Source organism: Aeromonas sp. ASNIH1, assembly GCF_002934285.1.
Lineage (GTDB): Bacteria > Pseudomonadota > Gammaproteobacteria > Enterobacterales > Aeromonadaceae > Aeromonas > Aeromonas caviae.
On record NZ_CP026228.1, the window covers coordinates 2,409,785 to 2,466,255 of the forward strand.

Annotated in this window: 46 protein-coding genes, 13 tRNA genes and 1 riboswitch (2 of these 60 running past the window's edge); of the genes, 29 read left to right on the forward strand and 30 right to left on the reverse strand. The window is 61.9% G+C overall.

Features of this window, described 5'->3' with window-relative positions:
* Together C2U37_RS11710 and C2U37_RS11715 are read left to right on the forward strand one after the other, a co-directional pair.
* Positions 1-356, forward strand: partial view of a porin gene (locus tag C2U37_RS11710; protein ID WP_043156284.1) — the end only. Its footprint begins 745 nt before the window's first position; 356 of the gene's 1,101 nt are visible here — the last part of the coding sequence; its start codon lies beyond the left edge, outside the window; its stop codon occupies positions 354-356.
* A 335-nt stretch (positions 357-691) separates the two neighbouring features.
* Complete coding sequence (locus C2U37_RS11715) at positions 692-1,636, forward strand: chemotaxis protein CheV (protein WP_041212426.1); 945 nt, start codon at positions 692-694, stop codon at positions 1,634-1,636.
* A gap of 86 nt (positions 1,637-1,722) precedes the next feature.
* On the opposite strand, the gene C2U37_RS11720 is transcribed toward C2U37_RS11715, so the two are convergent.
* Positions 1,723-2,331, reverse strand: a complete 609-nt coding sequence (locus C2U37_RS11720; protein ID WP_041212427.1) for an arylesterase — start codon at positions 2,329-2,331, stop codon at positions 1,723-1,725.
* 57 nt (positions 2,332-2,388) lie between these two features.
* Here C2U37_RS11720 and C2U37_RS11725 point away from each other — a divergent pair, with 57 nt between their 5' ends.
* Positions 2,389-3,099, forward strand: coding sequence for an ABC transporter ATP-binding protein (locus C2U37_RS11725; protein WP_041212428.1), 711 nt, complete (start codon positions 2,389-2,391; stop codon positions 3,097-3,099).
* A gap of 64 nt (positions 3,100-3,163) precedes the next feature.
* Positions 3,164-5,605, forward strand: coding sequence for an ABC transporter permease (locus C2U37_RS11730; protein WP_104453229.1), 2,442 nt, complete (start codon positions 3,164-3,166; stop codon positions 5,603-5,605).
* A 42-nt stretch (positions 5,606-5,647) separates the two neighbouring features.
* On the opposite strand, the gene C2U37_RS11735 is transcribed toward C2U37_RS11730, so the two are convergent.
* Positions 5,648-6,553, reverse strand: coding sequence for a TIGR01777 family oxidoreductase (locus tag C2U37_RS11735; RefSeq protein ID WP_104452334.1), 906 nt, complete (start codon positions 6,551-6,553; stop codon positions 5,648-5,650).
* Between the two features lie 245 nt (positions 6,554-6,798).
* On the opposite strand from C2U37_RS11735, the gene C2U37_RS11740 reads away from it, so the two are divergent.
* On the forward strand, positions 6,799-8,340 hold the full coding sequence (locus tag C2U37_RS11740; RefSeq protein WP_010675504.1) for an EAL domain-containing protein: 1,542 nt from the start codon (positions 6,799-6,801) through the stop codon (positions 8,338-8,340).
* Positions 8,341-8,403: 63 nt separating this feature from the next.
* Here C2U37_RS11740 and C2U37_RS11745 read toward each other — a convergent pair whose 3' ends face one another.
* Both C2U37_RS11745 and C2U37_RS11750 read right to left on the reverse strand, forming a co-directional pair.
* Complete coding sequence (locus C2U37_RS11745; protein ID WP_010675503.1) at positions 8,404-9,585, reverse strand: aminotransferase-like domain-containing protein; 1,182 nt, start codon at positions 9,583-9,585, stop codon at positions 8,404-8,406.
* A gap of 199 nt (positions 9,586-9,784) precedes the next feature.
* A complete protein-coding gene (locus C2U37_RS11750; protein WP_104452335.1) occupies positions 9,785-10,852 on the reverse strand; it encodes a M28 family metallopeptidase in 1,068 nt (355 codons plus the stop codon).
* Positions 10,853-11,112: 260 nt separating this feature from the next.
* On the opposite strand from C2U37_RS11750, the gene trmB reads away from it, so the two are divergent.
* The 4 genes from trmB to C2U37_RS11770 all read left to right on the forward strand — a co-directional run bounded on the left by trmB (position 11,113) and on the right by C2U37_RS11770 (position 14,524).
* Positions 11,113-11,826, forward strand: a complete 714-nt coding sequence (trmB, locus tag C2U37_RS11755; RefSeq protein WP_010675501.1) for a tRNA (guanosine(46)-N7)-methyltransferase TrmB — start codon at positions 11,113-11,115, stop codon at positions 11,824-11,826.
* A gap of 26 nt (positions 11,827-11,852) precedes the next feature.
* Positions 11,853-12,185 carry a YggL family protein gene (locus C2U37_RS11760; RefSeq protein ID WP_010675500.1) on the forward strand — a complete coding sequence of 111 codons (333 nt, stop codon included), beginning with the start codon at positions 11,853-11,855 and terminating at the stop codon, positions 12,183-12,185.
* Between the two features lie 96 nt (positions 12,186-12,281).
* Positions 12,282-13,202, forward strand: a complete 921-nt coding sequence (gene glsB / locus C2U37_RS11765) for a glutaminase B (protein ID WP_104452336.1) — start codon at positions 12,282-12,284, stop codon at positions 13,200-13,202.
* A gap of 38 nt (positions 13,203-13,240) precedes the next feature.
* Positions 13,241-14,524 carry a sulfurtransferase gene (locus C2U37_RS11770; RefSeq protein ID WP_373870761.1) on the forward strand — a complete coding sequence of 428 codons (1,284 nt, stop codon included), beginning with the start codon at positions 13,241-13,243 and terminating at the stop codon, positions 14,522-14,524.
* A gap of 81 nt (positions 14,525-14,605) precedes the next feature.
* Here C2U37_RS11770 and C2U37_RS11775 read toward each other — a convergent pair whose 3' ends face one another.
* From C2U37_RS11775 to C2U37_RS11785, 3 genes are read right to left on the reverse strand one after another with little or no spacing between them, the layout of a single operon-like run.
* The gene (locus tag C2U37_RS11775) at positions 14,606-16,693 is read right to left on the reverse strand and encodes a YjbH domain-containing protein (RefSeq protein WP_104452338.1); all 2,088 of its coding nucleotides are present in this window, start codon (positions 16,691-16,693) and stop codon (positions 14,606-14,608) included.
* The gene (locus C2U37_RS11780) at positions 16,693-17,442 is read right to left on the reverse strand and encodes a capsule biosynthesis GfcC family protein (protein WP_042014281.1); all 750 of its coding nucleotides are present in this window, start codon (positions 17,440-17,442) and stop codon (positions 16,693-16,695) included. Before C2U37_RS11780 ends, C2U37_RS11775 begins: the two co-directional genes overlap by 1 nt.
* The gene (locus tag C2U37_RS11785) at positions 17,439-18,083 is read right to left on the reverse strand and encodes a YjbF family lipoprotein (protein ID WP_104452339.1); all 645 of its coding nucleotides are present in this window, start codon (positions 18,081-18,083) and stop codon (positions 17,439-17,441) included. Before C2U37_RS11785 ends, C2U37_RS11780 begins: the two co-directional genes overlap by 4 nt.
* Before the next feature lie 139 nt (positions 18,084-18,222).
* On the opposite strand from C2U37_RS11785, the gene C2U37_RS11790 reads away from it, so the two are divergent.
* Positions 18,223-19,173, forward strand: a complete 951-nt coding sequence (locus C2U37_RS11790) for an IS1595-like element ISKpn3 family transposase (protein ID WP_005342491.1) — start codon at positions 18,223-18,225, stop codon at positions 19,171-19,173.
* A gap of 15 nt (positions 19,174-19,188) precedes the next feature.
* Here the strand turns inward: C2U37_RS11790 and C2U37_RS11795 are convergent, their stop codons facing one another.
* The 3 genes from C2U37_RS11795 to C2U37_RS11805 form a co-directional block, all read right to left on the reverse strand.
* Complete coding sequence (locus tag C2U37_RS11795) at positions 19,189-19,431, reverse strand: hypothetical protein (protein WP_199770528.1); 243 nt, start codon at positions 19,429-19,431, stop codon at positions 19,189-19,191.
* A 107-nt stretch (positions 19,432-19,538) separates the two neighbouring features.
* Positions 19,539-20,498: a Wzz/FepE/Etk N-terminal domain-containing protein gene (locus C2U37_RS11800; RefSeq protein WP_104452341.1), complete on the reverse strand. Its 960-nt coding sequence runs from the start codon at positions 20,496-20,498 to the stop codon at positions 19,539-19,541.
* 47 nt (positions 20,499-20,545) lie between these two features.
* Complete coding sequence (locus C2U37_RS11805) at positions 20,546-23,086, reverse strand: SLBB domain-containing protein (RefSeq protein WP_158656246.1); 2,541 nt, start codon at positions 23,084-23,086, stop codon at positions 20,546-20,548.
* Between the two features lie 640 nt (positions 23,087-23,726).
* Here C2U37_RS11805 and C2U37_RS11810 point away from each other — a divergent pair.
* Both C2U37_RS11810 and C2U37_RS11815 read left to right on the forward strand, forming a co-directional pair.
* Positions 23,727-24,677: an IS1595-like element ISKpn3 family transposase gene (locus C2U37_RS11810; protein WP_005342491.1), complete on the forward strand. Its 951-nt coding sequence runs from the start codon at positions 23,727-23,729 to the stop codon at positions 24,675-24,677.
* 327 nt (positions 24,678-25,004) lie between these two features.
* Positions 25,005-25,211 carry a YgdI/YgdR family lipoprotein gene (locus tag C2U37_RS11815; RefSeq protein WP_041215736.1) on the forward strand — a complete coding sequence of 69 codons (207 nt, stop codon included), beginning with the start codon at positions 25,005-25,007 and terminating at the stop codon, positions 25,209-25,211.
* Positions 25,212-25,266: 55 nt separating this feature from the next.
* Here the strand turns inward: C2U37_RS11815 and C2U37_RS11820 are convergent, their stop codons facing one another.
* Entirely contained in the window at positions 25,267-28,827 is a 3,561-nt protein-coding gene (locus tag C2U37_RS11820) for an ATP-binding cassette domain-containing protein (protein WP_104452343.1), read from the reverse strand.
* 97 nt (positions 28,828-28,924) lie between these two features.
* A complete protein-coding gene (locus tag C2U37_RS11825) occupies positions 28,925-30,202 on the reverse strand; it encodes an alpha/beta hydrolase (RefSeq protein ID WP_104452344.1) in 1,278 nt (425 codons plus the stop codon).
* A 526-nt stretch (positions 30,203-30,728) separates the two neighbouring features.
* Between C2U37_RS11825 and C2U37_RS11830 the strand changes: the two genes are divergently transcribed.
* Complete coding sequence (locus C2U37_RS11830) at positions 30,729-30,950, forward strand: hypothetical protein (RefSeq protein WP_103858189.1); 222 nt, start codon at positions 30,729-30,731, stop codon at positions 30,948-30,950.
* A 64-nt stretch (positions 30,951-31,014) separates the two neighbouring features.
* Here C2U37_RS11830 and C2U37_RS11835 read toward each other — a convergent pair.
* A tRNA-Asn gene (locus tag C2U37_RS11835) sits at positions 31,015-31,090 on the reverse strand.
* A gap of 5 nt (positions 31,091-31,095) precedes the next feature.
* A tRNA-Phe gene (locus C2U37_RS11840) sits at positions 31,096-31,171 on the reverse strand.
* A 380-nt stretch (positions 31,172-31,551) separates the two neighbouring features.
* Here C2U37_RS11840 and rraB point away from each other — a divergent pair.
* On the forward strand, positions 31,552-31,887 hold the full coding sequence (gene rraB / locus C2U37_RS11845) for a ribonuclease E inhibitor RraB (protein WP_010675493.1): 336 nt from the start codon (positions 31,552-31,554) through the stop codon (positions 31,885-31,887).
* 71 nt (positions 31,888-31,958) lie between these two features.
* On the opposite strand, the gene C2U37_RS11850 is transcribed toward rraB, so the two are convergent.
* Entirely contained in the window at positions 31,959-33,929 is a 1,971-nt protein-coding gene (locus C2U37_RS11850; protein WP_104452345.1) for a sensor domain-containing protein, read from the reverse strand.
* Between the two features lie 166 nt (positions 33,930-34,095).
* Here C2U37_RS11850 and C2U37_RS11855 point away from each other — a divergent pair, with 166 nt between their 5' ends.
* Positions 34,096-34,590, forward strand: a complete 495-nt coding sequence (locus tag C2U37_RS11855; RefSeq protein ID WP_029314787.1) for a hypothetical protein — start codon at positions 34,096-34,098, stop codon at positions 34,588-34,590.
* Between the two features lie 96 nt (positions 34,591-34,686).
* On the opposite strand, the gene C2U37_RS11860 is transcribed toward C2U37_RS11855, so the two are convergent.
* The 5 genes from C2U37_RS11860 to rsgA are packed head-to-tail and all read right to left on the reverse strand — an operon-like array spanning position 34,687 to position 37,528.
* Complete coding sequence (locus tag C2U37_RS11860) at positions 34,687-35,088, reverse strand: hypothetical protein (protein WP_042014295.1); 402 nt, start codon at positions 35,086-35,088, stop codon at positions 34,687-34,689.
* Positions 35,089-35,090: 2 nt separating this feature from the next.
* A complete protein-coding gene (locus C2U37_RS11865) occupies positions 35,091-35,342 on the reverse strand; it encodes a DUF2960 domain-containing protein (protein WP_010675489.1) in 252 nt (83 codons plus the stop codon).
* 4 nt (positions 35,343-35,346) lie between these two features.
* A complete protein-coding gene (locus C2U37_RS11870; RefSeq protein WP_010675488.1) occupies positions 35,347-35,595 on the reverse strand; it encodes a VF530 family DNA-binding protein in 249 nt (82 codons plus the stop codon).
* The gene (gene asd / locus C2U37_RS11875) at positions 35,592-36,464 is read right to left on the reverse strand and encodes an archaetidylserine decarboxylase (RefSeq protein WP_052816309.1); all 873 of its coding nucleotides are present in this window, start codon (positions 36,462-36,464) and stop codon (positions 35,592-35,594) included. Before asd ends, C2U37_RS11870 begins: the two co-directional genes overlap by 4 nt.
* Before the next feature lie 29 nt (positions 36,465-36,493).
* Entirely contained in the window at positions 36,494-37,528 is a 1,035-nt protein-coding gene (rsgA, locus tag C2U37_RS11880) for a small ribosomal subunit biogenesis GTPase RsgA (protein WP_039040203.1), read from the reverse strand.
* A gap of 91 nt (positions 37,529-37,619) precedes the next feature.
* Between rsgA and orn the strand changes: the two genes are divergently transcribed.
* The 7 genes from orn to C2U37_RS11915 all read left to right on the forward strand — a co-directional run bounded on the left by orn (position 37,620) and on the right by C2U37_RS11915 (position 39,031).
* A complete protein-coding gene (gene orn / locus C2U37_RS11885; protein ID WP_042014296.1) occupies positions 37,620-38,165 on the forward strand; it encodes an oligoribonuclease in 546 nt (181 codons plus the stop codon).
* Positions 38,166-38,342: 177 nt separating this feature from the next.
* Positions 38,343-38,418: transfer RNA gene (locus C2U37_RS11890), tRNA-Gly, on the forward strand.
* A 25-nt stretch (positions 38,419-38,443) separates the two neighbouring features.
* A tRNA-Gly gene (locus C2U37_RS11895) sits at positions 38,444-38,519 on the forward strand.
* Between the two features lie 32 nt (positions 38,520-38,551).
* A tRNA-Gly gene (locus C2U37_RS11900) sits at positions 38,552-38,627 on the forward strand.
* 114 nt (positions 38,628-38,741) lie between these two features.
* Positions 38,742-38,817 (forward strand) — tRNA-Gly (locus C2U37_RS11905).
* 24 nt (positions 38,818-38,841) lie between these two features.
* Positions 38,842-38,917: transfer RNA gene (locus tag C2U37_RS11910), tRNA-Gly, on the forward strand.
* A gap of 38 nt (positions 38,918-38,955) precedes the next feature.
* Positions 38,956-39,031: transfer RNA gene (locus C2U37_RS11915), tRNA-Gly, on the forward strand.
* A 554-nt stretch (positions 39,032-39,585) separates the two neighbouring features.
* Here C2U37_RS11915 and C2U37_RS11920 read toward each other — a convergent pair.
* The 3 genes from C2U37_RS11920 to C2U37_RS11930 form a co-directional block, all read right to left on the reverse strand.
* On the reverse strand, positions 39,586-39,795 hold the full coding sequence (locus C2U37_RS11920) for a cold-shock protein (protein WP_005297820.1): 210 nt from the start codon (positions 39,793-39,795) through the stop codon (positions 39,586-39,588).
* Between the two features lie 294 nt (positions 39,796-40,089).
* A complete protein-coding gene (locus C2U37_RS11925; protein WP_010675484.1) occupies positions 40,090-40,749 on the reverse strand; it encodes a LysM-like peptidoglycan-binding domain-containing protein in 660 nt (219 codons plus the stop codon).
* A 99-nt stretch (positions 40,750-40,848) separates the two neighbouring features.
* On the reverse strand, positions 40,849-42,951 hold the full coding sequence (locus C2U37_RS11930; protein WP_104452346.1) for a methyl-accepting chemotaxis protein: 2,103 nt from the start codon (positions 42,949-42,951) through the stop codon (positions 40,849-40,851).
* A 262-nt stretch (positions 42,952-43,213) separates the two neighbouring features.
* Here C2U37_RS11930 and gltX point away from each other — a divergent pair, with 262 nt between their 5' ends.
* The 6 genes from gltX to C2U37_RS11965 all read left to right on the forward strand — a co-directional run bounded on the left by gltX (position 43,214) and on the right by C2U37_RS11965 (position 45,549).
* Complete coding sequence (gltX, locus tag C2U37_RS11935) at positions 43,214-44,629, forward strand: glutamate--tRNA ligase (RefSeq protein WP_104452347.1); 1,416 nt, start codon at positions 43,214-43,216, stop codon at positions 44,627-44,629.
* 367 nt (positions 44,630-44,996) lie between these two features.
* Positions 44,997-45,072: transfer RNA gene (locus tag C2U37_RS11945), tRNA-Ala, on the forward strand.
* A 28-nt stretch (positions 45,073-45,100) separates the two neighbouring features.
* Positions 45,101-45,176: transfer RNA gene (locus tag C2U37_RS11950), tRNA-Ala, on the forward strand.
* Positions 45,177-45,239: 63 nt separating this feature from the next.
* Positions 45,240-45,315: transfer RNA gene (locus C2U37_RS11955), tRNA-Ala, on the forward strand.
* 48 nt (positions 45,316-45,363) lie between these two features.
* Positions 45,364-45,439: transfer RNA gene (locus tag C2U37_RS11960), tRNA-Ala, on the forward strand.
* 34 nt (positions 45,440-45,473) lie between these two features.
* Positions 45,474-45,549 (forward strand) — tRNA-Ala (locus C2U37_RS11965).
* Between the two features lie 615 nt (positions 45,550-46,164).
* Here C2U37_RS11965 and C2U37_RS11970 read toward each other — a convergent pair.
* Complete coding sequence (locus C2U37_RS11970; RefSeq protein WP_104452348.1) at positions 46,165-48,306, reverse strand: ExeM/NucH family extracellular endonuclease; 2,142 nt, start codon at positions 48,304-48,306, stop codon at positions 46,165-46,167.
* Positions 48,307-48,599: 293 nt separating this feature from the next.
* A riboswitch (cyclic di-GMP riboswitch) is annotated at positions 48,600-48,683 on the forward strand.
* Positions 48,684-48,795: 112 nt separating this feature from the next.
* Here C2U37_RS11970 and C2U37_RS11975 point away from each other — a divergent pair.
* The gene (locus C2U37_RS11975) at positions 48,796-51,834 is read left to right on the forward strand and encodes a glycosyl hydrolase family 18 protein (RefSeq protein ID WP_406568621.1); all 3,039 of its coding nucleotides are present in this window, start codon (positions 48,796-48,798) and stop codon (positions 51,832-51,834) included.
* A 322-nt stretch (positions 51,835-52,156) separates the two neighbouring features.
* On the opposite strand, the gene C2U37_RS11980 is transcribed toward C2U37_RS11975, so the two are convergent.
* The 6 genes from C2U37_RS11980 to C2U37_RS12005 all read right to left on the reverse strand — a co-directional run.
* Positions 52,157-53,392, reverse strand: coding sequence for a tetratricopeptide repeat protein (locus tag C2U37_RS11980; RefSeq protein ID WP_042014300.1), 1,236 nt, complete (start codon positions 53,390-53,392; stop codon positions 52,157-52,159).
* 11 nt (positions 53,393-53,403) lie between these two features.
* A complete protein-coding gene (locus C2U37_RS11985) occupies positions 53,404-54,039 on the reverse strand; it encodes an energy transducer TonB (RefSeq protein ID WP_043154309.1) in 636 nt (211 codons plus the stop codon).
* A 16-nt stretch (positions 54,040-54,055) separates the two neighbouring features.
* Positions 54,056-54,463, reverse strand: coding sequence for an ExbD/TolR family protein (locus tag C2U37_RS11990; RefSeq protein ID WP_104452349.1), 408 nt, complete (start codon positions 54,461-54,463; stop codon positions 54,056-54,058).
* Positions 54,464-54,530: 67 nt separating this feature from the next.
* Positions 54,531-55,058 (reverse strand): MotA/TolQ/ExbB proton channel family protein, encoded by a 528-nt coding sequence (locus C2U37_RS11995; RefSeq protein WP_104452350.1) that lies wholly within the window; start codon positions 55,056-55,058, stop codon positions 54,531-54,533.
* A gap of 10 nt (positions 55,059-55,068) precedes the next feature.
* Entirely contained in the window at positions 55,069-56,442 is a 1,374-nt protein-coding gene (locus C2U37_RS12000) for a MotA/TolQ/ExbB proton channel family protein (protein ID WP_104452351.1), read from the reverse strand.
* On the reverse strand, positions 56,439-56,471 hold the 3' end of the coding sequence (locus tag C2U37_RS12005) for a DUF3450 domain-containing protein (RefSeq protein ID WP_010675473.1). The gene runs 732 nt beyond the window's last position; only the last 33 of its 765 coding nucleotides appear in the window; the start codon falls outside the window, past its right edge; the stop codon is at positions 56,439-56,441. The genes C2U37_RS12000 and C2U37_RS12005 overlap by 4 nt, the downstream gene beginning before the upstream one ends.

Genomic DNA, 56,471 nt, shown 5'->3' on the forward strand with positions numbered 1-56,471 from the left:
ACATGGCTGCCACCTACTCCCACGGTGAAGATCACCTCTTCGTGGACACCGGCTCCCTGCGCGGTTACGCCGAGAAGATGGATGGCTACGAAGCGGTCGTGCAGTACAACATCACGCCGAAGTTCAAGCCCTCCCTGGCCTACCTGCGTACCGACGTGAAGGACAGCGCTCACGGCATCGATGACACCGCGACCGAATACGTCTCCGTGGGGGCCTGGTACAACTTCACCGACAACTTCAATGCCTACGTGGACTACAAGATCAACCTGCTGGACGAAGTGGGTTCCACCGGCAAGAACAGCCTGAACAAGTCCACCGACGACATCGTCGCCGTGGCCCTGCAGTACAACTTCTAAGTCGTCCCGGACGCACTGCACATCTCAGGACCGGCCCATGTGGCCGGTCTTTTTATTGCTGGCGGACCGCGCTGGATGACAAGAGCGGCACGCCGGGGTTCAGCAATGGCCCTGTGTGGTCGATACCCTTGTTGTCGGGGCCGGTGCGTGGCTGTGCTTGCCATGAGGCAGTGATGGGGCGATGATCACGCCCCGTGGTCAAGATCCTATCTTTCCTCGACGCTTTTCATTATTTCTATATAGGCTTGCGTTGTCCCGACAGGGAAAGCGGGGCTGGTTGGCATGTCGCAGCTCCGGTGCGGGGCAATTTCGGGAAATGGACGTAAGGGCGTTATATGGCGAGCATATTGGATTCAGTGGATCAACGTACCCAGCTTGTAGGGGAGAATCGCCTGGAACTGCTGATGTTCCGTTTGGGTGCCCAGCAACTGTTTGCGATCAACGTCTTCAAGGTGCGGGAAGTGGTCAAGCTGCCCCATCTGAACAAGATGCCAGGGTCCCACCACAACATCAGCGGCGTCGCCAACATTCGCGGCGTCTCCATCCCCGTCATCAACCTGCGCGGTGCCATCGGGATGCGTCCCATGGCCATCGATCAGGAGTCCAACCTCATCATCACCGAGTACAACCGCACCATTCAGGGGTTCCTGGTGGGGCAGGTGGCCCACATCGTCAACATGACCTGGAAGGACATACTGCCGCCGCCCCGTTCGGCGGGTCGTGCCAACTACCTCACCGCCATCACCCGCATCCCGGAAGGGGGCGTCGACCAGATCGTCGAGATCATCGACGTGGAGAAGGTGCTGGCGGAGATCATCACCTATGACGTGCGCATCTCGTCCGAGGTGCTGGACGAGGAGATCCTGCCCCAGATGCAGGGACGTCGGGTGCTCATCGTCGATGACTCCAGCACGGCCCGCAACCAGGTGCGCGAGACCCTCGCCCAGCTCGGGCTCGAGGTCATCGAGTGCCAGGACGGCTTGCAGGCCCTCAAGCTGCTCAAGGGGTGGTGCGATGCGGGCAAGAAGGTGACCGACGAGATCATGCTGATGATCACGGACGCCGAGATGCCGGAGATGGATGGTTATCGCCTGACTCACGAGGTGCGCAGCGATCCGCGCATGTCCGATCTCTTCATCACCCTGAATACTTCTCTGAGCGGTAACTTCAACGAGGCCATGGTCAAGAAGGTGGGGTGTGATCGCTTCATCTCCAAATTCCAGCCCGACTTGCTGGTGGACGTGGCCCAGCAGCGGATGCGGCAGATCCTGGGCCGTTGAACCCGGCACGCCGAACCATGAAAAAGCCCCCGCCATGCGGGGGCTTTTTGCTGGGCAAGGGGAAGGCCAGGGGCCTGGCCACCGGGCTACTGAGTCAGCAGAGGCTCGACAAAGCGGGCGACCTTGTCGCGGATCCGGGGCTGGGCGGCGGCCGTCGGGTGCAGTCCATCGTTCATCATGAGTTCAGGGCGCAGCACAATATCATCCAGAAAGAAGGGCATCAGCGGCAGGTCGTTGGCCTTCGCAAGGTCCGGGAAGATCTGCTCGAACTGTTGCAGATAGCGCGCCCCATAGTTGCGGGGCAGCAGGATCTGGGTCAGCACCGTCTTCGCCTGGTGCGCCCGGGCGAGCTCGATCATCTTGGTCAGGTTGGCCCGGGTGATGGCGGGAGCAAAGCCCCGCAGCCCGTCGTTGGCGCCGAGTTCGATCAACACCCAGTCCGGTTTGTGGGTTTCGAGCAGAGTGGGCAGGCGGGCCAGGCCGCCCTGGGTCGTTTCACCGCTGATGCTGGCATTGATGAGGGTGTGTTCTCCCCCCTGCTGCTGCCACTTTTCATTGAGCAGGGCAGGCCAGCTCTGTTCGGCCTGCATCTGGTAGCCGGCACTCAGGCTGTCGCCCAGTACCAGCAGGGTCTGGGCCTGGACGGACGCTGCCCAGCAGCACAGGCAACTCACGGCAAACAAGAGACGCATCATGCAGTCAACTCCCACGTTCTATTGTCATTACAGGTTCAGGCAAACAGGATACCCAAGATGAGTTCAACGCCCATTATCGCCGTCAGGGGGCTCGGTAAAACCGTTCGCCTCGGTCAGGAAAGCCTCACCATCCTTGAAGGGATCGATCTGCAAGTCAATACCGGCGAGACGCTGGCGCTGGTCGGTGCGTCCGGTTCCGGCAAGTCCACCCTGCTCGGTTTGCTGGCCGGTCTCGATCTGCCGAGCCGCGGCGAGATAGAGATCCTCGGCCACTCCCTCACCCGGCTGGACGAGGAGGGACGCGCCAGGCTGCGGGCCGAGCAGGTGGGGTTCGTGTTCCAGTCGTTCCTGCTGCTGCCCACCCTGAGCGCCCTGGAAAACGTCATGTTGCCGGCCGAGCTGCGGGGGGAGACCGACAGCGAGCCCCGTGCCCGGGAGCTGTTGGCACAGGTCGGTCTGGGAGAGCGGTTGCACCACCTGCCGCCGCGCCTCTCTGGCGGCGAGCAGCAGCGGGTCGCCATTGCCCGTGCCTTCATGACCCGCCCCAGCCTGCTGCTGGCGGACGAGCCCACCGGCAACCTCGACAGCAAGACAGGGGAGACGGTGATCGAACTGCTGTTTCGTCTCAACCGCGAGCACAACACCACCCTGGTGGTGGTGACCCATGACCATGAGCTGGCTCAGCGCTGCCAGCGACAGCTGGTGATGTCAGCCGGGCGGCTGGAGGCTCAGGCTGTCATGGCGGCCAGGGTGGGAGAGCTGTCATGAGTCATTGGAGACAGAGCTGCACCAGGGGATCGTTGGCAGCAGCATGGACGGTGAGGGAGGCGTCATGAGTCAGTGGCGACTGGGATTGAAGCTGCTGCGCCGGGAAGGGTTCAGCGGGGAGCTGCGCTGGTTTGTGCTGGCGCTGGCGCTGAGCGTCGCCTGCGTGCTCAGCGTGGCTCTGGTGGCGGATCGGCTGGATGCGGGGCTCAAGGCCTCCGGGCGGGATTTCATCGGAGGGGACAGGGTGCTGCGCTCCGCGACGCCGGCACCGGCAGAGTGGCTGGCGCAGGCGCATCAGGAGGGGTTGGCCGTGCAGACCACGGTCAGCTTCAACAGCATGCTGTTTCACGGCGATACCCTGCAACTGGCCTCCATCCGCGCCGTGCCCGGGGATTTTCCCTTCTACGGCAAGCTTGAGCTCACTCCCCAGCGCGCCCCGGCGCCCGGCGAGATCTGGCTCTCCGCCAGGGTGATGCAACTGCTCGGCGCCAAGGTGGGGGAGGCACTCGAGGTCGGCAACACCCGGCTGACGGTGGCAGGGGAGCTGGGCCAGGAACCGGATCAGGGGTTCAGCCCCTTCCAGATGGCGCCAAGGGCCTTGATCCACAGCGCCGATATCGAGGCGACCGGGGCCCTGCTGCCGGGCAGTCGCCAGCAGTGGCGCTATCTCGTCAAGGGGCCCCGTGACGCCATCGCCCGCTATGAGGCCTGGCTCAACCCCAGGCTGAGCGCCGGGCAGAAGCTCGTCAAACCCGACGATCAGGGTACCCAGGTGGGGAAATCCCTGGGCAATGCCGAGCGCTTCTTCCGTCTGGCATCCCTTGCCGGCGTGCTGCTCGGCGCCCTGGCCATGGGGATAGCGGTGCGTCATTTCGCCGAGCGCCAGACCAACATGGTGGCCCTGCTCAAGACCCTGGGGGCCTCGCGGCGCACCCTGTGGCAACTGATGGGCACCCTGCTGTTCTCCCTGACCCTGGTGGGGGCCCTGATGGGGCTGGTGGCGGGCAGCGCCATGCAGTGGCTGACCCTGAACCTGCTGGGGGATCTGCTGCCTGCGGATCTGCCGCCCCCCTCCTGGCGACCCTTTGCCCTTGGCCTCGCGGTCGCCTTCTTCATCACCCTGATGCTGGCGTTCGTTCCCTTCCTGAGGTTGCTCAATGTACCGCCGCTGCGGGTGCTGCGCCGGGAACTGGAGGCGGGGATCCCCCCCTGGCTGACGGTGCCCGTGGGGCTCATCGGGCTGTTTGCCCTGGTGTGGGGCTTTACCGCCGACATCAGGCTGGCCTGCGGGCTCATCGGCGGCATGGGGGTGTTGATGGCGCTGCTGGCCCTGCTCGCCTCCGCGCTGCTGCGTCTTGGCAGTCGGCTCAAGGGGCCCCATGCCCTGCGCCTGGCCATCAATCACCTCTCCCGGGAGCGGGGCAGTGGTCTGTTCCAGCTGGCGGGCTTCGCCCTGGCCCTGATGCTGTTCGGGCTGTTGTGGGCGGCGCGGGTCGATCTGCTGGAGGATTTTTCCACCCGGTTGCCTGCCGACGCCCCGAACCGCTTCCTGGTCAATGTGGCGGACAGCGAGCGGGAAGGGATCCTGGCCGATCTGCACCAGGCCGGGGCCATCACCTCGGACTTCTACCCCATGGTGCGCGGGCGCCTGACCCGTATCGCCGGTGAGGCGGTGGGGGAGGATGCGGCGCGGGAGGGGGTGGACAGGGAGCTCAACTTCACCACCACATCGGCCCTGCCCGCCGACAACAAGGTCACTGCCGGTCAATGGCTGGCCGGCAAGGGGGAGGTCTCCGTCGACGAGGCGCTGGCGGGACGGCTCGGCATCGCGCTCGGAGACGTGCTCGGCTTCACCATAGAGGGGCGGGCGTTCGAGGCCAAGGTGACCAGCCTGAGGTCCATCAAGTGGGACAACATGAGGCCGAACTTCTACATGATCTTCTCGCCGGACGTGCTGGCCCCCTTCTCCCAGACCTGGCTCGGCAGCTATCGTCTGCCGCCTGAGGGGCGAGGGGCAGAGGTGGAACTCATCCGCCGCCACCCCACGGTGAGCCTCATCGATGTGGAGGATCTGATAGGCCGCCTCACCCTGGTCTCCGATCAGGTGAGCCGCGCCCTGGGGTTGATGCTCGGGCTGGTGACGGTGGCCGCCCTGCTGGTGCTGCTGACCCAGACCCAGGCCGGCATGGCCCATCGGCGCCGGGAGCTGCTGCTGATGCGCACCTTGGGGGCGGGGAGCGCCCTGCTCGAGAAGATGCTGCGCTGGGAGCTGGTGGCGAGCGGTGCCCTGGCAGGGCTCTGCGCTGCCATGGTGGTGGAGCTCTGCTCCTTCGGCCTGCAGTGGTGGTGGGAGGGGGCGCAGTGGCAGTTCCACTGGGCCATCTGGGCTGCACTCCCCCTGCTTGGGGCCGTGCTGGTGACCCTGGCCGGACAGGGCATGCGCCGCCAACTGCTGGCGGGTACCCTGAGCGACCGGCTCAGGGGACTGGGGCAGGGGCTGCTCTGATGGCTCGACATATCCCGACCTTGGTCGGGATGTGTCATTGGGTCAACGGGGTGAGTGCAGCAAATTGTCCAGAGCGCCGGGCAGGGCCGGGAAGCTGAAGTGAAAACCGGCCTGCTGCAAGCGGGCGGGCAGCACGTGCTGTCCGGTGAGCAGCAGATCCGCCGCCTCTCCCATCAGGAGTCGCAGGAGGGGGGCCGGTACGAAGAAGAGGTGCGGGCGATGGAGCGTGGCGGCCAGGGTCTCGCTGAACCGGCGATTGCTGACCGGTTGCGGGGCCGTGCCGTTGAAGATGCCGTCACACTCGCCGTGCTCGATGAGAAACAGCATGGCTCGCACCAGATCCTGCACGTGGATCCAGCTCATCATCTGGGGGCCGCTGCCCATGGGGCCGCCGAGGCCCAGGCGGTAAGGGGGCAGCATCCTGGGCAAGGCGCCCCCCTCCAAGCCGAGTACCAGGCCGATGCGCAGGATGCAGACCCGGGTCTGGGCCGAGCGGGCCTGCTGGGCAAGCTGCTCCCACTGCTGACAGAGACGGTGGGTGAATTCGTCGTGAGGGCTCTGGCATGTTTCATCCAGAGGGGCGTCATCCTGGCGGCCATACCAGCCGATGGCGGAGGCATTGAGCAGCAATCTGGGGGGCGTGCTGGAGAGTTTGACGAGATCCACCAGCTGTTCGGTCAGCAGCCAGCGGCTGTTGCAGAGCAACTGCTTGCGGGACTCGCTCCAGCGTCCGGCTGCGATGGGTTCGCCGGCCAGGTTGATGACGATGTCCACGTCATTGAGGTGATCCAGCCTGTCCAGACTGTCCAGCAGGGTGACATCGTGGCCGAGCAGCTCGTAGGCCCGGCTGCCCTGGCGGGTCAGCACGACTACTTCGTGCGCCACCTTGAGGTGTGCCACCAGACGGCGGCCGATAAACCCCGTGCCCCCCGTGATCAGTATCTTCATGTCCTGCCTCCCTGACGCTCTAGGGTCTACTCTAGAGCCTGGGTGCCCGATGGACAAGCTCCTGTTTTTATGAGCATTATGATTTTTGTCTCCCAAGACGCCGCCCCCTTTGTCCACGGGGTTGCCGGGCGTTGCGACCACGGGAGGCGCCGTGGCGCGGCGGTATCAGGGGCTCATTCCGGCTTGCCAAACGGGCGCCAGCGGGTAAACTCGAGCGCTTTTTCGCCATGTTCATGAGGGCCGTTATGCCATTTCGACGTTTGAAGGTGCGTCAATTCTATGTCCGGCTGCTCTGTGCCTTGCTGGCCGGCCTGTTGCCCATGCTCCTTGGGCTCGTCATCGTCATCTGGCAGACCGCCACCGGCGTGAAACAGGATGCGGTGGCGCGCCTGGAACATGCCAGGGTCATGTTCGACCGCACTCTGGACAATGCCCAGTTGGCGGCGTCGGCCCTCACCGGCAGCCTGGGCAGGCCCTGTCTCGAGGTGGTGCAGGGGCTCAGGGATCAGGTGGCCACGGTGCCGGATGTGCGCAGCGTCAACCTGGCCAGGGGGGATCGGATCTACTGCTCTTCCCTCTATGGCCCGGTCGATGGCGGCATCAAACTGGATGACTATGTCGGGGGCAGGCTCGACCTGATGAAGGGCAACCCGGTCACCCCGAATCGCCCCCTCATCGCCTACCGGGAAGAGGTGGGCGAGTTCAGCGTGCTGGTGGGGGTCGACGGCTACTACCTGCTCAACATCCTGGACATGCTGAGCCGCAACTCCCCACTGGGGCTGGTGGTCGGCAACGAGATGCTGCTGCGAAACAGCGAACTCACCGACAAGCTGATCCCCAAGGATCGCAATGGCTATCTCGAACAGGTCTCGACCAGGTACCCGTTCAAGGTAGTGACCACGGTGTCGGTGGATGAGTACCGTGCCCACATCTGGGACTACTCCAAGGTGGGCGTCATTATTTATCCTCTGCTGAGCCTGCTGCTCGGGGTGGCGGTCTTCTGGCTGATGGGACGTTCGACTTCGCCGGCCCAGGAGCTGAAACGGGCACTGTCCCAGCAGGAGTTCATCCCCTATCTGCAACCCGTGGTGAACGGGGAGGACGGCCAATGGAGCGGTTGCGAGGTGCTGATGCGCTGGCAACACCCCCGTCAGGGGATGATCTCGCCGGATCGCTTCATTCCCCTGGCAGAGGACAGTGGCCTCATCGTGCCCATGACCCGGCTGTTGATGGCGCAGGTGCGCGAACAGTTTGCGGGCAAGGCGCACCATCTGCCGCGAGGGTTCCACTTCGGCTTCAACATCAGCGCCAGCCACTGCAAGGATCTGAGCCTGGTGGAGGATTGCCGGGATTTCATCAACGCCTTCAAGGGGAATCCCATCAAGCTGGTGCTGGAGCTGACCGAGCGCGAGCTCATCGTGGCGGACGAGACGACGGACCGGCTCTTTGCCGAGCTGCATGCCCTCGGGATCTTCATCGCCATCGACGATTTCGGCACCGGCCACTCCAGCCTGACCTACCTGCAGACCTTCCAGGTAGACTTCCTCAAGATCGATCAGAGCTTCGTCGGCATGATTGGGTCGGACGCGCTCTCCAGCCACATCGTGGAGAACGTCATCGATCTGGCGACCCGGCTCGGTCTGCAACTGGTGGCGGAAGGGGTGGAGAATCAGGTGCAGGCCGACTATCTGAAGGCCCGCGAGGTGACCTTCCTGCAGGGCTACCTGTTTGGCAGGCCCATGCCCATGAAGGAGTTTGTCAGCCAGCTGGCCGGGCAGGGGCGCTGAGGGGTAAGCGCGAGGCAAAAAAAACCAGCGACCGGGTCGCTGGTTTTTTTATGGCCGGATGGCTCAGAGCATGCGGGCCAGGGCACGGCACAGACGCTGAACCCCCTCTTCCGTGGTCGCTTCATCCACACAGGAGAAGCTCAGGCGCAGGGTATTCTGGATCTCGGGGCGCACATAGAAGGGGGCGCCGGGCACGAAGGCCACCTTCTCCTTGATGGCCTCGTCGAACAGGGCCATGGCACTGACGCTGGGCGGCAGGGTCAGCCAGAGGAACATGCCCCCTTCGGGACGGGTGTAGCTGACGCCGGGCGGACAGTGGCGGGCGAGGGCGGCTTCCATGGCGGCACGCTGGCGACCATAGACCTCCTTGATCTTCTCCAGGTGAGCGTCGAGGGAGTTGTCGGTCAGGAAGCGGTGCAGCACCTGCTGGCTGAAGGCGTTGCTGTGCAGGTCGGTGGCCTGCTTGGCGATGGTAACCTTCTTGCGCAGCCATTCCGGCACCACCATCCAGCCCAGGCGGAAGGCGGGTACCACCGTCTTGGAGAAGGACCCGAGCAGTACGGTGTTGTGGGGGGCCAGCTTGGCGATGGGGGGCAGGTGCTCCCCTTCGAAGCGCAGCTCGCCATAGGGGTCGTCTTCCACCATCAGCAGATCGTGGCGCACCAGGCGCTCGGCCAGGGCTTCCCGGTTGGCGCGGCTGTAGGAAACACCGCTCGGGTTCTGGAAGTTGGGCACGCCGTAGAGCAGCCTGGCGCTGGAGCCCTGCTCCAGCAGCGCATCCAGCGCGGCCAGATCCAGCCCCTCTTCCGCCAGGGTGATGGGCTTGAAATTCGGTTGATAGACGGAGAACGCCTGGATGGCGCCAAGGTAGCCCGGCTCTTCGATGATGAGATCCTGCCCCTCGTTCACCAGCACCTTGCCCAGCAGATCCAGCGCCTGCTGGGAGCCGCTGGTGATGAGGATGTTGTCAGGATTGACGGTCATGCCGTGGCGGCTCAGGTAGCGGTCGGCGATGAACTGGCGCAGCGGGGCAAAGCCCTCGGTGGTGGCATATTGCAGCGCGGCGGCTCCCTGCTCGCGCAGCACGTCCTGGCACGCTTGCTCGATGGCCTTGACCGGGAACAGATGGGGGTTGGGCAGGCCGCCGGCGAAGGAGATGATCTCCGGATTGGCGGCAACTTTGAGGATTTCGCGGATAAAGGAAGGCTCGACCTTCTCGAAGCGCTGGGCAAAAAACGGCTGCATAGGGTTCTCTCTGACTAGGTGGCGGTCGCTCCATTCAACCGCCAGGTTATCCGTTTGTATCAGATTTCAGAAATGAGGCAATGGCTGTCACAAAAATCCATAAAAAAGGGCAGGTTTGGCACCTGCCCGAATTTTATCGTCCCGACCCCGGTCAGGGGCGCAAAAACCCCTGTCAGGGGGGCATCGGGCGGGATGGGGCTCAGAGCCCCGGCGCCTTGAGGAAGCGGATCATCAAGTCGGTATTGGCCCCGAGCTGCTGTTCGATCCGGCCCGGGAAGAGCTCGGCCATCTTGTCGAGGCGATCATGCTCCGTGTGCCAGATCTTGCCCCACTGGGTCTCGCTGTCCCGGTCGCAGGCGCTCTTGGTGGCGTCGTCGTAGCAGTCCCACAGCGCCGGATTGGTGCTCTGGGAGTAGCCGTCATAGCCATCTTCCCCGTTGATGGTGAAGTTGGTGGCCTCCACGTAGGCGATGGGCACCCCCAGGCAGGCAAAGGGGGCATGATCGGACCAGCTGCCGGTCTCCCCTTCCGGGTAGCCGCTGTAGCTGGGGTGGATGGCGAACGGGGTGGCGGTCTGCTGGGAGATGGCCAGCAGGCGATCGCGCACCTTGGGATCGAAGCTGTAGCGGCTCGGGTCGGCGCAGTTGTACTCGGCCACGTCGGAGTGGGCCGAGTGGACATAGACGATGTCACCCCCGGCGATGGTGTCGTAGTTCACCATGGCCAGCAGCTTGGCGACGGCGTCGGTGTCGAGACTGGCGGCATAGGCTTTGGAGCCGTTGAGGCCGTTCTCCTCTGCGCCGAAGAAGGCGAAACGCACCGTGTAGGGCAGGGTCTCTTCCTTGAGTGCCTCGGCAACCGCCAGCAGGGCGGCGACGCCGGCCCCGTTGTCGGTGGCGCCTTCGGATCCTTTCTTCTCGCCGGTGCTGTCATAGTGGGCACCGATGAGGATCACCCTGTCGCTCTGACCCTTGAGCTCGGCGACGATGTTCTGGGAGGTTCGGTCTGTGCCGCTCCGGGTGTAGGTGAACGGCTGGTTCTGCACCTCGTAGCCCCAACCGGCCAGGTGATCCTGGATCCAGGCGGCGGCGCGGGTTTCGGCCTCGGTGCCCGTGGGACGAGCGCCTATCCCTTCTGCACCAGAGCTCAGTTGCACCAGAAATTCATGGGCCTGAGCCGCGGGGGCAGGGGGTTGGGAGTCGTTGTCAGAGGGGTTGCAACCGGCCAGCAGGGCAGGCAGGACGAGGGCCAACAGGGTTTTCTTCATACTGCAATCCTTTGTTGTATATGGTTTTATTTTTCCGCGTCAGGATGAACCCGACGTCCGGCAGATTCTGTGAAGGGGGTGGCATTTGTCAACCTTGCCGGTGGATGTGGGCAGTCCCGGGGGATTTGTTGTGGGAAACACTTGCGCCTTGTGCCTATCTTGGGATAATTCGCTCCCCTGTTTTTGCGAACTGATGCAATAACGAGCGATCCATTTATGTCGGCTCTGTTCCAGAGCGATGCAATAACGAGCAATTTACTATGTCTGTGACCCAAGATGTGTTTAACGAAGACGGCAAGTTCATGCGCAAGATCCGCAGCTTCGTCCGTCGCGAAGGCCGCCTGACCAAAGGGCAGGAGAAGGCCCTGGAAGAGCTCTGGCCGGTCATGGGCATCGATTTCGCACCAGAGCCGCTCGACATGGTGGCCCTGTTTGGCCGCGAGGCACCCGTGGTGCTGGAGATCGGGTTCGGCATGGGCGCCTCCCTGGTGGAGATGGCCAAGAACGCCCCCGAGAAGAACTTCATCGGCATCGAGGTGCACTCTCCGGGTGTAGGCGCCTGCCTTGGCACCGCCCAGGAGGCGGGCGTCACCAACCTGCGCGTCATCTGCCACGATGCGGTGGAAGTGCTGGAGCATATGATCCCGAACGGGTCTCTCTCCTGCCTGCAGCTCTTCTTCCCGGACCCCTGGCACAAGAGCCGCCACCACAAGCGTCGCATCGTGCAGCCTGCCTTTGCCCAGGACATCCGCCAGAAGCTTGCCATCGGTGGCGTCTTCCACATGGCCACCGACTGGGAGAACTACGCCGAGCACATGCTGGAGGTGATGAGTGCCGCCGAGGGGTACGAGAACACCTCCGCCACCGGCAACTGGGTGCCCCGTCCCGACTGGCGCCCCCTGACCAAATTCGAGCAGCGTGGCCATCGTCTGGGCCACGGTGTCTGGGATCTGATTTTCAAACGAGTCAACTGAGTCAACGTATCAACTAAGGAGCTATCATGGCCAACCGTAGCCGCCGTCTGCGTAAGAAACTGCGCGTCGATGAATTCCAGGAAATGGGGTTCGACATCAGTTTCAACTTCCCGGTCGGCACCGCCGAAGAGACCATTGATGCCGTGGTCGATGCGCTGATCGACGAGGTGATCGAACCTCGCAAGCTGGCCTTCGCCGGCTCGGGTCACCTGGCCTGGGAAGGGATGGTCTGCACCCAGCAGCTCGGCAAGTGCACCGACGAAGACCGTTCCGCCGTTCAGACCTGGCTGCAAGGCAAAGGGCTGGAGGCCGTGGTGGTCACCGAGCTGTTCGATCTCTGGTACGGCGAGCCGGCCTGATATCTGACTGCCTCCCGGGCAGATAGAAAATCCCGCCGCCGGCGGGATTTTTGTCGGTGGGCTGGCCCCGCCTCGTTTCACGTCATGGAATAGCCAATGGTGTTGTCATCCGAATTACTGGCCGGCATCCTGGAAGAGGTGCGTCCGCTGCTCGGGCAGGGGAAGGTGGCCGATTACATTCCCGCCCTGGCCCAGGTGCCTGCCGACCGGCTGGGGATCGCGGTCTGTACCGTTGAAGGGGAATTGTTCACCGCAGGTGACGCTTTCGAGCCTTTCTCCATCCAGAGTATCTCCAAGGCCCTGAGCCTCACGCTGGCTTTGACCCTCTATCAGGAGGAGGAGATCTGGGCCAGGGTGGGCAAGGAGCCCTCCGGCCAGCCGTTTAACTCCCTCGTCCAGCTGGAGTTCGAGCAGGGTATTCCCCGCAACCCCTTCATCAACGCCGGTGCCCTGGTGGTGAGCGATCTGCTGGAAACCCGGCTCACCGCTCCTCGCCAACGCACTCTGGAGCTGGTGCGCCGCCTGTGCGGCAACCCGGCCATCATGGCGGATCAGGTGGTGGCGCGCTCCGAGTACCAGCACTCCGCCCGCAATGCCGCCATCGCCTATCTGATGAAGGCCTATGGCAACTTCGAGAACGAGGTGGACAAGGTATTGCAGAGCTACTTCAATGCCTGCGCCATCCGCATGAGCTGCGTCGATCTGGCACGAGCCTTCGTCTATCTGGCCAACCGGGGTGTCCCTCTTGGCGAGAGTACGCCCCTGCTGCCGGCCCGGACCACCAAGCAGGTCAATGCCCTGCTCGCCACCTGCGGCCTCTATGACGAGGCGGGCGACTTTGCCTACCGGGTCGGCATGCCGGGGAAATCCGGGGTGGGGGGCGGCATCATGGCGCTGATCCCGGGAGAGCTTTCCATCTGCGTCTGGTCACCCGAGCTCAACAAGGCGGGCAACTCCCTGGCCGGGATGGCGGCGCTGGAGCTGCTGGCCGAGCGCCTGGGCCGCTCCATTTTTTAACTCTCTTCACTATGCATCGAGACGACATCATGAAACGAATGACTGGACTGTGGCGAAGCTGCCTGACCGCCTTGCTGATCTGGTGTGCCTGGCCCGCGCTGGCCGCCGAGCTGCCCCCGCTCTCCCTGGCGGATGCCAAGGGGAAGGAGGCGGTGATCCTGGATACCCGCCCGAGCTATTTCTACCAGGGCTGGCCCATGGACGGGGAGAAGCAGGGGGGCCATGTGGCCGGTGCCGAGCTGCTCTCCGCAGAGTGGAAATACAGTGACGAGGAGTGGCCTGCGGCACTCGCGAGCAAGGGGCTGAAGGCCGACAAACCCGTCGCCCTCTATGGCACCCCTCGCGAGGTGGCCGAGGTGGCCCGTCTGCTGCGCCAGCAGGGCATCAAGCAGCTGTTCGAGCTGCAGGGATGGAAAGAGGCGCCCCGGGAGCATCTGGCACGCTGGCAGCAGCTGGTCCATCCGCTCTGGCTGGCAGACTTGCAGGCAGGCAAGCCGGTCATCGCCGCCCCCAAGGGGGAGTGGAAGGTGTTCGAGGTGGACTGGGGATCCCCCAAGGCCTATCTGCTGAGCCACATTCCGGGAGCCGGCTACATCGACACCAACCGGCTGGAAGGGGAGCCGCTGTGGAACAAGGTCTCTGACGAGGCGCTCAAGGCGCTGCTGCTGGAGAACGGCATCCGTCATGACACCACCGTCATCCTCTATGGCCGCAACACCATGGCGGCGGCCCGTGCGGCCCATCTGATGATGTATGCGGGGGTCGAGGATGTGCGGCTGCTGGATGGCGGGCTGGAGGCCTGGTTCGTGCAGCATCTGCGCACCGAGACCGGGCTGGCCAATACTTTCAAACCGGCCAGGGAGTTTGGCGTGGCCATCCCCGCCCATCCCGAGTACTACACCACCCTTGACCAGGCCAAGGCCCTGCTCAAGCAGCCGGACGGCGCCCTGGTCAGCGTGCGCACCTGGGACGAGTTCGTGGGCAATACCTCGGGCTACAGCTACATCAAGCCCAAGGGGGACATTCCCGGGGCCAGATGGGGTCATGGCGGGGTGGATGCCAACAGCATGAGCGACTTCCACAACCCGGACGGCACCATGAAGCCCGCCCGCGAGATCCTCGCCATGTGGGATGAGTGGAATATCGAGCCGACCCAGCAGGCCGCTTTCTACTGCGGCACCGGCTGGCGCGCCTCCGAGGCGTTCTTCTACGCCTGGTTGATGGACTGGAAGCGGATCAGCGTCTACGACGGCGGATGGTTCGAGTGGAGCATGGATCCGGCCAACCCCACCGTCACCGGCGAGCGCAAGCCGGGCAACTGAGACGGCAAAGCCGAGCAGCGGAAATAAAAAAGCACCTTCATGGAAGGTGCTTTTTTGTCTGCAAGGCATGGTGAACCGGGATCAGAAGGAGGCCACGCTGGTCTGGTCGTAGAGGCCGTACTTCCTCGACAGCATCTGGCCGCCGTCCCGGGTCAGGGGGACCCAGCTGATGTTGGCGCTGTCGATGGTGGACTTGAACATCATCAGGTCGAACGGGATGGTGATGTAGAGGCCCTTGGTGAAGCTCCCTTCGCCGTACTCTTCTGCCGACACATTGGTGAAGGTGGCGAAGAAACCGGCGCTGATCCCCGAATCAAAGGTCTTGGCGAAGTTGAACGTGGCGCCATAGTCCCCCGCGAGGTAGCGACCCACCGAGATCTGGGCGGTCACCTTGTCCAGAAACGCCGGTTGCCAGTAGGTGGTGACATGGCCGGTGGCGATCTGGTAATCGGCGAGCTGGAGGGTGTTCTCCCAGTCCCGCTGCCTGACCAGGTTGAGATCGGCGCCGATGGCCCAGTTGCGGTTGAAGGGGCGATACAGGGCCTCCCCGCCGACACCGGCATACATCATCTCCAGATAGCCGCCATAGGCCTGGCCGTACCAGCCATCGGCAAACTTGTCCATGTGGGTGAGCTGCAGGTTGTTGAGCAGCACATTCGATGACGTCACGTACTCCCGCACCCAGGTACGGACCCGGGGCAGGGCCTCTCCATCGGGCGGCGGCTCGGTGTAATTGAACTTGTCATAGTTGTTGACGAGGTTGACGAAGACGGTGCTGCTCACCCAGTCGTGCTCGGTCATGTGCCAGTCGGTGTTGGCATTCAACCCGAGTTGGTACATGTAGAAACTCTCGGCTCCCCCGATGGACTGGCTCAGCTTGGGCACTATCTTGAAATCCCATGAGCGGGGTTCGGCTCCATGGCGCAGTGTGCCTTCGACGGGGGCCGGTGGCTGGCGGCTGACCTCGATCTCTTGTGTCTGGCCGAGGGGGAGATCGCTGTTGGCACGACGCACGGAGTCGAGATCGACTCGGCTCTCCTGCAGGGGCATCCCCTGCTTCTGCTCGATGATGCGCAGTTCTTTCACCGTGGAAGGCAGGGCATTGACGGCCAGCAGGGTGGCTCTCTGCTCGCTCTGGGCCTGATCCCTGTATCGGGTCTGCTCTGCTTCCAGCGTCAGGGTCTCCTTGTCACTGTAGAGTGAGGCCTGATGCCAGCCCCCATTGCTGGCCAGCTGGGAAGAGAGCGTCGACCAGTCGACCTGCTCCAGGGAGTCGACCTGGCTGGCCTGATAGGCCGGAACGGGGGGATCCATGACCTTGGGCAGCGACAGGGAAGGGTCGTTGAAGTTGGTATGCCATGTCAGCCCCCACATCAGGGTATTGCCGCGCTGATAGCTGAGGTGCATGTCGAACACATCGTAAGGCTGGTAGACGATGCCCACATTGACAGGGGTGCTCTGAACGATGGCCCCCGCCGACTCGTGACTGTAGTCGTTGCCCTCGTATTCGAGCTTGAGCCTGAGGGGCTGCCAGGGGGTCTGGTACTCTATCCCTCCATAGAGGGCCGCCGGGCCATGGAACAGGCTGCCGAACTCAAACTTGCCGCCGCTGCCCGAGAAGCCGTCATCACGCTGACACCAGCCTTCACGGACTTCACAGAAGGGGTTCTTGATGTTGCCGCTCTGACCCATGTTTCCCCACGCCATTCCCAAGGTGAAATCAAGGTTCTTGTAGCGTTTGCTGGCGACGATGTATTCGCTGTCAAAGAGCCCGGTCCCCATCACATCGCGCAGTCCCACAGAGACCTGTGGGCGCCAGGTGGATTCGGTCCAGAGTCGGGCTTTGACATCCAGCCCCTTGTCCTTGTAGGTCTGGTCGCCACTGAAATTCTCGTCATTGCTGTAGAGCCGGGTGCGAATGTCGGTGTATCTCAGGGTGGCTTCCAGCCAGGAGAATGGCTGCATGGAGATGGACCAGCGCCGGTATTCCTGGTCATCCATGTAGTTGAATGAAAACTCGCCTTCCGGAGCCATGCGTGCCGTCGGCATCTGGAGCAGGCCCACGCCACCAAAATCACTCTGGGTGGGGAGGAGAGGCGAGAAGCTGTCCGTGTTGGCAAACGCGAAGGGGGAGGCAAGCAGCGAGAGAGTGGCGATTCTGGTCAGCATTACTCGGGTATCCGATTAGCAATCATGTCGGCAATACGGAGATTGATGTTCTTGAACTGGGCAGGCAACAGCGCCGGATCGAAACCGGCAAACAGGGTTGCACCCGGCATGGGCTCGATATGGTATTCGTTCCACACCGCGACGGGGGACAACTGGACGCGGCCATCCGGCTGGATGAGATAGACCTCACCAGGGTTGGCGCCGGGTAGCAGACTGTGGCCCTGCCAATATTCAGCCAGCCCCTTGGCGGGTTCATGGGGCATGGACCTGCGACTGTTGATCAATCCCAGCAGGTAGAGGCTGGATGGTCTGCGAGAGAGATAGAGAGAATAGTCGCCAGACAGACGAGGGTTGTTTGCAGGCTCCACTCTGCTGAGATCCGGATCCAGCTTGATGTCAATCCGGCCGGCCACATCGAGCTGATCCAGCTCGCGCAGCAGTTGCTGGGTGGCCTGAACCAGGCCGCCCTGATGCGCTCTCATCCAGAGAACCTGGAGGGCTTTCAGATCGCTGAGCAGCTGTTCTTTGGCTTGCTGTGCAGACTCATCTTGGGCGGGGGAGGAGATGATGGCGGCAGGCCAGTAGACGTCGCCGGGCAAGCCGGGCGCATTCAACAGTTGTTCCAGACGCTGGCTATCGGAGAGGGAAATGGTGGTCTTGCTGGCATGGCCGACCATCACCCGGGTGATGCTGTCGGCATGAAGCCAGGGGGCATAGCCAATCAGAAGCGAGAGTATGATTTTTTTCATGGTGCATAGGGCTTGGTGAAGACCATCTCGATGGTGCTGTTGTCAGGGCCGATGTGCTGAATGGTTTTTCTGACCAAGCCCGTCTTTTTGTCCAGCCAGTAATAATTCTGCCACGTCAGGTCATCCTTCACCGACTGGACCGTCTCTTCGTAGAGGGAGGTCGTCAGCACGGCGCCATTGATATCCAGATTTTCATCAGCCAGCTGTTTGAAGGTGGTGTGGAGGTTTCTTCCGCTGTGGCGAAGTTGCGCCCATTCGGCCAGATAACTGAATTGGGCATCGCCGGGAATGACGGCCTGACTCAAGGGATCCGCCATGGTGGCGGCGAAATAGCGAAGATCATTATCCAGCTTGAGCGTCTTGGTAATTCGACCATGCTCGGTCACTATCAAGCCTCTGTCGCTGCTGACCCAGGAGAGGCGATCCCCCTCGGCAAAGGCGAGCACGAGCAATATAGTGGGTCTGTCGTCAATGGTGAGCAATGCACTGGCATAGGGCAGCTTTTCGATGGCTTCCGGGGTAATGGTTATCTCATCATCCGCAGTGAAGATATATTTGAGCTGTTGATAGCTATCAACGTTGCTGTCTGCACAGCCAAACAACAACATTGATAGCAATAAAAGAATGCGCTTGATTAGCATGAAAGCATCACTGAATAAATAGAGAAATAATAAAGACTGCCCTGAGGCAGTCTTTATTTCATTACCTGATTACCCATGATTAGCAGTCAGTTACCACGAACTATACTGATCTTACGTACAGTTATCGAGGTGCGAGATCATGGCCAAAAGCAAAATCCAATTCCAGAAAGGCTACAGCCTGTTTGAGTTTCTCAAGGACTATGGCACTGAGGCTCAGTGCGAAAACGCGCTGTTCACTTGGCGTTTTCCTAACGGCTTTGTCTGCCCTGAATGTGCCAACAAGACCTGTTGTCGCCTGAGAAGGCGGCCACGTGTGTGGCAATGCAATCACTGCCGTCACCAGATGTCATTGACTGGAAACACGATTTTCGCAAACACCAAGCTCCCACTGACCAAGTGGTTTCTGGCAATGCACCTGTTGTCACAAACCAAAACAGGCTTGTCAGCGATGGAGCTAAAGCGCCAGTTGGGCGTCAAATATGACACCGCCTGGATGCTCAAGCACAAGCTGCTGCAAGCCATGAAAGAGTCCGATGACAAGCAGCCCATCAGCGGCATCATTCAGCTCGATGATGTCTACTGGGGTGGCGAGCGCCGTGGTGGTAAACGGGGTCGGGGCGCGGCAGGCAAGACGCCGTTTGTGGCAGCAGTGGCCCTGAACAAGGAAGGACATCCAATCAAGATGCGGATGACGGTGGTCGATGGTTTCAAAACCAAGTCCGTTGCTGATTGGGCAAAACGGCATATTGCCAGTGGTAGCGCGGTGATATCCGATGGATTGGCCTGTTTCAAAGCGGTCAAGGAGGCCAATTGTGAGCACCTGGGTGTTGTCACCGGGGGCAACCTGGACTGGCTGGATCATCCGGCATTCAACTGGGTAAACACGATGATAGGAAATGTGAAAAACTCGCTGCGGGGCAGTTGCCATACGCTCGGAGCGAAGCATTTACCAAGGCATCTTGCGGAATACTGCTTCCGGTTTAATCATCGTTTTGACCTCAAGAGCATGTTGGTTGAATTGGGGCATGCAGTCGTGGCAAGCCCTCCGATGCCATATCGGCTCTTGAAGCTGGCTGAGGGTCATGGGTAATCAGGTTTCATTATATCAACGAGCTGTGCTGGTGACAGTCGAGGGGTTGTCGTCGTTGTTGTTGCTGGCAACGGCAACGGCAACACCGATGGCAGCAGCAGCGGCTACGCCAACGGCCAGGGCACCAGCGGTGATGCCACCGACAGCAGCACTGCCAGCAGCACCGGCACCGGCAGCGGCGCCAGTGCTGGAGCCTGCGCCAGCAGCGACTTCTTCAGCAGCCATGGTCGGGCTGGACAGGGCCAGCAGTGCAGTCATAATCAAAACACTCTTCTTCATATATTTCCCTTATAAAATCAGAATAGTCGACGATCGTTCTACTCTATTGTGATGGCAAGCCATCGTTTTTGATCAACTTGCATCCATTATTTTTTATCATGACGGAATGCAAATCGAACCAAAATTATCATCACCCCCAACATGCCGCCCAAGAGGGCACCCAATACGACGATGAGTGCCCGTTTCGGCTTTATTTTCTCTTCGGCGATAACGGCAGGGTCAAGCACTTTAAAGACATATTCCTGATTGACTTCGGCGAGCATCAAGGTTTTGGTCTGCTCTTCTATCAATTGATAAAAGACTTTCTGCATATCGGCAACGGAAGTCTTGGAGAGTTGTTCGGTCAAATAGGCGATATTGCGTTTTGACTCCTCCTGATCCCGCTGTTTCATGGTGCTGTTGAGATCGTCGATCAACCAGTCCACCCACTGTTTTGCCAGTTGCGGGGAGTAGAAGTCGACGCTGACGGTCAGCAGCCCTGTCTTGGGGTCGCTGTTGAGATTGACCAGGCTCCTGAACGCCTTGATGAGCTCCCAGTCAGTGGGCTCGGGAGACTTGCCGGGCGGCATCTCGCGGACCCACTGTTGGGACTGGGTGTCATAGACCTCGGGGTCGATGAGCAGCTCCCCCGTGGTTTTATCCATGCCGGTGGCGGCGATCAGGGGGACGGCCAGTTGATGGCGGCGAATGAACTCCCCGAGAAACAGCCGCGACTTGCCCACCTCGATGGCGATGGACGCCTTGTCTCCTCCTTTGTTGCCCAGATCGACCCCGGCCAGACTGGCCAGCCCGCCGAAGCGGGAGGCCAGCGCGGAGAGTCCTCCCCCCTGTTGTTCAAGGGAGGGGGTCAGGAGCGCTTCGGCACGATAGATGTTGGGACTCCACAGTGCGAAGGCAACGGCGAGACAGGTCGCGATCAATGTGGTGGCAAAGAGCCACCACTTGCCTTGCCACAGGGCAACAGCCAGCTCTCGCAGGTCGATTTCATCGCTTGCCGGAGCAAGATCCCTCGGCAAGGGAATGACGTTCGCTTTTTGTGCTTCCATGATGATTTGATGAGTCCTATGGAATATGACTGGACGCGTCCAGCGCGTTATTTGATGGCGGACCAGGCGACGCCCAACTGATACATGATCTGGGTCGCCGAAGACATGATGCTCAGGTTGTCCAGATAGTCGGAATCCACCGGCACTATGATGGTGTCCCCCGGCTCCAGGCTCTTGCGTCCGCCAAACCAGCTGTCATTGGGCAGCATCACGCTGCCGTTGGCCTTGATGACATAGACGCGATCGGTATCGGCTTGTTTCTTGGTACCACCGGCCAGGCTGATGTACTCGTTGATGCTGGTCTCCTCTTTGTAGATATGGGAAGAGGGGAACTGCACCATGCCCGCGATGGAGACCACGTTCTGCATGGTCGGGATATAGAGTTTGTCGCCATCCTCAAGGAGGACGTCTGACTGCTTCTCTCCGGCCAGCAGGGCTGGCATGTCGATGGTCATGCGTCCGATGGCCTTGCTGTTTTCCAGCTGGTTGACCACCGACATGGCTTCGGCAGGGGAGCTGCTGTAGTTGGCAATGGTGCTCTGTCTGCGCAAGGTCATGGTCGAGATCTCCTGGCGAAGTTCATCGCGCAGCATCACCAGCCGCTCTTCCTCCTGCTTGCGCAGGGCCTTGCGGGCGAAGATGGCTCCGTTGGGGTTGGCGTAGGTCGTGATGCCACCCACGCGCTCGATCAGATCGTGCAGGCTCTCTCCCCGGCGCACGGTGTAAGTGCCCGGGAATTTCACTTCACCGAAGACCTGGACGGTCGCCTCTTGCCGCCATTGGGGATGGGGCAGGACGTTGATGTTGTCCTTGGATTGCAGCAGCGGTGAACCGTAAGGGCTGTTGGCGGTATCCAGCGAGAATCGCTCGTTCTGTACCAGGATGCTGTCGCCCCGCTCATTGACGCGGGAGAGTTCGACAACGTTGGCCTGCTCGTTGAATCCGCCGGCGGCCAGGATGGCATCGGACATGCGGCTGTTGTCGGTCAGCGGGTAGAGGCCCGGGTATTTCACTTCGCCACGCACTTCCATGATCTTCACCGGCTGACCCAGGGTAGACTGTGCCTTCAGGCGCTCGATGACAGGCGCCAGAAGGGCTTGCCGTGAATCGGCGACCACTGCGTCCGTGGCGGTCTTGTCGGACAGGGAGGAGAGCTTGATCTGAGAGTCATTGTTGAGCTCGTCACTCTTGACATCGGCGCCGGTGGAAACATCGGTCCGCATCATGGCGGCGTTGTCCAGCTCCCTCGTCTTGGTCTTGAGATCCTTCACTCTCGTCGAGGTTGCGGCGGTCTCTCTGAGCCGGTCAGTGGCATCGTTGCGGAACACCAGCACCTGGTCCCTGGCCTGGAGTACCACATCGTCCTTGCTGCCCGGCTGTTGCAGCGCCTTGCCCAGGTTGAACTGGATCACGCTGATATTGCGCTGGGAGTCCACTTCCCGGACGACCAGGGCATAGCTCAGATCGGTCGCGGAGATGAGATCCCGCTGAACGCTCTTGAGCAGGTTGCTGATGCGGGTGCCCGGGGTGTAGCTGTAGACGCCATCACGTACTACGGCCCCTTTGACGACGATGGCCTGACTGTACTCGGTGCTGCTCGGTTTGACCGAAATCTTGTCGCCGTCCCGGATGCTGAACTGACGGTCATGACCATTGGCCAGCGTCAGGTTGAAGACTTTCAGACCGGTGTCTGTATGACGTTCTACCGAGACTTCCTGCAAGGCGGACGCCTTTACGCCACCGGCCAGGGCGAGCACGTCCGCCAGGGGGGCAGAGTTTCTCAATTCGTAGATGGCGGGGCGCTTGACCAGTCCGCTGATGGACACTTCACTGCCTTTGGCCGGGACGAAGACGGTATCCCCTGCCTGCAGGCGAATATCCTGGCTGGTATCCCCCCAGACCAGCATCTTGTACAGATCCACATCGATGACCTTCTGTCCGGCCCGCTTGACCTGGATCTTGCGCAGGGAGCCGACGGTGTCGATGCCGCCTGCCGCCTGCAAGACCTGGGTGACGGTCGCCATGCCGCTGACATTGTAGGCACCGGGGCGATAGGCATCCCCCATCACAAAGACCTGCATGGCGCGCATGGAACCAAAGCTGATGAAGGAGTTGACGCCTATCATCTGCTCCTTGATCCGGGTTTCAAGGTCGCTTCTGAATTGCTGGAAGGTCAATCCACTGGCAGAGATAGGACCGAGACTGGGGAAGTCGATGAAGCCTTCTCGACCGACGCTCAGGTCATAGACCGCGTTTTCCTTGCCATACAGCTGTACATGGATTTCATCCCCCGGGCCAATGACATAGTCATCTGCAACGGGCATGTCGGTCACGGGGGCATCCAGAATGGGTTCACCGGCGAACACATTGTAACCGAATGGTTGGAGTTCCCCTGGCTGGGCTACCCCTGCGATCAGCGGGCGCTGGGATACCTGACTATAGTCGACCTCCCGTGGCGCAGCTACCGGTGTTGACGGGGTGACAGGGGTCATGGCGCTGGCATTCTGGAACTGGTCGACAGAAATACCGTATTGCTTGGCCAGAGCCTGTTGCTGATCAGCGGGCAGGCGCTTGAATTGTTCCATCATCTGCGGGCTGATTTGCGGCGCAGCGAATACATTTAAACTAATCGCAGCTAATATCCATGGCGCTGTTATAAATTTCATTTTAGGTAAAGCCTTGCAATGTGTTTGTTCAGATTGCTGAAGATGGTGGGTAATAAATAGGGTGTTTACTCGGTCATCGAGTAAATTAGACTTTCTTTATATATCCGTGAAAAATAACAAGCCCCGTATATTAGAACATGCCTGTGTGACGTTTTTATATGCAAGGCACCCAGGTATATGGAAGGTCCGGGTATGCCCAGCGCTGTCAGCATGAGGAGCAAACCACCCGCAGGGGCAGGGGTGGCATGATTGGTACTTGGGGTCAGTGTGCTGCCCTGTGTACGGCAATTATTGTGTCTTCACTCATTATGCGTGTCACAACGTCCATGCTGGTCAGGGATAAAAAGACATGGCTACCGCATCCGAAGGGCAAATCGGCATGGGATGTATATTTTTTGTTATTTTTTCAGGTTGGGCGACAGTGTGCGTCGCATCCCGATGGTCAAAGCGTCAAATAGTTGATTGTGTTGGCAATGACTATGAGATTCCTGATTACCCATGATTAGCAGTCAGTTACCACGAACTATACTGATCTTACGTACAGTTATCGAGGTGCGAGATCATGGCCAAAAGCAAAATCCAATTCCAGAAAGGCTACAGCCTGTTTGAGTTTCTCAAGGACTATGGCACTGAGGCTCAGTGCGAAAACGCGCTGTTCACTTGGCGTTTTCCTAACGGCTTTGTCTGCCCTGAATGTGCCAACAAGACCTGTTGTCGCCTGAGAAGGCGGCCACGTGTGTGGCAATGCAATCACTGCCGTCACCAGATGTCATTGACTGGAAACACGATTTTCGCAAACACCAAGCTCCCACTGACCAAGTGGTTTCTGGCAATGCACCTGTTGTCACAAACCAAAACAGGCTTGTCAGCGATGGAGCTAAAGCGCCAGTTGGGCGTCAAATATGACACCGCCTGGATGCTCAAGCACAAGCTGCTGCAAGCCATGAAAGAGTCCGATGACAAGCAGCCCATCAGCGGCATCATTCAGCTCGATGATGTCTACTGGGGTGGCGAGCGCCGTGGTGGTAAACGGGGTCGGGGCGCGGCAGGCAAGACGCCGTTTGTGGCAGCAGTGGCCCTGAACAAGGAAGGACATCCAATCAAGATGCGGATGACGGTGGTCGATGGTTTCAAAACCAAGTCCGTTGCTGATTGGGCAAAACGGCATATTGCCAGTGGTAGCGCGGTGATATCCGATGGATTGGCCTGTTTCAAAGCGGTCAAGGAGGCCAATTGTGAGCACCTGGGTGTTGTCACCGGGGGCAACCTGGACTGGCTGGATCATCCGGCATTCAACTGGGTAAACACGATGATAGGAAATGTGAAAAACTCGCTGCGGGGCAGTTGCCATACGCTCGGAGCGAAGCATTTACCAAGGCATCTTGCGGAATACTGCTTCCGGTTTAATCATCGTTTTGACCTCAAGAGCATGTTGGTTGAATTGGGGCATGCAGTCGTGGCAAGCCCTCCGATGCCATATCGGCTCTTGAAGCTGGCTGAGGGTCATGGGTAATCAGGATGAGATTTGTTTTCCGCGCGGAAATTTATCAAAAGTGTATTTTTTTGCAACATATATCAGACAATTCCTATGACCAATCTCGGATTATTCCTTTCTTTGAACAGAAGGCACAATAAATGACCGGGTATGTGACTGCGTGTTGATAATTCAGCATGCCGGACGTAATGACTTTGTTTCTGGTATCTGTGTGGGGGTTTTGTGTGAATCTTGTCTGGTGGGGTTGACTTTTTGCTCTAATTTTGTAGCTGCTGCAGTCTGAAACCCACCCTGAGCGAGGCTTCATCTATCACCGCCAGGGTGAGCGTGAAGAAGGGGAGAGTGATGAAAGCTGTGATGATGCTGGTTTGTCTGTTGGGATTGGCGGGGTGCAGCTCCCAATACATCATGAGCACCAAGGATGGCAAGATGATTGCCACCGACAGCAAACCCAGGTTGGACGAGACCACAGGCATGTATCGCTATTACGATGAAGAGGGGAGGGAAGTGCACATCAACAAGGACGACATCACCCAGATCATGGAGCGTTGAGGCCCTCCTCAAGCAACAAGGGCTGCCCGCGGGCAGCCCTTGTTATTTTTGGCGCTCATGCCGTCTGGGGCACTTGACGGTTGACCTGGCCGGCAAACAGCTGGTGGAAGCGGGAGTGGGAGTTGGCCAGCAGGCTCACCGGCGACCCCTGCTCCACCACGGTGCCAGCCTCCATCACCACCACCTTGTCCACCGACAAGAGCGGCTCAAGGTGGTGGGCGATCACCAGATAGCTGGCCTCCGGCCGGTAGCGGTAGAGCAGCTCCGCCATCTTGCGCATGCCGCCGTGATCGAGATCCGAGGTGGCCTCGTCCAGCACGATGAGCGGGCGACGCGACAGCAGGATGCGGGCGATAACCAGCAACTGGGTCTCGCCAGCGGAGAGTTGCAGCCTGTCGAGATCCTCATTCAGCCGCCCGGCGCAGCGCTCGGCGAGGCCCACCCGGGCCAGCGCCTGCTCAAGCATGGCGTCCTCATGCTCGGTCAGGGGCGCCAGATTGGCCCGCAAGGAGCCAAAGAAGGTGAGCGGGATCTGGGAGACGGTGTCGTAGAGATCGCGCACCGCCTCCGGTGCAAGTCGTGACAGTGGCTGATTGCCGTAAAAGATCTCCCCCTGGGAGGCGGGATACATGGCCTGCAATACCCCCAGCAGGGAGCTTTTGCCTGCCCCGGTACGCCCGCACACACCCACCTTTTCACCGGGGGCCAGTTCGAAGTTGACCTTGTGCAGCGCCCACTGGCTGGTCTGGGGGTAGCGCAGCCCCAGGTTGTCGAAGCGCACCGCAGGGTGAGGGGTGGCGAGGGCCTCCCCCTCCTGGCGCTCGCTCTCTATTTCGCTGTATTCGCGCACCCGCTCTACCGCGTTCATCACCTGTTCCACTTCGGCAAAGGTACGGATGAGGGAGTTGAGCATGGCGGAAGCGGTAAAGGCATAGGTGATGGCAACCGCCCCCAGCAGCGGGCTGTTGCCAAAGGCCACCATCAGCGCCACGGCCCCCACCAGGACGGCGGAGAGCAGGGTCTGGTGCATGCCGAGCCAGCGGTTGATGGAGGTGGTGGTGTACCAGCTGCGCAGGTTGTTGTCATAGTGGTGCAGCACCTGGTCCAGCGCGAAACGCTCGGCCCCGGCCAGGCGCAGGGCGGGGGCGCCGCGGATGGTCTCGCTGATGCTGATGTAGAGCGGGGAGCGCAGCACCGAGGACTGGCGCCGCAGCTTGAGTTGCACCGCCCGGTAGCGGCGCTGCAACACATAGAGCGCCCATCCCACCAGGGGGGCGATGAGCAGCAGCAGGGGAATATTGATGCCGATCACCACCACCTGCAAGGCCACGGACACCAGCATGCCGAACAGTCCCACCAGCATGGAGAGCAGCATCTCTTGCGCCTCCCCCAGATCCCGGTCGAAGCGGTTGAGGATGCGCCCCTGGGGCACCTTGTCGAAGAAGGCCATGGGGGCGCGGCTGATGCGCCCCAGCATGCCGTCAAACAGGGTCCAGGCCAGCTTGAGGCCAAGGGTGTAGTTGATGACCCGTACCGCCATGATGCAGGCGAGGGAGCCCGCCCCCAGCAGCACATAGATGCCGAGCAGGGTCGTGACGTCGCTCACCTCGGCCTTGCCGCCGAGCCAGAGATCCGAGGCGATGCGCAGCCCTTCCTGGCCCAGGGTGAGCAGCAGGACGAGCAGGATGGCACCGGGGGCGGCGAGGCGCTGCCACATGAAGCCAAACAGCCCCCAGTCCACCTTGCCCTCCACCACTTTCTCCTCGCTGAACTGCTCCGCCTCCTGAGGGGGCACCGGCGGGGCGGGCTGGGGATGCTGGACAAGATCCGCCAACTGGTGGGCATCGAGCTCCACCAGGCGCCCCTGCTCGATGCGGATCACCCGATCGCACCTGGCCAGCACATCCGGATCGTGGCTCACCAGGAGCCGGGTCGGCCCCGGCTTGAAGACGAGCCCCTGCTCCAGTACCTGGGCCGCGACCATGGGGTCGAGCGCAGACAAGGGGTTGTCCAGCAGCAGGATATCGGCCCGGGCGTAGAGGGCGCGAGCCAGGGCGACCCGCTGCTGCTGGCCGCCGGAGAGGCGGGTGCCGAGCTCGCCCACCAGGGTTTGATCCCCGTGGCTGAGCAGCGCGAGATCGGCCGTGAGGGCGCAGGCGCCGAGCACCCAACGATAGCGCTCGGCGTGCCAGGGCTGGCCGAACAGGATGTTGTTGCGGATGGTGTCGTTCATCAGCCAGGGCTTGTGGCCCAGATGGGCAACCCGGCCGTGGCGACGGATGCTGCCGGCAAACTCGCTGTCAAAGCCGGCAACCAGATGCAGCAGGCAGCTCTTGCCCGCCCCGGTGGCCCCGGTGATCCCCACGAGCTCCCCCGGTGCGATGGCGAGGTTGGCTCCCTCGAGCACCGGTTTTTGCTGGTGCAGGGCACTGACGCCTTCCAGGTGGAGGGCCCCCGCCGGCAGGGCGGGATCATCGAGTTCCCGATGCTGCTCCGGGCTGTTCAGGAACTCGCACAGCCGGTTGAAGCCGGTGTTGAAGTTGATCAGGGTGCGGATGAGGTAGGGCAGTCGCATCATGGGGATGCGCAGCACGGTAAACAGGGCGATGGTGGTGAACACCTGGGGCAGGGTGAGGGTGTTGCCCGACGCCAGGTAGGTGGTGAAGGTGGCCAGGGTCACCAGCAGGGGAGTGCTCAGCATCAGCCCTTCGTTGATGGCATCGAGCCTGAGCACCCGGCCCAGCACCCCCAATTCCTGCTGGCGCTTGGTGTTGGCCGCCCGGGTAAAGAAGGGGCCAAGCCCGTTCTGGCGTACCAGCCTCAGCTTCTTGATGTATTCCGCCAGGATGCCGTTGCGCTCGTCCTGCTGGCGCTTGAGCTGCTGCTCCTGCTGGTTCATGCGCCGTACTACCCGGGTGGAAATGAGCAGCAGCAGGGCCAGCACCGCGAAGCCCACCAGACCGGCACTGCCCACCTGCCACACCAGCAGGGCGATGGTGCCGATGAGTTGCAGCGCCATGGTGACCGGCATGGCGGGGTCCGCAAGAATCCAAGTAATGTCCCACACGTCCCGGTTGATGAGGTTCTGAACCCGGCCGCCGGCCCTGTCGTCGAAGCTCTTGCCACCCTGCTTCATCACCTTGGCGAGCAGGGATTCGGCCAGCAGACGGCGGATGGGCACGTGCATCTTGAGGGCCAGTTGCAGGGAGTGCTCCGCCAGCATGCCGGCGGCGAGCACGGAGGCGAACAGGGCCAGGGCCAGCAGCAGCTTGTGGCCGGTGGTGGCATCGGTGCCGAGCTGGGTCATGCTGTGGTTGAGCAGCCAGGGGCTGGTCAGGGTGGCGAGCATGCCGAGCAGTTGCAGCAGGGTGAGCAGGCCAATTTGTCCCTTGTAATGACGCCAGATAAAGGCGGTCAGGGGCCAGGGGCGCACCGGCTGGCGGGCGGTGAGCGCGAGGAAGGCGTCGGCGCGGCCGTCGCGCCTGTCTTCCGGCAGCAGGGGATAAAGATCGTCGAGACTGACCTGGGGCTGGGTCAGCCCCTTGCGCAGCAGCGGGCCGGTCCAGCGATAGAAGAGGCGACTCAGCCAGCCGGCCGAGATTTCCGGATGATCCAATGGGTGTCCTTGTTGTTTTGTGTTGCTTCCATGGGCGGGGCGGCTCATGGGCCGCCCTCGAACTTGTTGTCTTGCTGCGGGCGTGCGCCCGGCGGGATCAGCGATCCCGGTTCATGCGGATGAGCCGATCCAGGATCCGCTCGCCATCGACCCGCAGGCCGTTGTGTTCGTACTCGTTGGTGATCCAGGCGCGGCTGTTGCCAAGCCCCTTCAGGGTGTCGCGGCTGTAGTCAAACTCCACGTACATGTCCTCGGCATAGACGGCGCAGGCCACCGGCACAGTGTTGCGGGCTAGCTGCGCCGGATCGTAGAGGGGGCCCCAGTCCGCTTTCTGGGCAAGCAGGTGGGCGGCCTCCTTCAGGGGAATGAGCTCGCGGAACTGCTCGAACATCCAGGGGAAGATCATCTCGCCGGTGAAGGCGAAATCTTTGCCGGGCGCCCAGGCCAGGGCAGGGAACTCCCTTCTCACCCGCTCGGCCGCCCAGTTGCTGGCACTCCCTTCGCAATAGATGAGCTCGTGCAGGATGGCGAACACCGGGTTGGTGTTGAACGGCTGCATGGCCTGCACCTGATAGAGGAAGGCGGGGTTGAGGCGTTCGCCGATGAAGGCGTCTTCCAACAGGTAGTAAAGTGCCTCGAAGGCGCCGCTGGCCCCCAGATCCAGCCCCTGCTGCTGCAACTGCTCCACCGTCAGGCGCTGGCCGTTGGGCAGGCGTACGTCGTGGTGGTGCAGGTGGTTGGCCAGCCGGTTGGCCAGGGCCTGGGCATGGGGGAAGCGGGTGAAGAAGGCGCGGTTCTTGTCCGCCACCCGCTGGTAGGTGGCGCGGTAGACCTCGTCCGCGCTGCGCCCGATGGGTGCCACGCCGCCGGTGAGGTAGACCTCGTGCAGGCTCCGCGGGAACAACGAGAGATAGGTAAGGCTGCAAAAGCCGCCGAAACTCTGGCCGAGCAGGCTCCAGGGGCGCCCCGGGCTCAGCACCTCGCGAATGCATTCGGCGTCGCGCACTATGCTGTCGGCACGAAAATGGCCGAGGTAGTCCGCCTGCTCACCGGGGGTTATCCCCGCCATGGCGTCAGCACTGATGGGGGTGGAGTGGCCGGTGCCGCGCTGATCGAGCAGCAGCACCCGAAACTCCTGCAGGGCCCGCTTGATCCAGCCGCCATCGGCGGTGGGGCGAGGAGCGCCAAAGCCCGGGCCCCCCTGCAAATAGAGCAGCCAGGGCAGGTCATCATCCAGCTTGTCCTTGCGGCAGAGGGTGCGGCCAAACAGGGTGAGGGTCGCCTCCTCATCGGGATGCTGGTGGTCGAGGGGCACGGTAAAAAAGTGTGGCTCGCAATGGATGCCATCCAGCACATAGTGCAAGGGGCTGCTCATCTGGGGTCTCCCTGAGGGTAGGAAAATCGTCGGCCTCATCATAGCCCTGGCGCAGGGGCGGGTCACGCCGGTTTTCCAGATTGTTAACAGAGATGGAGCCTGAGGTCGGTGCCGTACAAGGTGTGGTTTCGCCGCGGTTGACGGCGGGCTGCAACTGGACAAAGATGAGCCGCCTGCCGGGACGGGCAGGGATAGGTCAGCACCCCGGGTGCAGGAAACTGGATGGAGTTGGCTCGATGAAGCCGAGATGGATACGTGTTCGCAAGAGACGCACACAGAGGGATCCGGAGGGGGGGCTGCAGGCGGGTTTGCTGGTGTTCAGCGCCACCTGTGGTGCCACTCTGTTGCTGGCGGCCTGCAATGGCGGTTAGCTGAGTGAAACAGACCCGCTTGTCATGAGCGGGTTTTTTCATGCCGGAACAGAAGGTCGGGACCTGCCTGTAGCCCTTTGCGGGCGCGGGTTTGCGGTATGCAGAGCACGGCTGCTATGGTCAATTTACGACCGGATCCACAGAGGGAGGCGATCATGAACAGTCGTGAAAAAGTCCTGGCTCATTTGGCCACAGATCACCGGGTTGCAGGATTGACCGCTGGCGAGGCACTGGCTGGCATGAGCCACTCGATGAGTTCGCTCCTGCTGCAACAGGATCAGCACTTCTTCCGCCGCCATGCGGACGACCCCTGCCACGAAGTCGCCCGGGCCTGCTCGGCCGGACACATATGGCATGGGGACGAAAACCACTACTAGCCCCGGCATGTGAGTAAATGACAGATGCAAAAAGGCCCGCTCATCTGAGCGGGCCTTTCGAATTTGGCTCCTCCTACTGGACTTGAACCAGTGACATACGGATTAACAGTCCGCCGTTCTACCGACTGAACTAAGGAGGAATAGTTGGTGCCCAGAGACGGAATCGAACCGCCGACACGGGGATTTTCAATCCCCTGCTCTACCGACTGAGCTATCTGGGCAACGGCGCGCATTAAACCCTTTCTGGACTGAGGTGTCAACCACAGGCCGCAGATTGATGTACCGTTCGCTCGATATCCGAGCAATCTTCCCGTGATTGGACCGGTTTCCCCGTTTTAACCATGAAAAGAGGGGCGCCTGCGGGGCAGGGTGGGCCGACGGCCAACAGAACATCATGAAGGGGGCGAGCTGCCTGACGTGCCGAGGGCTGCCCGCTGGCGCCAAGCCGGGAGAGGCGCCAGTTATCTTGGCCCATCGATTGAGCCTGCCGCGCTCTGCGGGTATGCTTTGCCGCACTCATCCCCTGGCCATGGTCCGGGCCGACGCGGCTGGCAGGGGTGACATCCATCCAACACCGCCTGGGGTTTATATGAATACCAATATGCAAGAGTGGCGCGAAGAGACCGCCGCCATCGTCAACGAGCTGCTGGCCGATGGCAGCAACCCGGATCTGGATTACGAGATTGAGCACCACTTTGCCTGCCAGAAGTTCGATCTGCTGGAGAAGGCGGCGGTCGATCTGTTCAAGGCCGGTTTCGAAGTGACCGACGCCGAGGAGATGGAGCTGGACGACGGCGCCACCATCTTCTGTTTCGACGCCATGGTGGAGTGCAAGCTGGACATCGACACCATCGTCGCCGACATCGAGAAGATGCTGCCCATCCTCGAGAAATACGGGGTGGACTACGACGGCTGGGGCACCTACTTCCAGGAGTAAGTGCGCCAGATCACGTACGCTTTGCAAAAACAACAAGGCCACCCTCGGGTGGCCTTGTTGTTGCTGGCTTACTACTCCGGCAGCTGGTAGCTGCGGGCAAACTCGGCCGGTGGGAGGGGGCGGCTGAACAGATAGCCTTGCAGCCGATCGCAACCGACCTGCACCAGCCAGGCCTGCTGCTCCGGTGTCTCCACCCCTTCGGCGGTGATCTTGATGCCAAGCTCATGGCCCAACCCGATGACGGAACGCACGATGGCGGTGGTGGCCTGGTTGGTGGCCAGCCCCTGGGTGAAGCTCTTGTCGAGCTTGAGGGTCGCCACCTGCAGCCTGGGAAGGTAGGCGAGGGAGCAGTAGCCGGTGCCGAAGTCGTCGATGGCGAGCTGGAAGCCCGCCTCGATGAGGCTGGCCAGGTTGCTCTCAATCTCGTCGGCATTCTCCATCAGCACCCCTTCGGTGATCTCCAGCTCCAGTTGCCAGGGGGCGAGCCCGTGGCGCGCGATGCAGTCGAAGATCTGAGGGCAGAGCTCGGGATCGCGGAACTGCAGGGGCGAGAGGTTGATGGAGAGCACCAGGTCCGGGGCCGCCACCTGCCAGCGGGCAAGCTGGGCACAGCCGAGCTCCAGCATCAGCTGGCCGAGCTGGCCGATGAGCCCCAGCTCCTCCGCCAGCGGGATGAACTCGTCGGGGGAGACCATGCCGAATTCGGGATGGGGCCAGCGGCAGAGCAGCTCTGCCCCGTGCAGCCGGTTGCTGTGGGTACAGATGATGGGCTGGTAGACGGCGGTCAGCTCGGCGGACTTGATGGCGAGTGGCAACTGGGCGGCGATGAGCTGGCGGCGTTTGAGCTTGGCATCGAGTGCGGGGTCGAACAGGGTACAGTGCTGCTGCTGGCGCTTGCCCTGGGCCAGGGCGGCCTCGGCGTGGCTCAGCAGACGCTCGGCATCCTTGGCCTTGCCATGGGCGATGCCGAGGAACACCGGGATCTGGATCCTGTGCTCCTCGACCTGATAGGGCGTCATCAGCTCCTGCTGCAGGTTGCGGCTCCACGCATCCAGAGAGAGGGGGAGCTCGGGCAGCAGCAGGGCGAAGTCATCCGCCGCGACCCGACAGAGCAGGGACTGGGGCGGCGCCAGTCGTTGCAGGCGGCGGGCCACCTGGCTCAGCAGGCGGTCGGCGACCCGTATGCCGAAGCGATCGTTGATCTCGCGAAAATGTTGCAGATCCACCAGCAGCAGGCTGGCCTTGCGGGCCCCCAGATGACGGCTGGTCTGCAGGAAGTGGGAGAGCTTGAGCAGGCCGGTCAGGCTGTCGTAGTGCTGCTCTTGCTGCAACTGGGCCTGGGTGGTGCGCAGCCCGGTGATGTCGCGGCTAAGGGTAAGGATGCCGAGGGAGTTGCCCTCGTCATCCGGCACCTCGACCCGGGTGACCTCCAGATGGCGGCCTCTGCCCTGGGCATCCACCACGCAATACTCCCCCTGACCCAGGGTTTGTTCGACGGGCAGCCGGGGCGGGACGCGCCGACCCAGAGCCTCGCTTGCCACCAGCCCCATGAAGTCGAGAAAGGCCTGGTTGCAGTCGATGAGCACGCCCTGATGATCCTCGAGACGGATGAGGTCGGGAATGGCATCCAGCAGGCGGCGTTGCAGCAACTGCTGCTGGCGGAAGGTTTGCTCCAGCTCCTTGCGCTGATCGATGGCGCTGACCATGGCAAACAGGGCGATGGGGTCGCCGTGCTCGTCATACAGGGGAACCTTGTTGATCTCCATCCAGCTGGCGCCTTCGCCGCTGTGGCAATGGAGCTGCTGGTGCAGCAGGGGTTTGCCGTCGGCCAGCAGGCGGTCATCTTCCTCCCGGAATACATCCCCCCAGGGCATCTCGGCATCGCTCTTGCCAATGAGTTCGCTCGGGTCTTGCAGGCCGGCTTCCCTGGCGAATGCCTTGTTGGCAAACAGGTACCGTCCGTGCTTGTCCCGGCAGAAGATATTCATGGGTAACTGGTCGATGATCTGCTGCAGCAGCGCCAGGGAGAGCGAAGAAGTCACGAGAGCACTCACGGGGGAGACTTCGAGCAAATCTATGATAACAGGTGGGTTTTGTAAAGCCTGGGTTAAGAGTACGCCATTTGTGCGGATCCCTGCTGACAGCCTGTGTCGCGATCGCCATAATAGCCGCCGGTCGGCCTATGGCCTTATGGATGAGAGAAGCAGCATGAAGAAGATAATGGGGGGCGCCCTGGCCCTGTTGATGGTGGGTTGTGCGAGCGACAACAACGGCGGCGAGCAGTATCGCTATACCCCGCCGGTTGCCAAGGCAACCAACAACACCCAGGAGATGGCGATCCCGGTGGATCTGGTGTGGGCCCGTGCCGAGAAGTGGTTCGGCGATCACGGTCTGAACATCGAGAACAGCCAGCGTGGTGCCGGTCTGATGACCGCCAACGTGGAAAACTCGGCCGATGGTCTGGAGTGGCTGGATTGCGGCACCATGGGGTCCAAGGTGGCGCTGGGCAACCCCAACCTGCAGATCAACCTGATCATCACCCAGAGCGGCAACAACAGCGTCGCCACCGTGAATGTCAAGGGCAATACCCAGCTCTACTTCGTCGAGTCCTCCGGCGAGCGAGTACTGGCTCCCTCCATCACCCCGGTGTGCGTCTCCCGCGGCAGCCTGGAACAGAGCCTGTTCTCCACCCTCGGCAACTGATCCTGCCGGGTATCATGAAAAACCCCGTTGCGTGCAACGGGGTTTTTTTATGCCTGCTCTGCGCCCATCAGGGCGTGAGGGGAGGGATGACGAGGATCAGGGGGTCAGATCGCCGTGATAGAGCACATGGTCGCCGGACTTGAGCACATACCCCTTCCAGGGGAAGAGCTGATAGCCGCCGCCCTGCCAGGACCAGTTGCCCTCTTCGCCCTGGCGGATCAGCCGGATCGGCTCGCCCTCTGGCAGGGTCAGCTCGGCCTGACTCTGATCGGCATTGAACAGCACGAAAGCGCTGACGGTCTGACCGGCATCGGTCGGGTTGAGGCGAATGCCCTGCTCGAACAGACGCACGCACTGGCCTGCCAGCGCCGACCATTGATAGCCCGCGCTGCCGATGCAGCCATGTTCGTCGCGATCCGCGCCGACCAGGGGCTCCTTCGGTGTCGTGTTGCAGGCGGCCAGCAGCAGGGTGGCCGCCATCAGGGTCAGGGTGCGCATGGTTACTCCTTGGCGTCCCGTTCAATGACGATGTTGGAGAAGCCCAGTTCCTTGAAGTAGTTCTCCCGGTAATCCTTCACGCTCTTCTTGTCGCGGCGGCACACCTGGGCCAACTGCTCTTCCATGGCGTGGAAGCGGGTCAGATCGATCCCCTCGGCGGCGGCAACGGCATCATAGATGCTGTTGAACTTGTCGTTGGCATAGCCAATCTCCCTGGCCTGCTTCTTGTAGGTGTAGGTAATCTTGAACGCCATGGCGTCACTCCTTCTCTTTGGCCTGCTTGCGCTGGACGTACAGATAGAGGCTTTCGACCTTCTCTCTGGCCCAGGGGGTCTTGCGCAAGAACTTCAGGCTGGACTTGATGCTGGGATTATCGGTGAAGCAGCGGATATTGATCTGCTGCCCCAGCGCTTCCCAGCCATAGTGCGCGACCAGGGCGGTGACGATGGCCTCTAGGGTCAGCCCGTGCAGCGGGTTGTTCTTCTGGGAAGTGGGTTGATCGCTCATACCTGCGCCGCCAGGGTGGCAAAGGGCTGACCCATGCGGGTGGTGACCCCGTTGGCCAGGTGCGGCTCGAAACCGGCCAGCATGCCCGGGCCAAACAGGCAGACGACTGTGCTGCCCAGCTTGAACAGGCCCATCTCGGCCCCCTTTTGCAGGGTGATGGCTTCATCGCCGGTGTAGTCCCAGCGCACCACCTTCTTCTCTTTGGTCGGCGCTATGTTGCCGGCCCAGATGGTTTCGATGCTGGCCACGATAGTGGCACCGACCAGCACCAGGGCCATGGGGCCGTGGGGGGTTCGGAAGGTGGCCACCACCCGCTCGTTGCGGGCAAACAGGTTGGGCACGTTCTCGGCGGTGAGGGGGTTGACGGAGAAGAGATCCCCCGGCACGAACACCATGCTCTCCAGCACGCCGTCCAGCGGCATGTGGATGCGGTGGTAATCCTTGGGTGCCAGATAGATGGTAGCGAAGTCGCCATCCTTGAACGGGGCCACCAGATCCTCATAGCCCCCCAGCAGCTCGCGGGCGCTGTAGTCGTGGCCCTTGGCCTGGATGATGCGACCTTGGCTGATGGGCCCGAGCTGGCTGACGGTGCCATCCACCGGCAGGGCCAGGGTCATGGCGTCTTCCACCACGGGGCGAATGCCGGGTTTGAGCTCGCGGGTGAAGAATTCGTTGAAGCTCTTGTAGTGGGCCGGGCTCTCGTGCAGCGCCTCGCTCATGTCGACCTGGTACTGCTTGATAAAGGCCTCGATCACCCTGGTGGTGAGGTTGCCCGCTTCGGCGGCGGCAAGTTTGCCCACCAGGCGGGAGAGGGCGTGTTTGGGCAGGCAGTATTGACCGGCAATTTTCAGGTTGTCAGTGATGCTCATGATCTTCATCTGGGAATGAGTTGAACGGGTCACAGCCGCGCCTGTTGGCGACCGTGGCGGGCTTCCTGCATGGTTTCCAGGATGCGGTGGTAGTTGTGGAAGCGATCGGCGCTGATGGCGCCCGCTTCGACCGCGGCGCGCAGGGCGCAGCCGGGATCATCCTTGTGGGTGCAGTCGCGGAACTTGCAGCCACCCAGGTAGTCGCGAAACTCGACGAAGCACCAGGTGATGCGGTCGGCTTCCAGGTGCCAGAGGGCGAACTCGCGGATCCCGGGGGAGTCGATGAGATCGCCGCCGCTCGGGAAGTGGTAGAGCCGTGCCGTGGTGGTGGTGTGCTGGCCGAGCCCCGAGTTCTCGGAGATCTCGCCGGTGAGCACGTCCAGCCCCGGCATCAGGGCGTTGGTGAGGGACGACTTGCCCACCCCGGACTGGCCCACGAAGATGCTGATCTTGTCGGTGAGCGCCGCCTTGAGGGCGTCGATGCCCTCACCGCTCTCGCAGCTCACCAGCAGCACCTCGTAACCGAGCTTGCGGTAGGTCTCGAGCTGGTGCTCGATACGGGCGCGGGCCGCGTCATCGAGCATGTCGACCTTGTTCAGCACGATGAGGGGCGCTATCTCCACATCTTCTGCCGCCACCAGGTAGCGGTCGACGATGTTGGTGGAGAACTCGGGCATCACCGCCGAGACGATGATGATCTGGTCGATGTTGGCGGCGATGGGTTTGACCCCGTCGTAGAAGTCCGGCCGGGTCAGCACCGAGTGGCGCGGGTGCACCGCCTCGATGACGCCGGCAGTCGCGGCATTGAGGCCGGGGCGCCACACCACCTTGTCGCCGCACACCAGGCTGCTGATGCTGCTGCGCCGCAGGTTGCTGCGGTGGATGGCACCATCGCTCGCTTCGACATCCGCGTGCTGGCCGAAACGGCTGATCACCACCCCTTCGATGGCGGGGCCGAACAGGGTGTCATCTACCACTGTGGTGTGCTCTTTTTGCAGCCGCCGCTCGCGGTTGGCCTGGACGCGCCTTTGTTGACCCAGATTGAGTTTTGCTTTCTTTGCCACGGGGTTTGCCAGTTTATGAACAGATTCAAAGCCAGTATGATACATGCAAATTGGCAAAATTCCGCCATTCCTCCCAATAGAGAGAGCAATCATGACAGTCAGCGCGCAGAACCTGGTATGGATCGACATGGAGATGACGGGTCTGGACCCCGAAGAGAACGTGGTACTGGAGATCGCCACCATCGTCACCGACAAGGACCTGAACGTGCTGGCCGAAGGGCCGGTCATCGCCATCCACCAGAGCGAGGAAGAGCTGGGCAAGATGGATGACTGGAACGTCAACACCCACACCAAGAGCGGGCTGGTGGCCCGGGTCAAGGCGAGTGAATACGACGAGGCCAAGGCCGTTGCCGAGACCCTCGCCTTTATTCGCCAGTGGGTGCCGGAGCGCACCAGCCCCCTGTGCGGCAACAGCATCGGCCAGGATCGCCGCTTCATGGTCAAGCACATGAGCGATCTGGAAGCCTTCTTTCATTACCGCAACGTGGACGTCAGCACCATCAAGGAGCTGGTCCGTCGTTGGCAGCCTGAACTGCTGGATCAGTTCAAGAAGAGCGGCTCCCACCAGGCGCTGGACGACATCCGCGAATCCATTGCCGAACTGCAGTTCTACCGCGCCCACGTCTTCAAAATCTGAGTGGCTGGCAAGGGTTTGCCGTCGTTCGGTTGCTAAAATCAGCAGTTCGGCCAGCTTTTGAGCGAACGGCTGCAACCAGACAAAAAAGCCCTTGCAATTGGAATGTCTGCTCTTATAATTCGGCTCCCGTACAGTAGCGCAAGCAACCAAATGCTGTACGGTCTGTTTTCAGGTTTTGCGGGAATAGCTCAGTTGGTAGAGCACGACCTTGCCAAGGTCGGGGTCGCGAGTTCGAGTCTCGTTTCCCGCTCCAAAATGTTTGCTGATGACGTTCCGATGCGGGAATAGCTCAGTTGGTAGAGCACGACCTTGCCAAGGTCGGGGTCGCGAGTTCGAGTCTCGTTTCCCGCTCCAATCATCAGCACAGCCTCAAGACAATCCATGTTGCGGGAATAGCTCAGTTGGTAGAGCACGACCTTGCCAAGGTCGGGGTCGCGAGTTCGAGTCTCGTTTCCCGCTCCAATATGCAGTGCCGGAGTCACCGCGTTGGTAGAGCATGTTCAGTGCTTGCCAAGGTCGGAGTAGCGAGCGCGATTCTCGTTGCTGGCTCCAAAAATATGTAAGTGATATTCCGATGCGGGAATAGCTCAGTTGGTAGAGCACGACCTTGCCAAGGTCGGGGTCGCGAGTTCGAGTCTCGTTTCCCGCTCCAATCACTTGCAGATGACATTCTGTTGCGGGAATAGCTCAGTTGGTAGAGCACGACCTTGCCAAGGTCGGGGTCGCGAGTTCGAGTCTCGTTTCCCGCTCCAAACAGTGTCCAGTAGATATGTGTAAGTGATATTCCGTTGCGGGAATAGCTCAGTTGGTAGAGCACGACCTTGCCAAGGTCGGGGTCGCGAGTTCGAGTCTCGTTTCCCGCTCCAATCTCTCTTCGAACCCTTCGAATTCAATCTCTCCCCCAAGTACACGAATCCAGTTTCTCAGTACCATCACTGCCGCGTCCTGTTGGTAGAGCATGATCCGCGCTTGCCAAGGCTGGGGTCGCGAGTTCGAGTCTCGTTTCCCGCTCCAATCTCTCTTCGACGTCCTCATAATCCCTTTGAATTGCCCATCACATCGCGCCGCGATGATTTGTCGTATCCGGCGTTTGCCTGCTTTCTCTCTTCCCCGCACATCCCAAGTCATAAGACCAAGATGTATTGCTTGCTAATAGCCTCCCGGAGATCGGGTACAACCCTTTGCGGTCGGCTAACAGGCTTGGCAGGGCCTGAATGACAGACAGTGGCTCGGTATAAGTTAAAACCGGGGCATTTAACCAAAACTCATCATTTTGATTTATAGCGGCTGGTGGCGGCCATAAACGGCTTGCAGGTGGGGATGGCAAGCCCGGCAAGAGCTCTGCCGGTCGGGAAGGAAAGATCGCGGGCAAAAAAATAGGAGGGGCGATGGCTCCTCCTACGGGTTCACTGGCGCTGGCTCAGATAACGGTGACGTTCTCGGCCTGAGGGCCTTTTTTGCCCTGGGTCACAGTGAACTGGACTTTTTGACCTTCAGCCAGGGTCTTGAAACCTGCGCTCTGGATGGAGGAGAAGTGAACGAAAACGTCCGGTCCCTGGGATTGCTCGATGAAGCCAAAACCCTTGGTTTCGTTGAACCATTTTACTTGGCCGGTGCGAATGTCAGACATGTGGTAAGTCCTATCTATAACAAAATGAAACTAAGCCTGGTTGGGCAGCATTTGCCTGGAAGTCAGGGGTTGAAGCATGACTGACCACGTCTCTTTGTCCCAGTAGCATGTAGCACAATCCCTGTCTAAAGCCTGACCGATTGTACTGGAGCCCGATCCCTTGTCAATTTGGCACTTTTCATTTTTTGAGCGAGCTAAAAGTATTGTGAAGTCAGCAGCTTGTTTCATGCTTCACATCAAAAAAACGGGAGGCCATGGCCTCCCGTCTGCATAAGGGGGTGTGGTCGAGCCCCCTTATTCCTTGAGGGCGAACCCTTCCCCCTGGCGGTCGTAGCGGTAGCTGACCTGACCGAGAGAGCGGACCTCGACCCGCTGGATGCGGCGGCTGGTGTCCACCAGGATGAACACCGACTTGCCCGACTGCAGCCGGGTCAGCGGCCTGTCCGGCCCTTCGATGGCGATGAGCCGGCTGAGCTCGGCCCCCGGCAACTCGAACTTGCGGAAGATGGAGTAGAGGGTTTCACCGGCCTGTACGTCGTGCTGCAACCAGGTGCCATCCACTTTTTCCTCGACGGGCTTGGCGGCCTGGGGCTCACCGGCGTTGCCGACGGTCAGGGCCTGGGCCGGCACGGCCAGGGGGACCGCCAGAGAGCCTGACGGCGCCGTGGTGGGGGCGGCGGGGGCGGGCTCCCAGGCCAGCACTAGCAGCCAGAGCGGGATCAGCACCAGCAACCCTATGGTGTGTTTGCGGGGCAGGGGGCTTGCCAGCTTGAACGAGGCCGCCTTCGGTTCCTTGTTGCGCTGACCCAGGCCACTCATGCCCTGGCCGAGACGCTGGCGCAGGGGCAGGGTAGCCGCGTTGATACGTTGGAGCAGGGTTCCTTGTGATTCGTCTTGGCGACGCTGCTGGGCTCGTCTGTTATGGCCACGTGGGCGACGGTCCGGGGTGGGCACGGCATTTACCTCTCACTACATTGCCTGCCATCAGGCAAATATGCCGCCTATGGTAAACGGACTCGTCCCCGAGGGGGAGAGTCCGGAGCATGAAAATTATCAGCTGAGACGAAACTGACCCAACAATTGCTGCAAACGTTCCGCCGCCTGACGCAAGGCCTGACTGGCGTTGGCCGTGCTGGTGGCGTCCCTGGCGATGTCGTTGGCCAGTGCGCTGGTTTTTGACAGATTGCCGGAGACAGTCTCGGAAACCGAGCTCTGCTCCTCGGCGGCGGAGGCGATCTGGTAGGTCATGTCGTTGATGGTGGCGATGGCCTGGAAGATGCTGCCGAGGGCCGCCTCCGCCTGATCCGCTTCCCCCACCGCCTGATGGGTCAGCTGCTGGCTCTGCTGGATGGCGTTGACCGCGTTGGTGGAGCTGTGGCGGATCTTGTCGATCAGCTCCTGGGTATTCTGCACCGCCTGCTGGGTGTTGCCCGCCAGCTTGCGCACCTCGTCGGCCACCACCGCAAAACCGCGCCCCTGCTCGCCGGCCCGGGCCGCCTCGATGGCGGCGTTGAGCGCCAGCAGGTTGGTCTGATCGGCGATCCCCTGGATGACGGTGAGGATGCTGGTGATCTGCTCGCTGTCGTGAGCCAGCCCTTCCACCACTTCGGCTCCCTTGCCCGCCTCGGCGGCCACCTTGTGCATGGAGTGGATCACCCGCTGGAAGCGTACCTTGCCCTCGTCCGCCGCGCTCTGGGCCTGCTTGGCGGAGTCGGCGGTGTTGTTGGCGTGGGTGGCCACCTCCTGGCTGACGTAGGACATCTCCTGTACCGCGGTCAGCATCTGCTCCATCTCGGCCTGATGATGCTGCAGGTTGCTGTCGGTCTGGCCGGCGATGCGATCGGTATCCCCAGCGTGGCGATGGACCTCGCTGGCGGTCTTCTGCACATCCCCGAGCAGGGCCTGCAGCTTGTCGATGAAGCGATTGATGCCCCGGGCCAGGGCCCCCAGCTCGTCCCGGGAGCGGCTCTCCAGACGCTTGGTGAGATCCCCCTCGCCGTCGGCGATGTCATCCACCAGGCTCACCATCTGGCGGATGGGGCCCGTGATGCTGCGGGCAATGACCAGCATGGTGCCAAGGGCCAGCACCAGCACCAGCAGGGCACCGATGAGCTGCTGGGTCATGGCGGCGCGGTTCATGTCGGTGAGCTGGCGTGCCAGCTCGTCCGCTCCTGCCAGCACCACCTTGTAGGGCAGGGTGACGATGATGGCCCAGTTGCGGGCCATGCCGGGCACCGCGATGGGCACCGAGATGCGAAACGCGTCGGTGAGCTCCTGGCGCTGCACGTCCGGTTTGAGGTACTGCTGCCAGCCGTTGCCGAGCACCTTGTCGGCGCGGCTGCCGAGCAGGCTGGCGTCGCCGCTGGTACCGGTGATGACGCCGGCGGCGCTGACGATCAGGGTCTCCCCCTTGCCGTCATAGATGTTGCTGTTGAGGGACTGGGCCTGGCGGCTGATGGAATCCACCGCCAAATCCAGCGCGGCGATGCCCTTGAACCGGCCATCCACAAGGATGGGGGTGGTGATGGTGCTCACCAGCACCTGCTGGCCGTTGATGTCCACCTTGAAGGGGTCGATGAGGCAGGGGCGCCCCTCCCGTTTCGGGCAGGCGTAGTAGTCGTTGGCCGGGTTGCCGAACTCGTCCGGATCGCTCTTCTCGATGGAGAGCAGCAGGTCGGTGCCTATGCTCTCCTTGTCGCGATAGAAATAGGGAACGAAGCGCCCCTTGTCGTCACTGCCGAGCGCGCTCTGGCCGGCGAAGCTTTCGTCCTGGCCGTCGAAGCCGTTGGGCTCGAAGCCCGCGAAGGCGCCATAGAGCTGGGGCTCCAGGGCAAGCTGGGCCTTGAGCAGATCGGTGGCTTGCTGGCGATCCAGCGGCAGCTTGCCCTCCTGCTGGCGGGCGAAGACGCTGGCCATCTGCTGGGTGTAGGAGAGCCCCTTTTGCAGCAGCTGGGTGATGGTGGCGGCCTCGGCACGGGCGTTGGCGCTCACCTTCTGCCACGCCTCCTGTTGCAGGGCGGCGCGGCTGGAGTCGATGGTGAGCTGCTGGGTCTGCCGGCCTGAATACTGGTTGAGCAGGATCAGGATGACCAGGGCCGTGGTCATGGCGACACCGGCCAGTACCAGGATACGATTCTGGATAGAACGAAACTGCATCGCGCGTTCCTTGTATCGTTGAGGGTTCGTTGACGGGGTGACTGAAGTATCGGCTGTGCGGGAGATCTCTCCAGCGACCTCGCCTAGCTAAGCGGGAAAAAAGGGAAAATTCTGAGACATCACTCTAAAACAGCGGTTTTTGCGTGAATAGACCCTATTTTCCCCTCTGCCTCGCCATGGTTTTCCCATCCGTCATTGTCGGTGCTAAAATGCGACGGTTTTTTAACGAATTGGCCCAAGGCCCTCTACACAAGGCTTAAAGATGAAAGTCAAAACCCGTTTTGCTCCCAGCCCGACCGGCTTTTTGCATGTCGGCGGTGCCCGTACCGCACTCTATTCCTGGTTGTTTGCAAAGAACCAGGGCGGTGAGTTTGTGCTGCGTATCGAGGATACCGATCTGGAACGTTCCACTCAGGAGGCCATCGACGCCATCATTGAGGGCATGGAATGGCTGGAGCTGAACTGGGATGAGGGCCCCTACTACCAGACCAAGCGCTTCGATCGCTACAACGCACTGATCGACGAGATGCTGGCCGACGGCCGCGCCTACAAGTGCTACTGCTCCAAGGAGCGGCTGGAAGCGCTGCGCGAAGGCCAGATGGCCAACGGCGAGAAGCCCCGCTATGACGGCAAGTGCCGGGATGGCGACCACGATCACCCGGCCGATGCGCCCCACGTGATCCGCTTCCGCAACCCGACCGAAGGCTCCGTGGTGTTCGATGACCACGTCCGTGGCCGCATCGAGTTCGCCAACACCGAGCTGGACGATCTGATCATTCGCCGTACCGATGGCGCGCCGACCTACAACTTCTGTGTTGTAGTCGATGACTGGGACATGGAGATCACCCATGTGGTGCGTGGGGAAGACCACATCAACAACACCCCGCGCCAGATCAACATCTACAAGGCACTGAACGCGCCGGTACCGGAGTTTGCCCACGTCTCCATGATCCTGGGTGACGACGGCGCCAAGCTCTCCAAGCGCCACGGCGCCGTCTCCGTGATGCAGTACCGCGACGACGGTTACCTGCCGGAAGCGCTGCTGAACTACCTGGTGCGTCTGGGCTGGTCCCACGGGGATCAGGAGATCTTCACCCTCGACGAGATGATCAAGCTGTTCAGCCTGGATGCCATCTCCAAGTCCGCCTCCGCCTTCAACACCGACAAGCTCTTGTGGCTGAACAACCATTACATGCGCAGCCTGGATCCGGCTTATGTTGCCAAGCATCTGGCCTGGCACATGGAACACCAGCAGATCGACACCAGCAATGGCCCGGCGCTGGCCGACGTGGTCACCCTGCTGGCCGAGCGCTGCAACACCCTGGTGGAGGTGGCGGCCCAGAGCCGCTACCTGTTCGAAGAGTACGAGGCCATCGACGAAGCGGCAGCCAAGAAGCATCTGCGCGGTGTGGCTGCCGAGCCGCTGGCTCTGGCCAAGACCAAGCTGGCGGCCCTGGAGACCTGGACCACCGAGGCGCTGCACGAGCTGATTGAAGCGACCGCCGCCGAGCTGGGTCAGGGCATGGGCAAAGTCGGCATGCCGCTGCGTGTGGCCGTCACCGGTCTGGGCCAGTCTCCTGCCATCGATGCCGTGATGGCGCTGGTGGGCAAGGAGCGGGTCCTCGCCCGCATCGATCGCGCCCTGGCGTACATCGAAGCGCGCATGGCCGCCGAGTAATTCAGAACGCCGGTACGGGCCAGTCCCCTGGCATCGCCGACGCCGTGATGGCGCTGGTGGGCAAGGAGCGGGTCCTCGCTCGTATCGACCGCGCCCTGGCGTATATCGAAGCGCGCATGGCCGCTGAATAAACATTGGCCATGGCATGAAAAGGGCTCCCTGACGGGGGCCCTTCGTATTTTGGCCTCAAGCGGATTTGCGACGTAAAACAGCGACATAGCGACGAGGTTGGCGGTAAAAACAGCTAACTGCCTGAATTTTGACTAAACGCTCCAGTGGGCGAGAATTTTGGGTTGACAGCAAAGCGGGTGATGCCTATCATGCGCCTCCGTTGCCAGAGATAACTTTGGTAGCGCCGAGGTGAGTTGGGGTTATAGCTCAGCTGGGAGAGCGCTTGCATGGCATGCAAGAGGTCCGCGGTTCGATCCCGCGTAGCTCCACCAAATTCTTCTCGAACAATCTGGAATCCAAGGGGTTATAGCTCAGCTGGGAGAGCGCTTGCATGGCATGCAAGAGGTCCGCGGTTCGATCCCGCGTAGCTCCACCAGGTTCCCGATTGACATGAAGTACCCAGGGCAGTGCGGTGTGTATCACCCAGGCCGACCTTTGTGGGGTTATAGCTCAGCTGGGAGAGCGCTTGCATGGCATGCAAGAGGTCCGCGGTTCGATCCCGCGTAGCTCCACCATTATTGAGGATGAATGGCCGCCAGAACCATTCATTGAGTACCGAATTTGGGGTTATAGCTCAGCTGGGAGAGCGCTTGCATGGCATGCAAGAGGTCCGCGGTTCGATCCCGCGTAGCTCCACCAAATTCAGAGTGATTCAGTGTCACTCACACACATCGGGGTTATAGCTCAGCTGGGAGAGCGCTTGCATGGCATGCAAGAGGTCCGCGGTTCGATCCCGCGTAGCTCCACCATCTTTCGCGAGAAAGCACCAAGGCCACCGCATCGCGGTGGCCTTTTTGTTTGCCTGTCATTTGGATTTCCCATGATCTCGCCCTTTGCATTTGTCTGGCAAATGGTGTTTCACCCTGTCCGCGAGGGCATCAGCGGCCCTGGCCGCCGCTGACGGGGGCGAGGGTGGGGATTGGCGCCGATGCCGCCATGGCCACGGTGCGGGCTGCGTGGTGCCATCCTCTGCCGCGTGGCGGTTGGCTCGTTCGGCAGCCTGCGATGGCGCTTCACCCTGTCCGCAAGGGCATCAGCGGCCTTGGCCGCCGCTGACGGGGGTGAGGGTGGGGATTGGCGTCGATGCCGCCATGGCCATGGCGCGGGCTGCGCGATGCCATCCTCTGCCGCGTGGCGGTTGGCTCGTTCGGCAGCCTGCGGGATACGCTATCCGGCCCCTGGTGTCAGCACCGGGTTTCCCCATCGACAGGGTGCCAGCCCTCCGGGAAAGGGGCGGAGTGGGGCAACAAGGTATTTATTCATCCCATGATGTGGCCCTTTGCATTTGTTTTTCAAATGGCCATGGCACAAAAAAAGCCCGCGATCATCGCGGGCTTTGCACCTGGCATCGAGGATGCCGCGTCTTAGCGACGGCGCCGCCAGGCGAGCGGCAACAGGGCCAGCAGCAGGGCGCCCATGGCGCCGCCACCCCCCTTGCTCGCTTCTTTGAGCTTGAGATCGACGATGACGGGGTCGTGGTCCGAGGCGCTGAAGGGGTTGTCCGACTTGATGAGGTCGCCGGTGTAGGCGCTGCCATATTCGAACAGGTTGCTCTCGAAGGAGTTGATGTGCCAGTCGGCCACCGCCACCACCTTGTCAGCCAGCGCCGAGTTGGCGAGGGCGTAGTCCAGGGTGCCGAGCTCGGCCTCGTAGCTGTAGGAGATGGCCTTCTCCTGGTTGAACTTGACGTTCAGATCCACCAGGCCGTAACCCTTGGCCACCGTCTGGCCCATCTGCTCATAGGGCTTGTCGCCGATGTAGGTGTGGGAGGCGGAGCGGATCTGGCGCTCCCCCGCGGCCGGCGCATAGTCGGTCAGCACCCGGATGGGATCCTCCTTGGCGTAGGAGTTGAAGTCCCCCACCAGCAGCACCTGGCCCGGCATCTTGCTCACCGCCTCCCCCAGCACCTTGGCGGCGCTCACCCGAAACTCGGTGCACTTGCCCTGCAGATCCGCAGGCTCCGTCTTGCCATCCCCGTTCTCATAGCAGCCCGACCCCTTGGACTTGAGGTGGTTGACCACCAGGGTCAGGGGGGCGTCGCTGCCCGCCACGGTGAAGCGCTGGACCAGGGAGTCCCGCTGACCGGCGCTCTTGGTGACGCCGCCCGTGGTGTAGCGCTGTTGGGGCAGGGGGATGACGTCGGCATCCCCGCTCGGGGTGAGCAGGGCGGGGCGGTAGATCATGGCCACCATGATGGCGTCGCCGCCAAAGAAGCGATCCTCCGTGAGCAGGGCCTTGGGCAGGGTGACGAAGGCGTAGTGCTTGCTCGCCTCCTTCTGCCTGGCGTTGAGGCTCTCCACCAGATCGTGGAGGGCGGCGTGCTCGTCAAAGCCGTTGTTCTCCATCTCCATCAGGCCGAGCAGGTCGGCGTCCATTTCGGTGATGGCGTTGACGATCTTGGCGCGCTGCAACTGGAACTCCTCCAGGCTCTTGGCGCCGCGGTTGCAGCCCTTGGCGCTGTCCGCATCCGCCTGATCCGCGCAGAGCACGTTGAGGGCGCCCCCCACGCTGGAGTGGCTGGTGAAGTAGTTGAGCACGTTGAAGCTGCCGATGCGAAGGTCAGTGCCATCCAGGCGGGCCGGGGCGCTCTGGCGGTCGTTGTCGCCGGTGCGCAGCAGATCCCCCGCGGTGATGGTCTGATCCCGGGGCACGATCAGGCGGTACTCGTTGTAGCTGTAGCCGACCATGGCCTCCAGGTTGACCGGGGCATCGCCGATGCGCAGGTAACCCTGCTCCGGCTCCCAGGCGGGCAGCCAGGGGAGCTTGCCGTCCCCCGCCTTGACGTCCGACTCGAGGAAGACCCGGTTGCTGGCGTTGGCCTCGGCCAGCGCCACGGCCTCGGGGCTGCTCGCTACATGGAGCTGGGTCGGCTTCATCAGCGGGGCGCCGTGAGCGAGCACCAGGTTGTTGCGCCGGGCGGCATAGTCGTAGCTGAAGTTGTGGCTGATCTTGAGGGCGCTGTCGGCGTCAAGGCGCACCCGCATCCCTTCGTGACGTTCCAGGGCTCGGGCCAGGGTTTCCCCCTCCATTACCCGCAGCGCCGTGGCGGCCGGGGCGGCGCCCTGGGCCAGGGTCGTCAGGCGCGGCGTGCTGCCGTCAAACAGGGGCTTGAGCTGGGTGTGGCCGTAATACTCCTCGACCTTGGCCTCCAGACAGACCAGGGCACCCGGCTGGATATCCGGGTACTTGCTGGCGAAGTTCTTGTCGTTGAGGTAGACGAAAATGCCGTCCGACGTCTCGGGGTTGCCGTCCCCCTGCACATCCAGCAGGTAGAAGCCCTTGTTGAGGCTTTCGCCCAGACCCGAGACCACCGCCTTGACCGAGACGCTCTGGGTGCTTTCGAACTGATCGTCCGGGACGAGGGGGCTCTTATCGCCACTGCCCTGGATGGCGGGGATGGGGGTGAGGGCACTGTCGGCCGGGCAACTGAAGCCGGCGGCGTAGAGAGACGGGGACGCGAGCGCGAGCCCCACGGCCAGCGACAGCAGGGTAGGTGTTCCTTTCATGGGTATTCCTTTTTTTATTTTTGCCAGTGTTTCCATAGCCTTGGCATCGTGGCCAAGGGCGCGCATTGTCACATTTCTGGCAGCTCTGACCAGTGAACCAACGCACATTATGAGGAGACAAAGGAGCCCATTTGCCATTTTTTGACGTGGCTAACAGTTTGATATTGATGATCTATTTGTCATCAGGTAGGAGCGAAAAGTGTGAGGCGGCCAGCATTCACATATTTTCCTTCGAGAATAAAGATTGAGCAGTGGTCACTTGCTTCCTATACTCGAGCCGTTCCTCACGGAACCCAGGCAAAGGGCAAACCGGCAGTGATGCCGGGACGCAAAGCCTCCGATCTGTCCCATCCGGGCCAGACAGCGGGGTTACCCAGGGTGACTTGAGGGTTTGTGGCCCGTCCATGGCCTGTTGTCGCTCCCTTGTTCCCTGTTGCGATTGCGCTTTTCCCGGTATTGAAGCCAAGACAAAACAAGGAAGATAACAATATGCAACAGATCTTGAGGCCCAGCAGGCTTGCCATGCTGGTCGCCCTTGCGGCCGTCCCTGCCTGGGCGCAGGCCGCTTACCCCGCCTATCAGGCCGGCACCGCCTACAAGGCTGGCGACATCGTCAGCAACGCAGGCGCCCTCTATGAATGCAAGGAATTCCCTTACTCCGGTTGGTGCGGCGCGTCCCCCTATCACTATGCCCCCGGGGTGGGTGTGGTCTGGGCCGATGCCTGGAAGCTGTATGGTGGCGAGGTGCCGCCACCGTCCCTGGTCGTCGCCATCGGCTCCCCCGCCGTGGGTGCCAGCGTCAGCGAGGGGGCCAGTGTGGCCCTGGCGGTGACGTTGAGCGGCCCGGTCACGGCGCTCGCCCGGGTGGAATATCTCATCGACGGCACCCTGGTCGCCACCGCCACGGCTTCTCCCTGGAGTGCCAGCTGGTCTGCTGCCGGTGCGGGCAATCACGCCCTCAAGGCCCGGGCGCTGGATAAAGACGGCAAGGTGCTGAGCGAGGCGGATTCGAGCTTCAAGGTCGCCGCCGTGGTGGCGCCAGAGGCGCCCAGGGTGAGCATCGCAAGCCCGGCCGCCGGCGCCAGGGTGACCCTGGGCCGCGCCCTCACCGTGAGCGGCAATGTCACCGACGCCAACGACGACGTCGCCAAGGTCGAGCTCTTCGTGAATGGCCAGAAGGTGGGCGAGGACACCAGCGCCCCCTGGCAGCTGAGCTGGACGCCCCAGAACAAGGGGCTGACCGGCCTCAAGCTGGTGGCGACCGACAAGACCAACCTCTCTGGCGAGTCGGCCCAGGTGGACGTGCAGGTGGAAGAGGCGGCCCTGCCCCCCACCGGCGGCAACCTCTCCTGCGACGTGCGCCAGATCTACCGCGCCGACGGCAGCGAGTGCATGGGGGATGACCACGGCCGCCGCGTCATCGGGTATTTCACCTCCTGGCGCACCGGCAAAAACGGCCTGCCCGCCTACCTGGTGAGCGACATTCCCTGGGACAAGATCACCCACATCAACTACGCCTTCGCGGCGGTGGACGAGCAGAGTCACACCATCAAGGTGGATGACGCCGCCACCAAGCTGACCTGGAACGGGGTGCCGGGCGCCGAGATGGATCCGGAGTTTGCCTATCAGGGCCACTTCAACCTGCTGTCGAAGTACAAGAAGCAGTATCCGGACGTGAAGACCCTGATCTCGGTGGGGGGCTGGGCCGATACCCGCGGCTTCTACGCCGCCACCACCAAGGGCGACTGCTCGGTCAACACCGCCGGCATCAACGCCTTTGCCGACTCGGCCGTGGGCTTCATCCGCCAGTACGGCTTCGATGGGGTGGATATCGACTACGAGTACCCCACCTCCATGAAGGATGCGGGCAACCCCAACGATTTCCCGCTCTCCAACCAGTGTCGCGGCAAGCTCTTTGCGAACTATGAAGTGCTGATGAAGACCCTGCGCAACAAGCTCGACAGCGCCGGCACCGAGGACGGTCGCAAGTACATGCTGACCATCGCCTCGCCGGCCTCGGCCTACCTGCTGCGCGGCATGGAGAACTTCCAGGTCACCCAGTACCTCGACTACGTCAACCTGATGACCTATGACTTCCACGGTGCCTGGAACCACTTCGTCGGTCACAACGCCGCCCTGTTCGACAACAAGGCGGATCCCGAGTTGTCCCAGTGGGGTGTCTACACCCAGGCCCAGTTTGGCGGCATCGGCTATCTCAACTCCGCCTGGGCAGCCCACTACTTCCGTGGTGCCCTGGCGGCGGGCAAGATCAACATAGGGGTGCCCTATTACACCCGTGGCTGGCAGGGGGTCACCGGTGGCACCCACGGTCTGGGTGGCAAGGCGGCGCTGCCGAGCCAGAGCGATTGCCAGCCGGGCACCGGTGGCAGCACCATTCCGTGCGGCAACGGGGCGGTGGGCATCGACAATATCTGGCATGACCTTGACAAGAACGGCAAGGAGATTGGCGGTGGCGCCGTGCCCATGTGGCATGCCAAGAACCTGGAGCACGCCGCCAGCCTCGGCATCACCACCTTGCCGAGCTACGGCCAGGCCTGGGGTCTGGATCCCAACAACCCGGCCCACGTGATGCAAGGCCAGTATGTGCGTTACTACGACGACAAGGCTCATGCGCCTTGGCTCTGGAACGAGCAGAAGAAGGTGTTCCTCTCCACCGAAGATGAAGAGTCCATGGGTCACAAGCTCGACTACATCGTCAAGCGGGGCCTGGGGGGCGTCATGTTCTGGGAGATGGCGGGGGACTATGCGTTCGACGCGGCCAAGAACGAGTACGGAATGGGCAGCACCCTCACCAGCCTTGCCTACGAGAAGTTCAGCAAGGCCGACAAGGCGGCCCTGAAGCAGAATGATCTGCCGGCTCCGGCCGCCCAGCTCGACATCGGCGTGAGCCTCTCCGGCTTCAAGGAAGGGGACTCCAACTACCCGATCAACCCGACCCTCAAGCTCACCAACAAGTCGACCCAGACCATTCCGGGTGGCACCCGCATCGAGTTCCTGGTCCCCACCTCCACCTCAGACACCATCACCGACCAGAGCGGCATGGGGCTGAAAGTGGTGGAGAGCGGTGGCAACCAGAACTCGGACGGCATCGCCAATGAGAAGGACTTCCACAAGGTGGCTCTGACGCTGCCGGCCTGGAAAGCCTGGACGCCGGGCACCGACGTGGAAGTGGCCATGACCTACTACCTGCCGGCCGCCGGCGTGCCGAGTGGCATGCGCCTGATTGCCGGCAGCCAGACCATAGGCCTGAAGTCCGACTTCCCGGCCCTGGCCGAGGCGGTGCTGGGCAGCAGTGGTGGTGGTGACGGCGGCAGCGGTGGCACCACCTGTGCCAGCCAGAACGTCAACCCGGCGGACTACAATGCCTATCCGACCTGGCCGCGCGGGGATCACGCCAATGGCAACGACCGCATGACCAACGGCAAGGCGGTGTGGCAGGCCAACTGGTGGACCAGCAGCGAGCCCAAGACGGGCGATGGCAGCTGGAAACTGATATGCAGCTACTGAGTTGTCCAGGCTGCTATACCAGCAGCGAACTCAGAGTGGGCGACGGCAGCTGGAAGCTGGTGTGCAGCTACTGATGACCTGTTGAAGGGGTTGCCCCCTCCCAACGCAACGACCCAATCCGGGGCCCAGGCTCCGGATTTTTTTGTGCCTTGTATCAGGAGAAGGAGGGGGAAAAGGGCAGGGGCGGTGCCATAAAAAAGACCGCTCCGAAGAGCGGCCAATTGCCACCAAGGCAATCTGCGGGGTGACCCCCTTGTCGATGTGTCGCGGCCCGGATGCCGAGTCGGGGAGATCCCCGCCCCGCCAGCCGGGCCGCGCAGCTTTATTGGGTGACGGCGCCGCCCTGCTGCTCTTTCAAGAAGCTGATCCAGGGGGAAGCACGACCACTGACGTTGCCATTCTGGGCGGCCTGAGTGAAGGCGGAGAGCGCCTCCTTGGGCTTTTGCTGCTCAAAATAGGCGACCCCGGTCAGGAACTTCAGATCCGCCCGCTGCTCGCCGCTGGCGTTGGCGGCAGGCTTGGCGGCGAAGGCCACCAGATCCTGGTAGCGCTTGCTCTGGATCATCATGCGCGCCATCTTGAGCTGCAGCTCGGCATTGGGGGCCAGCTTGTAGGACTTGGCCAGGGTGTCGATGGCCGGGTCCAGCTCCTTGGCCTGATGCCAGTAGTTGGCCAGCGTCTTGTAGTTGGCCGCGGTGCTCTCGATCTGCCCCTCCTTCATGGCCTTCTCCATCACGCGGGCGGCGCGGTGGGGAATGCCGGCGAAGGCCAGGTAGTTGGCGAGCCGCTGCAACTCGTTGGCTTCGGTCAGCATGCCGAGGTTGTAGGCCCCTTCCAGTGCCGCCAGGGCCTTGGCATCGTTGCCCGCCTGCATGTGCATGGCCGAGAGCTGGGTCCAGTACTTCTTCTTCTCCGGGTAGCGGTCCACCAGGGCAGTCAGCACCTCGGTGGCCGGCTTGTACTGTTTCAGCTCGTAGTGGGCCGCCATCTTCAGCAGGTACCAGGACTCCGGCGCCTTGCCTGCGGAGAGCTTGATCGCGTTGTCCACTGCCGGAATGGCTTCCCGGTACTGCTTGAGCTGCACATGGGCGTTGGCCAGGGTGATGTAGGCGTGCGGGGTCGGCTTCTCGTCCTTGCCGAGGTTTGCGAACCACTCCTTCATGGTGTTGATGGAACCCTTGAAGTTCCCCTCCGCCATGTAGAGCTGGGCCAGGTTGTAGCGCACCTGCTGGGCCACCGGGGGCGGCAGGCCGCCGGTGGCGATGGCGTCGGCGAAGTACTTGGTCGCCTGACCGTACTTCTCCTGCTGCGCCGCCACGAAGCCCAGGGTCTGCAAAATGACCCCCTTGTCGTAGACCCGCTCGCCGGCGCCGGACAGCGCCTCCTGCAGCTTGGCATTGGCCTCGCCGTATTTCTTCTCGGTGATCAACGCCTGGGCCTTGTTGACCGCGCGGTAGGCGCGGTCAGACAGGGCGGGTTGTTCGGCGGCCCAGGTGGCGGTGCTGAGCAGCACCGCCATGGCCACCGGGGCGAGGATCAGGGTATGTAACTTTTTCATCGCCACCCTCCTTAGTTGGTCGCAAACTCGATCTCTTGCTGCATGCGACTGGCCTGCGGCTTGCCGTCCACCATGGCCGGCTTGAAGGTCCACTTGGCGATGGTCTGGCGCGCCGCCTTGCCGAGGTCATAGCTGCGGGGCTCTTCCTTGACGATGCGGATGTTGCTCACGGTACCGCGCTCGGTGACGGTGAACTCCACCAGCACCTTGCCGGACGCAAGACCGGCCAGGGCCGCCTTGCGGGGCATCATGGGCTCGAAGGTCGCCATCGGGATGGCGCCGTTGTTGCCGCCCATGCCGCCGCCACCGCCGCCGGTGCTGTAGGCACCCAGGGCGTTGCCGCCACCGATGTTGACCGGGATGTCGAGTTTGGGCATGTCCATGGGGGAGCTGTCCATCTTCGGCCTGTCCGTGCTCGCCACCTCCATCTCGGGCGGGGGCGGCGGGCGGTTCGGGGGCGGCGGCTTGGGCAGTTCCCGTTGCTTCTCTTGCAAGGTCTCCTGAGGCTTGAGGCGGATGAAGTCGGTCATGGTGACGTCCTCCCGCTCCGTCAGCTCCCGGTGATCCGGCGTGATGAGCTTGTTCATTCCCAGGAACAGGAAGAACACCACCACGCAGGAGACCGCTAACGATATCAGGTATCTCATGGCATTCGCTCCGGCATCAGCTGCTCTTGTCGGCGGCGATGGAGATGTTCTGGACACCGGCCATGCGGATCTGGTCCATGACCTGCACCACCAGACCGGAACGGGATTCGCTGTCGGCCTGGATCACCACGGCGCTCTCCGGGTTCTCCGCCCGCAGCCGCTCGATGTTGGCGCGCACGGCACCCACTTCGACGACCCGTTTGTCGACCCAGACCTGACCGTTCTCGCGGACCGCGACCATGATGTTCCCCTTCTTCACCGTCTCGGCCGTGCTGGCGCTCGGGCGGTTGATCTCCACGCCGGACTCCTTGACGAACGAGGTGGTGACGATGAAGAAGATCAGCATGATGAACACGATGTCCAGCATGGGGGTCAAATCGATGGCCGCCTCGTCAGCACCGCTGTCGCTGTGACGTTTTCTCATGGCAAAAAACTCCTTGCTTGTTCTGTGCCCCGGCGGGCATGGCCCGGCCGGGGATGTGCATCCTGCATCAGCCGTGTTTCAGGTTATCTTCCAGCTTCTGCACGGCCAGCTTGGCCTTGTGATCGAGCTGGTTGACAAAAAACAGGCCGGAAAGGGCGGCAATCATGCCCGCCATGGTCGGAACCGTCGCCTTGGAGATCCCCGAGGCCATCGCCCTGGGGGAGCCGGTGCCGGTGATGGCCAGGGTATCGAACACCTGCACCATGCCGACCACGGTCCCAAGCAGCCCCATCAGCGGGCAGAGGGCGATCAGCACCTTGATGACCGGCATCCCCTTGTCCACCGCCATGGCGACCCGGGAGACCAGCTCGCGGCGGATCTGCCTGGCAGACCAGGAGAGGTGATCGGTGCGGGCCAGCCAGGCCGTCTTGGTCTGCTTCACCTGCTGGGGATAGACCGCCATGAAGTAGAACCAGCGCTCCAGCAGCAGGGCCCACATCATCAGGGTCAGGAAGAACAGGGCGACCAGCACGTCGCCCCCCAATCCCAGAAACCGGCGGACCGACTCGACTTCTTCAATCAACCAGAACCACATGGGTGACTCCTTAGGCTGCGGCTTTGGCGGCGTGCAGACGTTCCTGATAACGGGCAACGAAACCGGCGCTCTGCTCTTCCAGTACCTGGATCAGACGGCGGCTCTGGGTCTGCACGATGGTGTAGAGGAACAGCATGGGCACGGCCACGACCAGACCCTGCATGGTGGTCACCAGGGCCTCGGAGATACCGCCCGCCATCAGCTTGGGATCGCCGGTACCGAACAGGGTGATGGCCTGGAAGGTGGCAATCATCCCGACCACGGTACCCAGCAGGCCCAGCAGCGGGGCGACGGAGGCGATCAGCTTGATGAGGCTGATGCCCTTCTCCAGCTTGGGCACGTTGCGCAGGATGATCTCGTCGAGCTTGGATTCCAGATCCTCGATGTTGTCACCCCGGTGATCCTGGTAGGCACCCAGCATCTCGCCGATGGGGTTGCCCTTGATGATCTGCTCGGATTTCAGTTGCTTGCGCATGGCACCGCCGATGAGGGAAAGACGGGCACCGCAGAACAGGGCCAGCAGGGTACCGATGACACCCAGCGCCAGGATCACGTAGCCCACGGAGCCACCCTGATCGATGCGCTCCTTGAGGGTCGGCGACTGCACCAGCAGGGAGAGGATCACGCCACGGGACGGGTCGATGAAGATGGGTTCGACGCTGCCGCCACCATGTTCAAACTTGGCGACCGGTTCCAGCACCGCGTTCTCGGGCTGGCGGGAGAGTTGCTCGAACTTGCCGGTCTCCGGCACGAAGGTGAGGTACTTGCCTTCGGAGACGGTGTTGAACTCACCGATCTGGGTGACGGTCTTCTCGGCCTGGTTGCCTTCGCCATAGACCACGGTGGCCGGGATCTGGCTCACCTTGCCACCGTCGACCATGCGGCTGAGGGTGGTGGTCCAGAAGGCGGTCAGGTCATCGCTGGAGGGCAGCTCCTTGCTCTCGGCCAGGCGGGTCAGCAGGGCGGTCTGCTCCGGATGCTCGACCCGGCGGGCAGAGGCGTTGAAGATCCCCTTGAACTCGCCGGCGAACTGGCGCAGCACGCCAAACATCTCGCCCATGTTGCCGGAGCGCTGGCGCAGGGTCTCGGTCAGCTCGGTGAGCTGCTTGTCGTTGGCATCGAAGGTGGCCTTGAGCTTTTCGCCCCTGGCGACTTCGGCGGCGAGATCCGCCTTGGCCTTGGCGAGCAGGGCCCCCTGTTCGTTCTTGTCAGCCAGGAAGCGGGCTTCCCGCTCCTTGTTGAGCTGGGATTCGCTGGTGCTGGCGGCCTTGACCTGATTGAGCAGGGCGTTGAGATCCACCGGCTTCTCGGCGGCGGTCACCGGCAGGGTGACCAGGGTAGCGCCCGCGATCAGCGAGGCGATGGCAAGTTTGATTCCTTTCATGATGCTTTCTCCGCAGTTTGAACCGGCAG

Bases quoted from the DNA above. Each gene is read 5' to 3' on its own strand.
- C2U37_RS11715 (WP_041212426.1), top strand. From the start codon at position 692: ATGGCGAGCATATTGGATTCAGTGGATCAACGTACCCAGCTTGTAGGG.
- C2U37_RS11720 (WP_041212427.1), bottom strand. From the start codon at position 2,331: ATGATGCGTCTCTTGTTTGCCGTGAGTTGCCTGTGCTGCTGGGCAGCG.
- C2U37_RS11725 (WP_041212428.1), top strand. From the start codon at position 2,389: ATGAGTTCAACGCCCATTATCGCCGTCAGGGGGCTCGGTAAAACCGTT.
- C2U37_RS11730 (WP_104453229.1), top strand. From the start codon at position 3,164: ATGAGTCAGTGGCGACTGGGATTGAAGCTGCTGCGCCGGGAAGGGTTC.
- C2U37_RS11735 (WP_104452334.1), bottom strand. From the start codon at position 6,553: ATGAAGATACTGATCACGGGGGGCACGGGGTTTATCGGCCGCCGTCTG.
- C2U37_RS11740 (WP_010675504.1), top strand. From the start codon at position 6,799: ATGCCATTTCGACGTTTGAAGGTGCGTCAATTCTATGTCCGGCTGCTC.
- C2U37_RS11745 (WP_010675503.1), bottom strand. From the start codon at position 9,585: ATGCAGCCGTTTTTTGCCCAGCGCTTCGAGAAGGTCGAGCCTTCCTTT.
- C2U37_RS11750 (WP_104452335.1), bottom strand. From the start codon at position 10,852: ATGAAGAAAACCCTGTTGGCCCTCGTCCTGCCTGCCCTGCTGGCCGGT.
- trmB (WP_010675501.1), top strand. From the start codon at position 11,113: ATGTCTGTGACCCAAGATGTGTTTAACGAAGACGGCAAGTTCATGCGC.
- C2U37_RS11760 (WP_010675500.1), top strand. From the start codon at position 11,853: ATGGCCAACCGTAGCCGCCGTCTGCGTAAGAAACTGCGCGTCGATGAA.
- glsB (WP_104452336.1), top strand. From the start codon at position 12,282: ATGGTGTTGTCATCCGAATTACTGGCCGGCATCCTGGAAGAGGTGCGT.
- C2U37_RS11770 (WP_373870761.1), top strand. From the start codon at position 13,241: ATGACTGGACTGTGGCGAAGCTGCCTGACCGCCTTGCTGATCTGGTGT.
- C2U37_RS11775 (WP_104452338.1), bottom strand. From the start codon at position 16,693: ATGCTGACCAGAATCGCCACTCTCTCGCTGCTTGCCTCCCCCTTCGCG.
- C2U37_RS11780 (WP_042014281.1), bottom strand. From the start codon at position 17,442: ATGAAAAAAATCATACTCTCGCTTCTGATTGGCTATGCCCCCTGGCTT.
- C2U37_RS11785 (WP_104452339.1), bottom strand. From the start codon at position 18,083: ATGCTAATCAAGCGCATTCTTTTATTGCTATCAATGTTGTTGTTTGGC.
- C2U37_RS11790 (WP_005342491.1), top strand. From the start codon at position 18,223: ATGGCCAAAAGCAAAATCCAATTCCAGAAAGGCTACAGCCTGTTTGAG.
- C2U37_RS11795 (WP_199770528.1), bottom strand. From the start codon at position 19,431: ATGACTGCACTGCTGGCCCTGTCCAGCCCGACCATGGCTGCTGAAGAA.
- C2U37_RS11800 (WP_104452341.1), bottom strand. From the start codon at position 20,498: ATGGAAGCACAAAAAGCGAACGTCATTCCCTTGCCGAGGGATCTTGCT.
- C2U37_RS11805 (WP_158656246.1), bottom strand. From the start codon at position 23,086: ATGATGGAACAATTCAAGCGCCTGCCCGCTGATCAGCAACAGGCTCTG.
- C2U37_RS11810 (WP_005342491.1), top strand. From the start codon at position 23,727: ATGGCCAAAAGCAAAATCCAATTCCAGAAAGGCTACAGCCTGTTTGAG.
- C2U37_RS11815 (WP_041215736.1), top strand. From the start codon at position 25,005: ATGAAAGCTGTGATGATGCTGGTTTGTCTGTTGGGATTGGCGGGGTGC.
- C2U37_RS11825 (WP_104452344.1), bottom strand. From the start codon at position 30,202: ATGAGCAGCCCCTTGCACTATGTGCTGGATGGCATCCATTGCGAGCCA.
- C2U37_RS11830 (WP_103858189.1), top strand. From the start codon at position 30,729: ATGAACAGTCGTGAAAAAGTCCTGGCTCATTTGGCCACAGATCACCGG.
- rraB (WP_010675493.1), top strand. From the start codon at position 31,552: ATGCAAGAGTGGCGCGAAGAGACCGCCGCCATCGTCAACGAGCTGCTG.
- C2U37_RS11855 (WP_029314787.1), top strand. From the start codon at position 34,096: ATGAAGAAGATAATGGGGGGCGCCCTGGCCCTGTTGATGGTGGGTTGT.
- C2U37_RS11860 (WP_042014295.1), bottom strand. From the start codon at position 35,088: ATGCGCACCCTGACCCTGATGGCGGCCACCCTGCTGCTGGCCGCCTGC.
- C2U37_RS11865 (WP_010675489.1), bottom strand. From the start codon at position 35,342: ATGGCGTTCAAGATTACCTACACCTACAAGAAGCAGGCCAGGGAGATT.
- C2U37_RS11870 (WP_010675488.1), bottom strand. From the start codon at position 35,595: ATGAGCGATCAACCCACTTCCCAGAAGAACAACCCGCTGCACGGGCTG.
- asd (WP_052816309.1), bottom strand. From the start codon at position 36,464: ATGAGCATCACTGACAACCTGAAAATTGCCGGTCAATACTGCCTGCCC.
- orn (WP_042014296.1), top strand. From the start codon at position 37,620: ATGACAGTCAGCGCGCAGAACCTGGTATGGATCGACATGGAGATGACG.
- C2U37_RS11920 (WP_005297820.1), bottom strand. From the start codon at position 39,795: ATGTCTGACATTCGCACCGGCCAAGTAAAATGGTTCAACGAAACCAAG.
- C2U37_RS11930 (WP_104452346.1), bottom strand. From the start codon at position 42,951: ATGCAGTTTCGTTCTATCCAGAATCGTATCCTGGTACTGGCCGGTGTC.
- gltX (WP_104452347.1), top strand. From the start codon at position 43,214: ATGAAAGTCAAAACCCGTTTTGCTCCCAGCCCGACCGGCTTTTTGCAT.
- C2U37_RS11970 (WP_104452348.1), bottom strand. From the start codon at position 48,306: ATGAAAGGAACACCTACCCTGCTGTCGCTGGCCGTGGGGCTCGCGCTC.
- C2U37_RS11975 (WP_406568621.1), top strand. From the start codon at position 48,796: ATGCAACAGATCTTGAGGCCCAGCAGGCTTGCCATGCTGGTCGCCCTT.
- C2U37_RS11980 (WP_042014300.1), bottom strand. From the start codon at position 53,392: ATGAAAAAGTTACATACCCTGATCCTCGCCCCGGTGGCCATGGCGGTG.
- C2U37_RS11985 (WP_043154309.1), bottom strand. From the start codon at position 54,039: ATGAGATACCTGATATCGTTAGCGGTCTCCTGCGTGGTGGTGTTCTTC.
- C2U37_RS11990 (WP_104452349.1), bottom strand. From the start codon at position 54,463: ATGAGAAAACGTCACAGCGACAGCGGTGCTGACGAGGCGGCCATCGAT.
- C2U37_RS11995 (WP_104452350.1), bottom strand. From the start codon at position 55,058: ATGTGGTTCTGGTTGATTGAAGAAGTCGAGTCGGTCCGCCGGTTTCTG.
- C2U37_RS12000 (WP_104452351.1), bottom strand. From the start codon at position 56,442: ATGAAAGGAATCAAACTTGCCATCGCCTCGCTGATCGCGGGCGCTACC.